Source organism: Schumannella soli (assembly GCF_006517435.1).
Classification (GTDB): Bacteria; Actinomycetota; Actinomycetes; order Actinomycetales; family Microbacteriaceae; genus Schumannella; species Schumannella soli.
This window is the reverse complement of record NZ_VHQG01000005.1, coordinates 57716-115386: the sequence shown is the minus strand read 5'-3', so window position 1 is coordinate 115386 and position 57671 is coordinate 57716. Positions and strand designations below refer to the sequence as shown.

Here is a 57671-nt window from a genome sequence, read left to right as displayed (position 1 = left end):
GCGTGCCGTACTTCTTCTCGATCTCGGGAGCGAGGTCGCGCAGGCGCTGCACGAGCTCGGCGGTGCGCTGGTCGTCGGGGCCGGTCGTCGGGGTGAGCTGGATGATGCCGGTGTCGACGGTCTCGTTCGGCACCCCGGTGCCGACGCTGTCGACGCCCTTCACCTCGGCGAGGCGGTCGCCGATCTTCTTCAGGTCGCCCAGCGGGTCGTTCGTCTGCGTGATGTCGAGCACGACGACGAGCGGACCGTTCTTGCCGGCGCCGAACTTCTCGGTGACGGTGTCGTAGGCCTGACGCGAGGTCGTGTCCTTCGGGTCGTGACCGGCGTTCGGCAGCGCCAGCTGCAGGTCGGCGGCGGGGATCGCGGCGGTGCCGAGGATGCCGACGACCAGCACGATCGCGAGCGCCGGCACCTTCGTGACCAGGCGCACCCAGCGCTCGCCGAGCGGGCGACGCGGGGCGCGGGCGGGCTTCGGCTCGGCGGCGGATGCGGGGTCGGTATGCGCGGAGGCGGCCGGGAGGCCAGCGGAGACCGACGCCGCATGCGCGGGCTCGCTGTGCGCCGGGTCGGCTGACGCCGCCGGCTCTCGCGCGTCGGCGGGGTCCGGCGCGGGGAACGCCCAGGCCGCGGTCGCCGCAGCCGGCGCGACCGGCGCGCTCGCCGCATCCACCGGAGCCGCGCTCTCGTGGGCGCCGTGGTGCGCGTTCTCGGCCGGGTCTCCGAGGAGGCGCAGGGCCGTTCGCGAGCCCGGCTTCGGTGCGAGCCGGCCCTTCGCGAAGCCGAGGATCGCGGGCAGCAGCGTGAGTGCCGCGAGCATCGCCGTGACGACCGCGGCCGCCGCGCCGATGCCCATCACGGCGAGGAAGGGGATGCCGACGACGAGCAGTCCCGCGAGCGCGATCACGACGGTGAGGCCGGCGAAGACGACCGCGCTGCCCGCCGTGGCGACGGCGGTCGCCGCCGACTCCTCCGGATCCATGCCGCGCGCCAGCTGCTGGCGATGCCGCGACACGATGAACAGCGCGTAGTCGATGCCGACCGCGAGGCCGATCATGAGCCCGAGCATCGGGCCCGCGCTCGACACCGGCGCGAAGGCCGCGACCGTGAGGATGCCGCCCATCGAGACGCCCAGCCCGGCGAAGGCCGTGAGCAGCGGCAGCCCAGCCGCGAGGAACGAGCCGAAGGTCACGAACAGCACGACCGCCGCGAACAGCACGCCGAGGCCCTCGGTCGGGCTGATCGACACGGTCTGGTCTTGGAAGGCCTGCCCGCCGAAGTCGACCGTCAGTCCGTCGCTCTTCGCCGCATCCCCGAGGTCGATCAGCTTCGTCAGGGTGCTCTTCTCGATCTCGGCCTGCGGCCCGTCGAACTGCAGCTGGATGAGGGCGGTCGTGCCGTCGTCGCTGATCGCGCCCGAGGCGTACTCGCTGTAGGGGCTCACCGCCTGCGCGATGCCCTTCACCTCGCCGAGCTGCTTCGCGAGATCCTCGACGGCGGTCTTCGCCGCGCCCGACTCCAGCCCGTCGGCGTCGGAGACGACCGCCTGACCGCTCGCGCCGCCGGCCTGCGGGAACACAGCATCCAGTCGGTCGATCGCGTTCTGCGCCTCGGTTCCGGGGATCGAGAACGACTCGTCGGTCTTGCCGCCGAGGCCGAGGCCGGCGCCGAGCGCGCCGCCCATGACGAGCAGCCAGATGACGAGCACGAGCAGGGGGCGCCGATAGGAGGCGCGTCCGAGGCGGTAGAGCAGGGTGGCCATGGGTTCAGCTCCGTCGGGCGATCGGGGTGGGCGCGAGGATCTCGGTCATCACCTGGATGAGCGAAGTGCGCACGGCTTCACCCTCGAAGCCGGTGGATGCGGTGGGCTCGTCGCCGACGGTCGGCGGCTGATAGTCGCGGGAGGCGGCGACGGCGTAGGCCGAGCCGGCCAGGGCGATCGCGACGCGCACGCGATCCTCCTCGTCGTCGAGGCGCTCCTGGCAGTACTGCGCGATGCCGGTCATGAACCCCTCGGCGCGGGCGATCGCGGGGATCTCGCGCAGCGAGCGGGACTGGTTGATGAAGAGGTGCACCTCGAGCGGACGCCGCAGCAGGAAGTCGACGAACTCGGTGACGAAGGCGCGCACGCCCCGCTCGTCGGCCTGGTCTCCGGCGCGGAGCAGCCGTTCGAGCACGACCTCGATCTCGTCGAGCGCCGGCTCGATCGCCGCGGTCAGCAGCTCCTCCTTCGAGGCGAAGTGATAGAGCACGGCGGCTTTCGAGACGCCCGCGAGGTCGGCGATGCGCTGGATGCTGGTGCCCGCGTATCCGGCGGAGGTGAACTCGCGCAGCGCGATGGTCTGCAGTTCGAGGGCGGTGGTCACCCGGCGACGCTAACTGACCGATCGGTCAGCTCCTGACCGTTCGGTCAGATTCGCAGACTTCTGCCAGTTCGGCCTCGCGGACCGGATGTCACGCGATCCTCGCGGGACCACCGATCCATCCCCTCGTCTTCGCATGAAATTTCAGTATTGCATTTTGGTGGCGTTCTGATATTTTAGTCTCGCATTACGGAACGACCGGAAGCGGACGAAGGACTCCCCCTCATGCGCAGCAAGCGACGGTCGGTCTTCACGGTCGTGGTCGCCGTCATCGTCACGGTCGCCCTCGGCATCGGATTCGCCCTCATCTCGGCCTTAACGGCCTCCGCGAGCGAGCTCGATGCCAGCGAGCTCGACAGCTCTGAGCACACGACGAGCGCGCTCCCCGCCGACGACACGGGCGACACCGCGGCGCCGCCGGCAGCGCAGTCCCCGTCCGCCGATCCGGCTCCGGTCCCGGCGTCGGACCCGACCCCGGCTACCACCCCGGCGCCGGCAACCGAACCGGCCCCGGCAACCGACGCGCCGCCGGCCGCGCAGATCACCGCCGCGCGCACGATCGACTTCGCCGGTTACAGCGGCGGCACGACCGTCAGCGCTCCCGCCGGCCGCACGGCCGAGGCCGGCTTCACGGTGCGCAACAACGGCACCGTGGGCATCAGCGCCAACTCGGCGCGACTGCACTTCCGGGCCGAGGGCGACGCGACGTTCACGACGGGCACCATCCGCTACGTCTCGGCGAGCGGCACCCGCTACCCGGTCTGCGCGCTCGCGGCCGACGGCAGCGCGATCGACTGCCTGACCACGTCGAACATGTTCGCGATCCAGTCATCGAGCAGCGCCGCCCGCTACGGCAACTTCTACGCGACGTACCAGCTGAGCGGCGCATCCATCCCCGGATCGGTCTCGAGCGTCTCCATGTCGTTCGACTTCGACCCCGCGGTCTACAGCAACGTCGGCGCGCCGACCAGCACCACCTGGAACTACCAGACGGCGGTCCCCGCGCCCGCGATCACGGCGTCCGCCGATGCGGTCGCGCCGAGCGCGCCGATCGGCGGCACCGGGTACCCCGGCGCCGAGCTGGTGCTGTCGGACAGCGAGGGCGAGCTCGGCCGCGTGGCGGTGGCCGACGACGGCACCTGGTCGCTCGCGCCGTCTCGGCCGCTCGCCGACGGCATCACCACGGTGAGCGCCGTGCAGTGGAACCTGGGTGCGGCGTCGCCCGCCGCGACCGCCGACATCACGGTGGATGCGAGCCTCGAGCAGATCGTCGACCCGGGCGACCCTGAGACACCGGGCGACGGCACCGCTCTGCCCGGCCAGGGCGTCGGCGACGATGTCGCGACACCCGTCGACGCCGCTGCAGACGGCCGCCCCACTGCCGCGACCGCGCCGGTCGTCGCCCGCACGGCATCCGGCGCCGACCGCCCCGCCGCGCTCGCCCAGACCGGCGTCGGCCAGCACGCCGGATCCCTCACCCTCGTGGCCTTCGCCGCCGTCGCCCTCGGCTTCGCCGCGCTGGTCGTCGGCCGCCGCGCACGAGCCGGTCGCGGCCTGAGCCGCTGACCTCCGGCCGACCGGCTCCCCCCTTTCGCCGGTCGGCCACCACAGACCCCCGGATGCGACGCGTCTCCCCGCGTCGGCGATCCGGGTCGGGTCCGGATGACCGCATCTCCCGCGCGTCGCCGGATCCAGTCGGGCCCGCTCCGCTTCTCCCGCGGGGCGGGTCCGGCCTCTCGGGGATGCCGGGTCGCGACGGGGGTCGCGGCCCGGCACACGTGCATCCGTTCGACCGGTTGCACCGGCCGGCGATGGCAGACAGAATGCCGGAAGGTCAGAATTTCAGGCTGATCGGTCAGGAGCATCGATGCCCATCCCGAGCGACGCCACCGCCACATCCGCTCAGCGCTCTCTGCTGCGCGACGTCGTGCTGGAGCGACTGCGTGACGCGATCATGGACGGCACGCTGCAGCCTGGCGAGTCGCTCAACGACAAGGAGCTGCAGTCGTGGCTCGGCGTCTCGCGCACGCCCATCCGCGACGCGATCAACGAGCTCGCCCGTCGCGGGCTCATCGAGATGGAGCCGAACCGCTTCACCCGCGTCGCCAGCCCGACCCCGGCCGACGCGCTCGATGCGATGCACGCGCTCGGCGCGATCTACGGCGGCGGCGTGCGCCTCGGCACGCTGGGCCTCGACGACGCCGACGTGAAGCAGATCGAGAAAGACATCAAGCGCATCCGCTCCGGCATCGCGAAACGGGATGTCGAGACGCTGCGCTCGCTCGTGTTCCCCACCTTCGACCTGTTCGTGCGCCGGTCGAACAGTCCGCTGCTGATCAAGTTCATCGGCGAGAGCGTCGACGGGCTCGCCTTCCGGGTGCGGGTCGAGCGGGTGATGGACCTCGTCGACGCCGACCAGGTGTCCGCCGACTACGGGGCCCTCGCCGAGGCCGCGCGCGCCCGCGACGCGATCGCCGCGGAGCTCGCGACCGAGCGCATCTTCCAGCTGCCGAGCGCCTGACCCTCGCGATCCCCTCGACGCCCGGCCCGCGCCGCGTCCGCCCCTCCGTCACGCGAGGGTGGCCACGGATGCACGCCCGGATCGGCGTGCCGCGTGCAATTGCGGCCACCCACGAGACAGCACGGACGCGGACGGGGTCGGCGGTGCCGCCGACGGCGACGCGTCGGGGCCCGGTGGACCACCGACGACGATCGCCCAGACCGTGCCCGCGGGCGAGCGTGTCACGCGCATGACGAAACGCCCCGTGCCGGCATCGAGATCGTCGGAGATCCGATCGGTCGTGCCGTCACGCGAGCACCGGAATCGGTAGCCGATGCTCGTTCGGCCTTCCTCGAGCGTCACTTCGCCGTCGCCGTCCGCTCCACGACAGCTGATGTACGCGGTCGTGATCGTGCGGTCGATCCCGTCGAATCGGATACTCGAGGCGTCGAGCGCCCCCTGATCGTCGCGCTGCCCGGGCGGCTCCTGTCCCTCACCGCCGACGCTGAAACCGCTCACGATCACATCGAGCCCGTCCGCCTCGATCGCCGCCGTCGCCGCATCCATGACCGCATCGCGGTCGGCGTCGCTCGGCGGATCCAGCGGAACCGGGTCGCAGGCCGCGAGCAGTCCGACCACGCCGAGCGCGAGCAGAGGACCGACGACTGCGGAGACGGATCGAGCGGATCGAGATCTCACCCGTGCGACGGTATCCGGGTCGCCGTCACAGCGAGCATGTTGTGCACAGCCCACGCGAGCCGTCGTCCCTCAGGCGCGCGGCCACCAGACGGGAAGCTGCGCGCCCAGCTCGGCGGCGGTCGCGGCGAGGTCGACGGGGCCGTCCGGCGCATCGGAGCGCAGCCAGAGCAGCGTCGCCGCCGCGATCCCGCCCGAGAGCTGCGCGGCCGCGATCCCCGACGCGACGCCCGGCACCTCGACGCCGGTGCGCACGAGCGCCGCGATCGCGAGCTCGGCGCGGTGGCCGAGCATCTCGCGCAGCTTGCGCCCGAACAGCGGCGACTCGGCCATCTGCCGGTAGGCGTCGCGGTGCTCGGCGAACTCGGCGAGCAGCTCGAGCTGCGTGTCCTCATAGAGAGCGGCGAGCGACCGCGCGTCGCCGGCCGCCGCGATGGCCTGCTCGTCGATCGCGCTGATGCCGTCGATCACGTCGGTGAGCGCGTCGGCGGCGGCGGCATCCACGTCTTTCCAGTGACCGTAGAAGGTGACGCGGTGGATGCCGGCGCGGCGGCAGATCTCGGCGACGGTCAGCTCTCCGAGGGGCATCTCGCCGAGGGCTTCGCGCACGACGTCGAGCACCGCGACGCGGGTGCGCAGGGCGCGCGGCTCGGCACGGTCGGCGGCGTCGCTGCCGGAGCGGGAGGCGCGCGGGGCGGGGGTCGTCACGTGAGCCATACTCCCACCGCCGACCTGCGCCCCGGATCACGGCATCCGCCCCGATCTCCGGCGCGCCGCCCGACACAACGTCGAGTGGATGCCGAAACCAGGACAGAATGTCCGTCGCCTCGCCGATGCGCGCCTCGGTAGCGTGCGGCGAGTTCTCGCACCGCCGCTCGGACCCCCGGGAGCGGACACCACCCGAGAGGAGCTCTGATAGTGAGCGCACCCGCAGCCACGCAGTCCGGCCCCACGCTGAAGCGGAGCCTCGGGCTCTTCGCGATCGTCGGACTCGGCCTCGGCTACATGACCCCCACCGTCGTGTTCGACACCTTCGGCATCGTGTCGAAGCAGACGAACGGCGCCGTTCCCTCGTCGTACGTGATCGCCCTCGTGATCATGCTGCTCACGGCGATCAGCTACGGGAAGATGGTGCGGGTCTTCCCCAGCGCCGGCTCGGCCTTCACCTACGTCCGGGAGTCCATCCACCCGAACATCGGCTTCATGGTCGGCTGGTCGTCGCTGCTCGACTACCTGCTGCTGCCGATGGTGAACGCGCTCATCATCCGCCTCTACGTCGAGCAGCTCTGGCCCGACTTCCCCGCCTGGCTGACCGTCGTGATCTACGCCGTCGTCGCGACCGGGATCATCGCCTACTCGATGCGCAGCACGTCGAACGTCAACATGGTGCTGCTCGTCGCCGCGCTCGTCGTGATGATCGTCTTCGTCGTGATCGTCGTCGGCCAGCTCACGAACGGCGAAGGCGCCGGCACCATCGTGAGCTCGACGCCGTTCACGCACGACGGCGTCTCGCTCGGACCGCTGCTCACCGGAGCCACCGTCGTGTGCTTCTCGTTCATCGGCTTCGACGCGGTGACGATGTACACCGAAGAGGCGAAGAGCACCAAGATCATGCCGAAGGCGATCCTGCTGACGGTGCTGCTCGGCGGCCTCATCTTCCTCGTCGCGTCGTACTTCACGCAGCTGCGCTTCCCCGACAACAAGCCCTTCGGCGAGTTCACCGACGACCCGCTGCCGCAGATCGGGCTCATCGTCGGCGGCCCGGTCTTCCAGGCCTTCTTCGTCGGCGCCGGCTTCGTCGCGGCCGTCGCCTCCGGGCTGGCGTCGCACGCGAGCGTCGCCCGCATGCTGCTCGTGATGGGACGCAACAACGTGCTGCCGAAGGCCGTCTTCGGCCGGGTCAGCGCCCGCACGCACACCCCGATCTTCAACGTCGTGCTCGTCGGCGCCGTGTGTCTGCTCGCCATCAGCCTCGACCTCGAGCTGGTCTCCGCGTTCATCAACTTCGGCGCCCTGATCGCCTTCACCGCGGTCAACCTGTCGGTGATCTTCCACTTCGCGATCCGCAAGAAGCAGGTCGAGGGCGCGCGCCAGGTGTTCACCAACATCGTGCTCCCCGGTATCGCCATGGTGCTCACCGGCATCCTCTGGACGCAGCTGCACGCCGACGCCCTCATCGCGGGCGTCGTCTGGGCTGCGATCGGCTTCGTCTGGCTGCTGATCATCACCCGCGGCTTCCGTCGTCAGCCGCAGGGCTTCGACGAGAACCAGCCCGTCACCGGCTTCAACAAGCTGGCGATCGAGGAGACGGACGAGAAGGCGGCCGGCCCGCGCGGCTGATCGCGTCGCCTGGCCGATCGCCCGTCCGCGCACGGCCCGCATCCCGCTTCGGCGGGGGCGGGCCGTCGTCGTTCCGGGTCGAGGCGCGCGCCGATGGACTCGCGCTTCCTCCGCTCGCAGTCCGCGCTGCGCTCCGCCGTGCTCGACGCCGCGGCCGCGAGGCCGATCGGCGAGGTGACGGCCGCGGAGGTCTGTCGCGCCGCCGAGGTGGCCCGCTGCTGAGCCGGGCGGTCGACCGCGCGCGGAGGTCGCGGCCCGAACGGGCTCGCCGATGTCCTGGCGGTATCGGCGAGCCCGTCGGCCGGGTCAGTCGGCCGGATGTGGCGACAGGTGCTCGTGCACGCCGAGCCAGACGCCCTCACGGCGCTGCACCACGATGGTCTCGCGCTCGCGCGAGACCATCTCGCCGTCGCCATCGGCGAGCGCCGTCTCGACGTCGTGGCTGAAGACCGCGATGTCGTCGCCCAGCAGCTGCAATCGGCGGCGGGTGGATGCGCAGCGCAGCACCCGGAAGCCGTCCTCGCGCTCCCAGCGCTCCCACTCGGCCTCGTACTCGGCGCGCGACTCGAGGCGCAGCTCGTTCGTCGGGAAGACGAAGGTCGCGTCCGCGGCGAAGCCGGCGAAGTAGTCGTCGCGCCGGTGATCGCCGAACGCCGCGATGATCGCGTCGATCGCCGACTGCGGTGCGGATGCGGCACCGGCCGTCGTCACCGCGTCGGCCCCGGTGCGCGGGTCGCCGGCGGTCACGCCGCCTCCTCCGCCCGCGCCGCGAGCTTCGCCTCGCGCCGGGCCAGCGCCCGCGCCGCCGCCGAGCCGGAGTCGAGCACGACCGGCGGCAGCTCGCGCTCGACCGAGCGCACACCGCGCGGGCCCGCGGGCCCGAAGACGTAGCGGGGTTCGGGCGCGATCCAGAGCGTCAGCAGATAGAGCACCGCGGCCGTCGCGACGCCGAGCACGAGGCTCAGGTCGATGCCCCCGCCGAGACCCGACAGCGGTCCGACGATGATCGGCGGGTAGTTCGCGAACAGCAGGCCGACCGCGGCGCCGCCGATCCAGGCGATGAAGCCGCGGGCGTTCACACCGGAGCGGAACCAGTAACGGCCGCCGATGCCGCCTTTGTTGAACACCTGCAGGTCGGCGGGGTCGTAGTAGCCACGTCGAACGATGTAGCCGATCGTCATCACGACCATCCACGGCGTCGTCATCACCACGATCGCGCCGACGAAGGCGTTGACCGCGCCGAGCAGGTCGAACACGAGACGGCCGATGAGGATGAAGGCGAACGCGACCACGCCGATGCCGATCGTCGCCTGCACCCGCGAGATGCCGGGGAACACCGACGAGAAGTCGAGGCCGGTGCCGTAGAGCGCCGTGGTTCCGGTCGAGAGCCCTCCGATGAACGCCACCACGAGCAGCAGGACGGCGTACCACAGCGGCGACGACTGCACGAGGGCGACGACGTAGTCGTTCGAGCCGACGACCAGAGTCGCGGTCGCGACGCCGAACAGGAAGGGCACCAGCGTGAGCAGCTGGCCGAGCACGGTGGCGAGCAGCACCTTGCGCTGCGGCGTCTCGCGCGGGATGTAGCGCGACCAGTCGCCGAGGAACGCCCCGAACGAGACCGGGTTCGCCATCACGATGAGCGCGGCCGCGATGAACGTGGGCCAGAACGCCCCGCCGATCGCGTAGGCGCTCGGGCCGGGGTCGTAGCCGGCGTCGAAGACCCCGGCGAAGGCGACGATCGCGAGCAGGATCAGCACCGTGTTCGCCACCGCGGCGATCTTGTTCACGAGCAGCATGAACTGGTATCCGAAGACCACCACGACGATGACGACGAGCCCGATCACGGCGTAGATGACGGTGCGCAGGCCGGGCGAGTCGGCGACCCCGAGCAGGCGCTGGAAGCCGCCGACCACCGCATCCCCCGACACCCAGACCGAGATCGAGTAGAACGCGATCGCCGTCAGCAGCGACAGGAACGAGCCCACGATGCGGCCGCGCACACCGAGGATGGCGCCCGACGACACCGCGTTGTTGGTGCCGGTGCGCGGGCCGAACAGCCCCATCGGCGCGAGGAACAGGGTTCCGACCAGCACGCCGGCGACCGTGGCCAGCACGGCTTGCCAGAACGAGAGGCCGAGCACGATCGGGAAGGTGCCGAGCAGGATCGTGGCGAAGGTGTTCGCCCCACCGAACTGGATGCGCAGCAGGTCGGTCCAGCCCGAGGTGCGATCGGCATCGGGGATCGTGTCGATCCCGTGGATCTCGACCTCGGTGACCTTGGGGGCGGCGTTGCGTGCGCCCTCCGCCGCGCTCACGATCGGGCTCCGGCCATGACGGTGACGAGCTCGTAGGCGACGTGCGACGCGGCGATGCCGGTCAGCTGCGCGTGGTCGTAGGCGGGCGACACCTCGACGACGTCGGCGCCGACCACGTGGCGCCCGGCGAAGGAACGCAGCATGGCGAGCAGCTCGCGGCTGGTCAGGCCACCTGCCTCGGGGGTGCCGGTGCCGGGCGCGTGCGCCGGGTCGAGCACGTCGATGTCGACGCTGATGTAGACGGGGCGGTCTCCGACGCGGTCGAGCATGCGCCGGATGCCGGCCGCGAGCCCGTTCTGCTCGATCTGATCGGAGGTGATGCGCTGGAAGCCGAGGCGGGTGTCGTCGTCGAGGTCGACACGGCCGTAGAGCGGGCCGCGGGTGCCGACGTGCACGCAGGCCCCGAGGTCGAGCAGACCCTCCTCCGAGGCCCGCCGGAACGGGGTGCCGTGGGTGATCGGGGCGCCGAAGTAGGTGTCCCAGGTGTCGAGGTGGGCGTCGAAGTGGACCACCGCGACCGGCCCGTGCTGCGCGGCGACCGCCCGCAGCAGCGGCAGCGCGATCGTGTGGTCGCCGCCGATCGTCATCAGCCGCGAACCGCCGGCGCCGAGCGCGCGCGCTGCGGCCTCGACCTGCGCGACGGCCTCGCCGAGGTCGAAGGGGTTGATGGCGATGTCACCGGCGTCGGCGACCTGAGCGAGCGCGAACGGCTCCGCATCCTGGGCGGGGTTGTAGGGCCGCAGCAGGCGCGAGGCCTCGCGCACATGGGCCGGGCCGAATCGGGCGCCGGGACGGTAGCTGACGCCGGCGTCGAAGGGTGCCCCCACGACGAGGATGTCGGCACGCTCGACCTCGTCGATGCGCGGCAGCAGCGCGAAGGTCGCGGCCCCCGCGTAGCGCGGCGTGAGGCTGGAGTCGACGGGGCCGAGGCGGCCGCCGGTCTCGACGCGCGCGGCGCCGGCGGTCGTCGGGCCGGGTGTCGGCGCGGGGTCGGGCGCCGGGGTCGGATCGTGCGCGGGGGTCGCGCTCGGGTCGCTGCTCATCGTCGGCTCCTCGGGTCGGCTTCGTCGTCGGCGAGGTGACGATAGCCCCGTGGATGTCGGCCCGCAACGCACACGGATCACCAGAACATGTCGCTGGCGATCGATCTGCTCGATGAGATCGACACTCGGTACGCTGAATGTCGTGAGCGGCGACGAACAGCAAGCTTTCCGAACGCCTGGCGCAGCCGAAACGGATTCGACGACGATCTCGGATGCGCGCCTCATCGCGATGCTCCGCCGGGCGCCGCGCGCCGGAGCCGTCGAGCTCGCACGGGCGACCGGCATGACCCGTGCGAGCGCGGCGGCGCGGCTGAGTCGCCTGCTCGGCTCCGGCACCGTGCGCGTCGTCGCGGGTCCGCATCCGGCCCTCACCGGCGAGACCGCACTGGGCCACGTGTCGGTGACCACGGAGGGTTCGCCGCGCGCGGTCGCCGAGCGCATCGCGCGCATCCCGTCGGCGAACTTCGTCTCCCTCGTCGGCGGAGACCCCGGCGTCGTGGCCGAACTGCGGCAGAGTGATCTCGCCGCGCTGCACGACGACCTCGCCCTGGTGCGCGAGCTCCCCGGCGTCGTGCAGACCGAGACGAGCGTCTACACCGACGTCGTCATCGACGCGCTGCTGCCGTCGCGCTCGGCGGCGCTGACCCACCAGCCGGATGCCGTCGACCGGCTTCTGATCCGCGAGCTGCGTCGCGACGGCCGAGCGAGCTTCGTTCGCCTCGGCGCCGTCGCCGACCTCTCCCCCGCGGCCGCCCGCCAGCGCTGCCTGCGGCTGCTCGAGGGCAACGCCATCCGCATCGGGGTGCTCACCGACCGCACCTCCGGCGACCGTCGGCTGTCGGCCGGGTTCGGGCTCAGCACCCGCGGCGCGGACGGCGATCTGCTCGACGCTCTCGCGCGCGAAGCGGGCATCGAGTTCCTGTCGCGCGCGCTCGGCCGCTTCGACGTGATCGGCACGGTCGCCGACGACGACAGCGGGCGGCTGCACGCCGCCCTCGACCGCATCCTCAGCCATCCCGCCGTGCGGCGCGGACGCACCTGGGTGCACCTGGCCCTGCTGCGCGAGACCTACGAGGAGGCCTTGCGCGAGCCCGAGAAGCCGGCGCCGCTCGTGTAGTCCTCCTTGAGCACCGCGAGATGCAGCCAGGCCTCGACGTGGTCGACGCCCGGGAGCGCGCGGATCTGCTCGAGTCGCTCGTAGAGCGCCCCCGCCGAGGGCTCGACCAGGGTGACCACGGCGTCGAAGCGGCCGAGAGTGAACGCCGCGAAGTCGACACCGCGCCAGGAACGCAGACTCTCGATCACCGCGCCGTCGTCACCCGTGATCGACAGGCCGACGCCCATCGACAGCTGCCGGTGTGCGAGGCCGCGCGCCTCGACGGCGCTGATCTTGATCACGCCGCCGTCGACGAGCCGCAGCACCCGCGCGGCGACCGCCGAGGGCGAGAGCCGCACAGTCTCACCGAGTGCCCGGAAGCTCGCCCGGCCGTCACGCTGCAGCAGTTCGATGAGGGCGACATCGGTGTCGTCGATCGCGAGATCGCCGGTGTAGTCCGAGACGAAGAAGCCCTTGGCGACGCTCGCGTAGATGAGCGTGCTGATCGCGACCACCCCCGGCAGACGCCGGATCAGCGCGAGCTCGTCGTGCAGCTCGGTCATCGAGCTGACCCGCACCTCGGTGACGAGGTCGTGCGCCCCGCCGATGGCGGAGACGAGCACGGTCGAGTCGAGGCCGCGCAGGTGACCGGCGACCGATTCGACGGCGTCGCGGGTGCGGATCGAGACGTGCGCGAGCACGTGCTGACCGAGCAGGGCGGGATCGACGGCGGCCACGACGCGCACCGTGCCGTCGTCGAGCAGTCGGCGCAGCCGGGTCGAGACGGCGGAGCGCGGCTGCTCGAGCCGGGCCGCGAGCGACTGGATGCTGGCGCGGCCGTCTTCCTGCAGCGCGCGGATGAGCTCGGCGTCGAAGTCCACGGCGGATCCTCCTGGTCGGAATCGGCGAAATACCCGGAAGCGCACCGGCGACGAATCAGAAGATCGGCGGCAATGCGCTCTGAAATGACTTTAGAGGCCGTTCTGGCGAACTGAGCGGACGAAATCCCGGTTCGACACTCGTCGTGCCGAAGATCTGCGCTTGATCCGCGGCGGGCATCGCTCCTAGTCTCCGACGCATCCCGGCACCAACCGCAAAGGAGCGGTCATGACCACCGACCACCGACGAGCCCGCCGCGCGGGCATCGCGGCCTTCGTCGGCACCACCATCGAGTGGTACGACTTCTACGTCTACGCGACCGCCGCGGCGCTCGTGTTCGGCCCGCTGTTCTTCCCGAGCGACGACCCGCTCGCCGAGACCGCCGCGGCCTTCGCCACCTTCGCCGTCGCCTTCCTCGTGCGCCCGATCGGCGGCATCCTCTTCGGCCACATCGGCGACAAGCTCGGGCGCCGCGTCTCGCTCGTCATCACCCTGCTGCTGATGGGCGCCTCGACCGTGCTCGTCGGCTGCCTGCCGACCTATGAGAACGTCGGAATCGCCGCGCCCATCCTGCTGATCGTGCTGCGTGCCGTGCAGGGCCTCGCCGTCGGCGGCGAATGGGGCGGCGCCGTGCTGATGAGCGTCGAGCACGCGCCCGCCAAGTCGAAGACCTTCTACGGCGGATTCACGCAGCTCGGCAACCCGGCCGGCGCGCTGCTGGCCTCGGGCATCTTCGCGATCATGGCACGCGGCGGCGACGACTTCATCCGCGACGGCGGATGGCGCATCCCGTTCATCCTGTCGATCGTGCTGATCGGCGTGGGCCTCTGGGTGCGCTGGCGCGTCGAGGAGTCGCCGGTGTTCACCGAGAAGGTCGAAGGCCGCCAGCAGTCGACCCCGCTCGCCTTCGCGCTCAAGGTCAACTGGCTGCCGATCCTGCTCGGCATCGGCCTGCTGCCGATCTCGACCGGCGGCTACTACCTCGCCACCACCTTCGCGACCGCCTACGCGACCGGCGACAGTGTGGGCTTCAGCGAGTCGTTCATCCTCGACGCCATGACCGTCGCGTCGTTCATCGAGTTCCTGGTGACGCTGCCGATCGCCTGGCTGGGCGACAAGTGGGGTCGCAAGACCATCATGTACATCGGCCTGATCACCTCGGTGCTGACCTTCGCGCCGTTCCTGCTGCTGATGCCAGGGCGCATCGAGCCGCTCGTCTTCCTGCTCGCCTCGCTCGTGCGCATCGCGATGAGCGCGACCTACGCGCCGATCGCGGCGATCCTCGCCGGCATGTTCCGCCCGCAGGCGCGCTACACGTCGATCGCGCTCTCCTACGGCGTCGGAGCGGCGCTCTGGGCCGGGTTCTCGCCCTGGTTCGCGACGCAGCTGGTCGGCTGGACCGGCAGCGTCTGGGCCGTCGTCGGCATGTTCGTCGGCATGGCCGCGATCGCCGCCGTCTGCACCCGCTTCGCACCGCAGCACTCCGACGAGGCGCCCGTCACCGCCTCCCTGACCCCGCGCACCGACACCACGACGAACGAGCTGGCATGAGACGACTGGCCCCCTTCGACCGACCCGAGCAGACCCGCGCGCAGCTGGTCACCGCGCGTGCGGTGCACACGGTCGACGCGAGCGACACGACCGCGACGGCGCTGCTCTTCGACGCCGGACGGCTGCTCGCCGTGGGCGACCTCGCCCAGTGCGAGCAGGAGGCGCGACGGCGCGGGCTCGACCCCGAGCGCATCGACCTGGGCGACCGTGTCGTGGTGCCCGGCTTCGTCGACCCGCACGCGCATCCGCTCATGTACGGGCAGATGATGACCTGGGTCGACTGCGGGCCCGAGAAGGCCGGCAGCATCCCGGAGATCGTCGCCCTGCTCTCGGCCGCCGCGCACGCGGCCCCCGCCGGGCGCCCCGTGCGCGGCTACGGCTACGAGCAGCGCAACCTGACCGAGAAGCGCCACCCCACGCGCTTCGAGCTGGATGCGGTGGCGAGCGATCGCGAGGTCTACCTGATGAACGCCTCCGGCCACGGCGGCGTCGTCAACTCGCACACCCTCGAGCTCAACGGCATCGACCGCGACACCCCCGATCCCGACGGCGGAGCGTTCTTCCGCGACGCCGACGGCGAGCTCACCGGCGAGCTGTCGGACGCCGCCTGCAACATCCTCACCGGACTGCACGGGGTCAAGATCGGCCACCACGGCCCGAACTTCCACCTCGCCGACGAGCCCGACGAGCACTTGCGCCAGCTCGACGCGGCCACCCGACGGTTCCTCGCCGGGGGCGTCACCGCGATCGGCGACGCCCAGGTCACCCGCCGCGAGTTCGACATGTACCTCCGACTCGCCGAGGCGGGGCGACTGCCGCTGCGCGTGTCGATGTACCTGCTCTCGCACCTGCTCGACGAGGCGCTCGAGATGGGTCTCGTCGGCCAGTTCGGCAACGCGCATCTGAGCTTCGCCGGCATCAAGTTCTACGCCGACGGCACGCTCGGCGGCTGGACCGCGTACTTCCCCGACGGCTATGTCGGCGATCCCTGCCGCACCGGCCAGCTGTACCACGAACCCGCCGCCTACACGGAGCTGATCCGCAAGGCGCACGCCGCCGGGCTGCAGACCGCGACCCACGCCCAGTCACCCGACGCGATCGAGATGGTCGTTTCCGCGATCGAGACGGCGCTCGCCGAGCACCCGGACGCCGACGCCCGGCACCGCATCGAGCACTGCGGCCTGCCGACGTCGCAGCAGATCGAGCGGATGGCGGCCAGCGGCATCCGTCCCGTCAACCAGACCCAGCACTACTACAACTGGGGCGAGGGCGTCGAAGAGGCGATCGGCACCCCCGGCGAGCGCTTCAACCCGCTCGGCGAGTTCCTCGCGGCCGGCGTGCCCGTGACGATCTCCTCCGACGCCCCGGTCGCCGAGCCGATCCCGCTCGAGGCGATCCAGGTGGCCGTCACCCGCGTCACCCGGCGCGGCCACAAGCTCGGACCGGATGCGCTGCGCATCACGGCACGCCAGGCACTGCGCGGGCACACGCTCGAGGGCGCGATCTCGCTCGGCCGCGAAGGCGATCTCGGTTCACTCGAGGTCGGCAAGTACGCCGATTTCGCCGTGCTGAGCGACGACCCGCTGGCGGTTCCCGCCGAGCGGATCGGGAGCATCCGGGTCGAGGAGACCTGGATCGCCGGAGTGCGACGGCACCGCGCGGACGGGGGACTCGGCGGACCCGACGCCGGAGCCGGCTCGAACGTTCTCGCCGGTGCGGCGGCAGGGTCAGTCGCATGAGCGCGACTCCCGACTACTCCGACACGACCGGGCGGGCGGTGCTCGAGACCATCCGCGCGTACGGCGTGACCGCGGTGTTCGGCATCCCCGGCACCCACAATCTCGAGCTCTACCGACCGCTCGCCGACCTCGGCATCCGCGTCGTCACGAGCCGGCACGAGCAGGGCGCCGGCTACGCGGCCGACGGATGGGCCCAGCAGACCGCATTGCCGGGCGTCGTCATCACGACCTCCGGGCCGGGACTGCAGAACGCGATGAGCGCGATCGGCACGGCGTTCTGCGAGTCGCGGCCGATGATCGTGATCTCGCCCGGCGTGGCCCGCGGGGCCGAGTTCGCCGACGTCGGAACCCTGCACGAGACGAAGGACGCCAGCGCCATGGCCGGCGCCGTCGCCGAGTGGTCGCGTCGCGTGCTCACCGCCGCGGAGGCGGTGCATGCGGTGCACGACGCCTTCGCGCTGTTCCGTTCGGGCCGTCCGCGGCCGGTGCACATCGAGATCCCGCTCGATCTGCTCGAAGCCCCCGCCGGGGTGCCCGCAGGGGACCGCGCCGCGCGCGCCGCACCGGCGGCCGTGAGCGGGGCCGAGCGGGATGTGCGCGCGGCGGCGGCGCTGATCGCGCGGGCCGACCGTCCCGTGATCGTCGCCGGCGGCGGTACCGCCTCCGCGGCCGCCGCGGTCGGGGTGACCGCCCTCGCCGAACGCCTCGGCGCCCCGGTCGTGACGACTCTGAACGGCAAGGCGGTGCTCGACGAGCACCATCCGCTCTCGCTCGGATCCAACCTCCGGCTGGCGGCCGCGCGCGACGCCGCCGAGGGCGCCGACGTGCTGATCGTCATCGGCTCCAAGCTCGGCGAGGCCGAGCTCTGGGCGCCGGCACTGCGACCCCGCGGATCAGTCGTGCGCATCGACATCTCCGCGGGCCAGCTGCACAAGAACCTCCCCGCGACGGTCGGCGTGCTGGGGGATGCCGCAGCGGTGCTCGCGCGGCTGGACGAGGCGCTGACCGCCGAGCTCGACGCGCCCGAGCTCGGTCGCGATCCGGGTTCGAGCTCGTCGACAAGTCCGTCGAACTGGACCCGCGACGAGCTCGACGCCCTGCGCGAGCGGATCGCCGCCGAGACCCACGAGGCCCTGCCCGCGACGGCGGAGCTGGCCGGGCACATCGCGGCGGCCCTGCCGGACGACACGATCGTCGCGGGCGACTCGTCGCAGATCGTCTACCTCGCGCTGGCGAACGTCCTGCGCCAGTCGCAGCCGCACTCCCTGCTGTATACGCCCACCTACGCGACGCTCGGCTACGGACTGCCGGCCGCGATCGGCGCGCGAGTCGCTCAGACGGAGCGCCCGGTCGTCACGGTCATCGGCGACGGCGCGCTGATGTTCTGCGTCAACGAGCTCGTCACCGCCGTCGAGCAGCGCCTCGACCTCACGATCGTCTGCGTCGACAACGGCGGCTACGCCGAGATCCGCCAGAACGAGATCGACCGCGGCATCGCGCCCGTCGGCGTCGACCTGGTGCAGCCGGATTGGGTCGCCCTCGCGAACGCGTTCGGAGCGACCGGCCGCCGGGCGGCGTCGGCCGCCGAGCTCGGCCCGGCGATCGCCGATGCGATCACGGCTGGCGGCGTGCAGCTCGTCCACGTGCGGCAGGACGGCTGAGCGGCCAGCGCCTGAGCGGCTCAGCACCTGAGCGGCTGAGCGGCTGAGCGCCGACGCTCTCGAGCGTGCCGCCGCACCACCGCCCTGACCAGCATCAACCCGACGGAGTCGAACTCGGTGATGAGCCCGACGCGACCGTCGATGATCGCAGCGCCTCGCACGGCCGGCGAGCCTGCCCGGTCATGCGCAGGGATAGCTGACGTAGGCGAAGCGACCGGAGTCGGGCGCCCAGCTGGGCACGTTGATCGTGCCCTGTCCGCCCGGCAGCGGGATGCGCGCGAGCGGCGTCGACCAGTCGGCGGTGTCGACGACGACCAGCGTGACCTCGAGGTCGGCGGGATGCCCGGTCGTGCCCGGCGGGAACTCGAGGTAGACGGCGTGCCGGCCGTCGGGCGCGAGGTGCGGGAACCAGTCGACGGTGTCGGTGGCGAGCAGCCGTTCGACGTCGTCGGGGCCGACGGGGTGGGCTTCGTCGCCGGCGGCGTTCGCCCGTGCGAGCGGGTCGGGGATGCGTGCCAGCTGCGCGTGGCCCGGTCGCCTCGCCCACCGCTCGGAGTTGAAGGAGATCCACGCACCGTCGGGCGACCACTCGGGGCCGTCGAGGTGGCCGGGGCCGGTGTCGACGATCGTGGTGCCGCCGCCGGCGCCGTCGCCCCTGCCGCCCGGCTCGCTCGCGACGATCGCGAGGCGTCCCGGCTCGCTGAAGTCGCGCATCCGCACGAAGGCCAGCCGCTCACCGTCGGGGCTCACCCCGTGCAGGAAGTGGTGCACGCCCGGCTCGCTCGTCACGCGCTCGGCCCGGCCGCCCGCGATCGGGGCGCGGTGGATGTGCCCGTCGTCGGCCGAGAGGAAGATCGCGCCGCCGCGCGGGTCGAGCACGTGGTCGTTGTTGATCGGCGGCAGGTTCTCGTGCGCGATCCGCTGCGCCGTCGACCCCGGCTCGGGCATCAGCGACCACAGCACCCCGTCGCCGTTGAGCAGCAGGACCCCGCCGTCGGCCTCCCCCGCCCAGTTGGGCGCCTCGAACAGCACCTCGCGACTCTCGTGCACCACCGCATCCGCCCCGCTCGCGATGTCGTGGACATGGATGCGCGCGACCTGACCCGGCGCGAGACGACGTGGGCTCACGCCCGCCAGCGTAGGCCGCGTCGATGTCGCACGCCGGTGCACGCCGCGGCTTCCGCGCATCCGACGCGAGACGCCAGGATGGGCGCATGAGCGCGCCCCTCTTCGACTACTTCGAGCACGTCGAGCTGGCCACCCCGACGATTCCGGCTGAGGAAGCGGAGCGGCTGCTGCGCAGCGAGTTCGGGCTGGATGCGCGGGCCGAGTCGCTCGGCAGCCAGCAGGACCAGAACTTCCTGGTGTGGCCGAGCGACGCGGCCGGAGCCGGTGCCGGTGCGCAGCCGCTCGGCGTGCTCAAGCTCAGCAATCCGGTGTTCAGCGATGCCGAGATCGAGCTGCAGACCCTCGCCGCCGAGAGGGTCGCGACTGCGGCGCCCGAGCTGCGCATCCCCCGGCTCGTGCACGGTCCGGACGGCGCGTGCTCCGGCTGGTGGGAGACGAGCCAGGGCCGGCTCAACGCCCGCGTGATCGAGTTCGTCGCCGGGTCGACGCTCACCGGATCCGGGTACCTGAACCCGCGCACCGCCGCCCGCATGGGCGAGCTCGCCGCCCGCGTGCAGCTCGCGCTCGCCGACGTCGAGCACCCCGCCTCCGCGCGCGTGCTGCAGTGGGATCTGCGCCACGCGACCCGCGTGATCGACACCCTCGCGCCGGCCGAGCCCGACGAGGCCGTGCGCGCCGAGGTGCTCGCCGCCACCCGCGACGCCGCCGCCGCGCTCGCGCCACTCGCCGACCGGCTTCCTCGCCAGCTCGGCCACTTCGACGTGACCGACGACAACATCCTGCGACCGGATGCGCCGGGCTCCCTGCCCGACGCGATCATCGACTTCGGCGACGTGCTCGACTCGTGGTCGGTCGGCGAGCTCGCCACGACCGTGTCGTCGCTGCTGCACCACGACGGCGCGACGCCGCTGTCGGCGCTGCCGGCGATCCGGGCGTTCCACGCGCTGCGTCCGCTCAGCCCCGACGAGGCGGATGCGCTCTGGCCGCTCGTCGTGCTGCGCGGCGCCGTGCTCGTGCTGAGCGGACGCGCGCAGGTGCGCCTCGACGACGACAACGCCTACGCGAGCGGGGCGCTCGACCGCGAGCACCGCATCCTCACGCAGGCGCTGTCGGTGCCGCTGCCGGTCATGGCGCGCACGATCCGGCACGCGCTCGGGCTGCCGCTCGCGCCGGCGCCCGGCTGGCCCGCCGCCGAGCTCTTCTCGCTCGTGCCGCCTGGCGAGGCCGTCGTCATGCTGGATGCCGGCACCACGAGCGAGGTCAACGACCGCGGCGCGTTCACGCACGAGGGCGCGCTGCTGCGCGGGATCGCGGCGGCGGTGCGCGGCGGACGAGCGGATGCGGCGAGCGCGGTCGGATCGTCGGGCGGCATGAGCGGCGGTGCCACGGGCGACGCGAGTGCGATCAGTGCAAGCGCCCGCGCCAGCACCGTCGGCGCCGTGATCGTCCCGGCCGGTCGGCCGCGTCTCGCCGGGGCGCCGCTGCGCACGCCGGCCTCCCCCGCCACGGCGCCGACGGGCGCCCACCTCTGGCTGAGCCGCAACCTCGTGCTGCGCGACCTGCCGGCGCACATCTCCGCCCGCGCCGTTCCCGGCGCCGTCGAGCTGACGACCGGCGGGGTGACGCTGTCGCTCGCGAGCGCGCCGCTCGGAGCGTCGCCCGATCACGTCGGCGTCGACCGGGAAGCCGGCCCCCGCGCAACGTCCCCGGCGTCCTCGCCCGACTCCTCCGACGCCGACGCCACCGCGGACTCCCCGATCGGCTCCCCCGTCATCACCGGCTCCGGCGAGGCCGCGCCCGTCGCCGCCGACGACCTCGTCGTGCCCGGCGGTGAGGTCACCGCGACGCTGCGCTGGGCGGACGCGCCCGCATCCATCCCGCAGCTCGTCGAGCCCGGCTACCTCGTCGGCTGGGGCGCCCTCGTCGGGGACCCGACGACCGCCTTCGCGCTCGCCGAGCCCGTGCGGGCTCGACTCGACGAGCTCGCCGCCGCGTCGGCATCCGCCCGCGACGCCGCGACCCTCGACCGGCGCGAGCGCGTGCTGGCCGAGGTGCAGGAGCACTACTACGCGCGCCCGCCGCAGATCGAGCGCGGCTGGCGCGAGCTGCTGGTCGACACCGACGCCCGCGTCTACCTCGACATGGTCAACAACGTGACCTCGGTCGGGCACGCGCATCCGCGCATCACCGACGCCGCGAGCCGGCAGTTCGAGCTGCTCAACACGAACTCGCGCTTCAACTACGGCGCGATCGTCGAGTACGGCGAGCGCGTCGCGGCCCTGCTGCCTGACGAGCTCGACACGGTGTTCTTCGTCAACTCGGGCTCGGAGGCGACCGACCTCGCGATCCGCCTCGCGATGGCCGCGACCGGACGCCGCGACGTGATCGCGATGCGCGAGGCCTACCACGGCTGGACCTACGCGAGCGATGCCGTCTCGACCTCGATCGCCGACAACCCGAACGCGCTCGCGACGCGGCCTTCGTGGGTGCATACCGTCGACGCAGCGAACAGCTTCCGCGGAACGCACCGCGGCGCCGACGCCGCCCGCTACGCGCCCGAGGCCGTGGAGCGCATCCGCCAGATCGCCGCATCCGGTCACGCCCCGGCCGGATTCATCGCCGAGACCTACTTCGGCAACGCGGGCGGCGTCGCCCTGCCCGACGGGTACCTGCGCGAGGTCTACGCGGCCGTGCGGGAGCTCGGCGGGCTGGCGATCGCCGATGAGGTGCAGGTCGGATTCGGCCGCCTCGGCGAGTGGTTCTGGGGCTTCGAGCAGCAGGATGTCGTGCCCGACATCGTCGCCGTCGCCAAGTCGGTCGGCAACGGGCATCCCATCGGCATCGTCGTCACGTCGAAGGCCGTCGCCGACCGCTACCGCACCGGCGGCTACTTCTTCTCGTCGACGGGCGGATCGCCGGTGTCGTCGGTGATCGGGATGACCGTGCTCGACATCATCCAGGCCGAGGGGCTACAGGAGAACGCCCGGGTCGTCGGCGCCCATCTCGCCGCACGCCTGCACGCGCTCGCCTCGACGCACGAGATCGTCGGCCCCGTGCACGGCTCGGGCCTCTACCTCGGGCTCGAGTTCGTGCGCTCGCGCGAGACCCTCGAGCCCGCCACCGAGGAGACGGCCGCGATCTGCGACCGCCTGCTCGAGCTCGGCGTCATCATGCAGCCGACCGGCGACTTCCAGAACGTGCTCAAGATCAAGCCGCCGCTCTGCCTCACCGTCGACTCAGCCGACTACTTCGTCGACATGCTCGACCGGGCGCTGACGACGGGCTGGTGAGCGCCGCCGAACTGGCGAGAACCTCCGAGCCCCGGCGGCGGCGGGCACCGGGCCGACAGGATGGGCGCATGAAGACCCTCGACCTGCCCAACCTGGCCCAGCCGGCATCCACCGTCGTGCTCGGCCTCATGCGCATCAGCGAGCTCGACGACGAGCAGATCCGCACGCTGGTGCGCACCGCCCTCGACAACGGCATCAACATGCTCGACCACGCCGACATCTACGGCAGCTCGCGCCACCAGTGCGAGCAGCGCTTCGGCGACGCGGGCGCGGTGAGCGCCGCGGATCGCGAGAAGGTGATCATCCAGAGCAAGGTCGGAATCCGGCCCGGGATGTTCGACTTCTCGCGCGAGCACATCCTCACCACCGTCGACGAGTCGCTCGCCGCGCTGAAGACCGACTACCTCGACTCGCTGCTGCTGCACCGCCCCGACACCCTCGTCGAGCCCGACGAGGTCGCCGCGGCCTTCGACACGCTCAAGCAGAGCGGAAAGGTGCGCAGCTTCGGCGTCTCGAACCACACCCCGCTGCAGATCGACCTGCTGAAGCGCTCGCTGAACGTCTCGCTCGACTACAACCAGGTGCAGCTGAGCATCACGCACGCGCCGATCATCGCGTCGGGCATCGCCGCGAACATGGTGAAGCTCGACCAGTCGATCGACCGCGACAACGGGATGCTCGATCACGCCCGCCTGAACGACATCACCCTGCAGGCGTGGTCGCCGTTCCAGAAGGGCTTCTTCGACGGCGTCTTCATCGGCGACCGCGAGAACTACTCCGAGCTCAACGACGCGCTCGACGAGATCGCGGCCGCGCACGGCGTGACGCCGACCGGAATCGCCGTCGCCTGGATCACCCGCCACCCGGCGAACATCCAGACCGTGCTCGGCACGACCAACCCGGGTCGGGTGATCGAGTCGGCCGCCGGCGGCGGCGTCGACCTGAGCCGCGAGGAGTGGTACCGCCTCTTCACCGCGGCGGGTCACACGCTCCCCTGACCCGCCGTCGCTGCGAGATGGTCCGGATTCGTGCCTTCGCGTCGGTATCGCGACGTCATACCGACTCGGAGGCACGAACTCCCCTCGACACATGAGCGACAGGAGCAGACGATGGCCGACGGCACCTGGAGTGGGCTGACCCGCGGGCTCGACGACGAGGACCTCGCGAAGCTCACCGCGTTCCGCGACTTCTGCCGCTCGCTCGACGGGGTCGAGGAGCGCATCCACTCGGCGGATGTGACCTACGCCCGCCGGCGCTCCTTCGCCTCCGCGTACATCAAGAGCCACTACCTCGAGCTCGGAGTCGAGCTGCTGCGCGAGGTCGACGACCCGGCGCCGCGCACCGCCTTCGCCACGACGAAGAAGATCACGATGCATCGCTACTCGCTGCGCGAGCTCGACCAGTTCGACGACCGCATCCGCGAGCTGATCCGCGAGGCCGCCGACACAGTGGGCGGCGGCACGCGCTGAGCCGTCGCGCCGCGGAGACGACCGCTGACCGCCGGCTCAGAGCGTGATGCTCTGCCCGTCGGCGAGGGTGACGAGCTCGATGCCGGTGAGCTGCTGCGCGAACTGGGCGAAGGAGCCCTTGCCGGCGTCGCTGAGCATGAGGTCGTGGATCTGGATGGCGCGCACCGGCTTGACCGCGCGCACGAAGTCGACGAGCTCGCCGAGCTTCGCCCACGGTCCGGAGGTCGGCGCAAGCAGCGTCGTGACCGGCGCCGACGGCACGAAGTACGCGTCGCCCGGGTGGTAGACGTCGCCGGCGATGAGGTAGCCGACGTTGCTCATCTCGGGGATGTCGGAGTGGATGACGGCGTGCGTTCCGCCGACGACCTCGACCGGGAATCCGGCGGCGTCGAAGCTGTCGCCCGCACCGACGGCGGTGACGCGATCGGAGTGAGCGCCCGCCGCGGTGAGCTCGGCGGCGACGTTCGCGGGCGCCCAGACGCGCAGCTCGGGCTGGGCGGCGAGGGCCGCGGTGAGGATGCCGGCGTCGTAGTGGTCGGGGTGGTCGTGCGTGATCAGCACGGCGGTCGTCGCGGCGACGAGCTCGGCGGAGTTCGGGGTGTAGGAGCCGGGGTCGATCACGAGGCTGCGGTCCGCGTTGCTCAGCACGATGGTGGCGTGGGTGTGCTTGGTGAGTTCCATGGCTCGCACTATATACAGTCTGACTGTATAAATGACGCGTGCGGCAGGATGAGCGGATGACCGAGCGAGCGGAGGCGGGCGACTCACAGCGCGCCGGCGACTTCACCCTCGACCAGGCCGACGCGTTCCGGGCCTCGATCGGCGAGAGCGTGCGCGCGATCCGCCGCACCGAGTCGACGCCCGACGGTCAGATCGAGGCGCTCGGCTTCCTCGAACGCGACGGTCCCCAGAGCATCGCGACGCTCGCCCGCCGACGCCGAGTGCGCCACCAGACGATGAGCGCCACCGTCGCCGACCTCGAGAAGCAGGGCCTCGTGACGCGCTCCCCCGACCCGGCGGACGCGCGCGGGGTGCTGATCATGACCACCCCGGCGGGCTCGGCGACGATCGTCGAGCTGCGCCGCCGTCGCTCCACCGAGCTGCACGAGGCCGCCCACGCGGTGCTCTCACCCGAGGAGCGCGCCGCGCTCGTCACCGCGACCGCGGCGCTCGGCAAGCTCGCGGCAGTGCTGCACGACGGCGCGGACGGCTGAGGCCGGCTCCGCAGCCTGAGGGCGCATCCCGCGGAACGTCGGCACCACCGCCAATCAGCCGCGCGCCGCGTCGCGCTCCGTCATGTCCAGCGCACCGGTCTCGTCCAGATCGATCGGGGTGGGCGGAACCCGGAATCCCTTCGAGCGGATCGCGATGTAGATCACGCCGAGCACCAGCCAGGCGAGGCCGAGCAGCTTGGCGTCCATGTCGATGCCGAACCAGAGCACGACGCTGATGATCACGCCGATGCCGGGCAGCACGAGATTGCGCACGACATCCGCCCCCTGCCGCTGACGACCGCGGATGAAGTAGTGGCTGATCGCCGAGTAGTTCACGAAGACGAAGCCGGTGATCGCGCCGAAGCTGATCAGCGACGCCGCGCCGAAGAGGTCGTCGGCGTAGAAGATCGCCGTCAGCGACACGGCCGAGGTGATGAGGATGTTGAACACCGGCGTCTGGAAGCGCGGGCTCAGCCGGCCGAAGACGCGCCGCGGCAGCACGCCGTCGCGTCCCATGCCGTAGAGGATGCGCGACACCGCGGCGAGCGCCGCCATCGCGCAGACGAGGCTCGAGGCGTTGTCGACGATGAGGAACGGGACCTTGATCCACTCGATCCCCGTGTGCTGGAACAGCTCGAGGATGCCGACGTTCGGGTCTTTCATGTCGCGATAGGCGGTCGGCCAGGCGAGGTTCATGACGTACGAGATGACCGAGAACCCGACGCCCGCTCCGACGCTGACCAGCATCACCGCTCGAGGGACGGTCTTGCGTGGCTCGACCGTCTCCTCGGCGAAGGTCGACACGGCATCGAACCCGAGGAACGACGTCGCCAGCACCGCGGCACCGCCGAGCACCTTGCCGAAGTCGAAGGTGTCGGGGTTGACGACGGCACGCGAGTCGAACAGCCCGAGCGGACCGCTCACCTGGGCGACGACGACCGCGAGCACGACCGCGAGCACCAGGCTGAACGCGACCTGCGCCACGACGACGACCGAGTTCACCCGACCGGCCGCGCGCACGCCGATGATGTTGAACACCGCGACGAACGCCGCGGCGGCGATGACCCAGACGGCGACCGGGATCATCGGCAGCACGTCGTGCATGTAGATGCCGAGCAGGAGGTAGCAGATCATCGGCAGCAGCAGGTAGTCGATCAGCATGACCCAGCCGGTGAAGAACCCCACCCACGGGTTCACCGAGCGCTGCACGTAGGTGTAGGCCGAGCCGGCGCGCGGGTAGGCCTTGACCATGCGGGAGTAGCTGTAGGCGGTGAAGAACATCGCGATCGTGGTGATGACGAAGGCGAGCGCCTGCATGCCGCCGGTCTTCTCGGTCGTCACCCCGAACTGGTCGAAGACGACGGTCGGCGCGAGGTAGGCGATGCCGAAGACCACCAGCAGCCGCAGGGTCAGCACTCGTCGCAGCTTCGGGGCCGGGCGCCCCTGCTCCACTGTCGTCATGTGCTCGTGCCTCCTTGCATGTTCACCTCGGACGCCCCGGTCGGGACGCCCGTCAGTCCCGTCCTGGCAGAGCGCCGGCGACGACGCGGCCTTCGAAGAGCACCGCATCCACCCGCAGCGCGGCGAGCGCCGCCGGGTCGACCGCGACCGGGTCGTCGGCGAGCACGGTCAGGTTCGCGACTTTGCCGACCTCGATCGAGCCGACCCGGTCGTCGATGCGCAGCTGCTTCGCCGCGTCGATCGTGTAGCCCTTGAGCAGCAGCTCGACAGGGAGCACGGCGTCCGGATGCGGGCGCACACCACCCGGGTAGCGTTCGCCGTCGAGCGGATACTCGGGGTCGACGCGCGTCGCGGCGACCTGCATGCCGAACAGCGGCGCGCCCCGGTGCAGTTCGTACTTCGTGACGACGTCGCTCGCGAAGGTCAGCGTCGTGCCGGCGGCGGCGATCTCGCCGAAGCGGTACATGCGGTTCCAGCGCTCGTCGCCGAGGTGAGTGCGCGCCTCCTCGCCGAAGTAGCCGCCCGACCAGTGCGGGGTCCAGTTCACGATGATGCCGAGCTCGGCCGGGCGTGCCATGTCGGCCGGGTCGACGAGCTCGCAGTGAGCCAGGGCGACCTGGATGCGCCACTCCGTGCCGTCGCCCGCGCACCGCTGGCGCGCGGCGGCGACCGCGTCGCAGGCCGAGCGGAAGGCGCGGTCGCCGACCAGGTGGATGTGCGCATCCACGTCGGCGGCGTTGGCGATCAGCAGGCACTCGGTGAGCTCGCGGTCGTCGAAGGCGATCTGACCGAAGGCGCCGCCGGCATCCGCGCCCTCGAGCGGACTCAGCACGGCGCTGTTGCCGCTCTCGTTGGTGCCGTCGTAGAACAGCTTGAGCGTGCGCACCCGCACCCGCTCGCTGCCGTAGCGCGCCTGCCAGGTCTTCAGACGGTCGATCACCTCGGGCAGGTCGCTGCGGTTGATGAACCGCAGGGCCCCCTCGTAGACCATGTTCAGCTCGCCGCGGCGGTCGAGCTCGGCGACGGAGGCGAGCGACTGCTCGTCGTCGATGAAGGCCTCGAAGAGAGACGTGACCCCGCTCTCGGTCATGAAGCCGAAGAACTCGGCGACGCGCTCGGGCGTGACCTGCTCGGGCGGACGCCAGCCGATCGCCTCGTACATCGGCTCGAGGAAGTGCCGGTAGACCTGCTCGCGGGCGACTCCGGTCGGCTCGCCGTCGGCGTCGCGCACGAACATCTCGAGGCCGGGGACCGGATCGGGTGTGTCACGCGTGACGCCCATGAGCTCGAGCATGCGGCTGTTGAGCCAGTGCTCGTGGTCGCTGAAGTCCTGCAGCAGCACGGGCCGGTCGCTGACGGCGGTGTCGAGCAGCTGCCGCGTCGGCTCGTCGTCGCCGAAGGCCGTGCTCGGGTAGTACTCGAAGTAGAGGAACGGCGCCTCCTCCTTCGGATGGGCGACGGCGTAGTCGCGTACGAAGGCGAGGATCTCGTCGACGTTCTCGGTCCAGGGCAGGCGCACATGCCAGAGGCTCTTGGCGACCATCCCGGGATGCGCGTGCGCGTCGATCAGGCCGGGTACGACGGTGCGCCCGTCGAGGTCGACGATCTCGTGACCGGAGGCAGCGGCAGCGGCGGATCCCGACGCCTCCCAGTCAGCACGGGTGCCGACGAAGACGATCCGGTCGCCCTCGATCACGACGGTGTCGGCGAGCGGCAGGGCGGCATCCGAGGTGCGCACCAGGGCGTTCGTCAGGATCATGCGGGCCAAGTTAGTCATTCGTGACTAGAAAGCGCAATGGTCGTGTTTGAATCGTGCCGAGGAGGTGCCCGTGGCCCAGCCATCCCGCTCGCTCGAGCGACGTCGGCAGATCATCGCCGCGACCGTCCAGTGCATGGCTGCCGACGGCGTCGGCGGCACGACCCTCGCGCGGATCGCCGAGACCGCCGGAATGGCCCGCGGTCACATGCGCCATTTCGCCGGCAATCGTGAAGCCCTGCTGACCGACGCCGCCCGGGTGTTCTACTTCGGCGAGACCGCCCTCGAGCAGCCCGACCTCGACGTCGCCGAACTCGAGCGGCGCGCGCCCCTCGTCCCCTCGGCCGCCGACACGACCGGCGCCCTCGACTACCTCTTCGGCGAGTTCGCGGAACCGGGCAGCGAGAACGCCGCCGCCAACGCGTTCATGGACGCCGGACGCACCATCCCCGACATCCACCGCATCGTCGTGACCGCCTACCGCGGGATGGAGCAGTCACTCACCCGGCTCCTGGAGCGCGAGCATCCGAAGAGCCCGGCCGCCGACTGCCGTCGCGTCGCGTACGGCGTGCTGACGATCGCCATGGGGCACAACCTGCTCAACGAGGTGGATGCGGCGGCCGAGCGCAGCGACGCCGCCCGCGCGGGTGCGCTGCGACTCATCGCCGAGCTGGACGCGGACTGACGCGCTCAGCGACGCTGCGCCGCGTACTGCTCGCGGATGACCGGGGCGTCGGCGGCCTCGACCGTGGTCGCGATCTCGGGCGACCACGACGGGCGCGTTCCGGTGAGGGCCCAGGCGGCCTGCGCCGCGGCGCCGGCCGCGACGTACTCCCCCGGGGTCGGCACGACGATCTGGCGCCCGAACACCTCGGCGGCGATCCGTGCGACGGCGGGGCTCTGCGCGGCACCGCCGATGAGCAGGATGCGCGACGCCTCCACGCCCTGCGCGAGCACGGCGTCGAGTCCCTCGGCGAGGCCGCACAGCATCCCCTCGATCGCCGCGCGCGCGAGGTTCTCGCGGGTCGTCGCGGCGAGCGTGAGGCCGAAGATGCTCGCCGTCGCGTCGGGCAGGTTCGGGGTGCGCTCGCCCTCGAACCACGGCTGCAGCACGAGGCCGCCCGCGCCGGGCTCGGCGGTCAGCGCGAGGCGGCCGAGCTCGGCGTGATCGACGCCGAGCACGCGGGCGACGGCGTCGAGCACGCGCGCCGCATTGAGGGTCGCGACGAGCGGCAGGAACGCGCCGGAGGCATCCGCGAAGCCCGCGACCGTTCCAGCCGTGTCGGTCACGACGGTCTCGGTGACGGCGAACACGGTCCCGGAGGTGCCGAGTGACACGACCACGTCGCCGGGGCGCGCGTCGAGGCCGAGCGCGGCACCCGCGTTGTCGCCCGCCCCCGGTCCGATCACGAGACCGGCCGGGATGCCCGGATGCGCGGCCGTCACGCCGGCCGACCCGTGCGGGGCGAGCACCCGCGGCAGCCGCGCCTCGTGGCCAAGGGCGGCGACCAGCAGGTCGCGGTCCCAGTCGTCGGAGGTCGGCGACCAGTATCCGGTTCCGCTCGCATCCGAACGGTCGGTCGCGAGCTCGGCGAGCCCGTCGCCGGAACCCGCGTCGCCGGAGGAACCCGCGCCGCCGAAGCCGCGCAGCCGCCAGCTCAGCCAGTCGTGCGGCAGCGCGACGGCGGCGACCCGAGCCGCGTTCTCGGGCTCCGCGTCGCGCAGCCAGCGCAGCTTCGTCGCCGTGAACGACGCCACCGGAACACTGCCGGTGCGCCGCGCGAGCTCGTCGGCGCCGAACTCGGCGATCAGGTCGGCTGCGGCTCTGGCGGAGCGGGTGTCGTTCCAGAGCAGGGCCGGGCGGATGACCGCGCCCGCCGCATCCAGCGCGACCATGCCGTGCTGCTGCGCGCCGACCGAGATCGCCGCGACGTCATCCAGGCCTCCGGCGTCGGCGACCGCCGCGAGCAGCGCCTCCCACCACGCCTCGGGATGCACCTCGGTGCCCTCGGGATGCGCGGCACGACCGGTGCGCACGACGGCGCCCGTCTCGGCGTCGCGCACGACGATCTTGCAGCTCTGGGTCGATGAGTCGACACCGGCGACGAGGGGCATCGGGCTCCTTTGCCTCGGGGATCCCGCTCGGGTGCGGAGACGGCGAAGCCGGCGACGGCCTCGCCTCGACCCTCCCACGCCGGACGCGCACCGCGCGAGGGCTGCGGAGGCCCGGGCGTGGGAACGCACGTGCCGACACCCGCGGCCGAAGGGCATCACGCATGGCAACCGCTTGCCATTCGGAGAGCTCCTTCGCTAGCGTGGGGTTGAAGCAGAGCGATATCAGGGCCCCGGACCATGGCAATCGATTGATCGGGATCCGACGAGACAGGACGACGATGCCCCCAGACGATCGCTCGGCCGCCGTGCGCCGGGGCGTCGCCATCGTCGGAGCCGGTGCGGTCGCCATGACCCGGCACGTGGGCGCAGGACGGCGGGGGCGCGCTCATGAACCAGGGCATCCACACGCTCGACCTGCTGGTCTGGATGCTCGGCCCCGCCCGTCGCGTGACGGCCCGCAGCGCGGTGCTCGCCCACGAGCGCATCGAGGTCGAGGACACGCTGACGGCGCTCGTCGAGTTCGGCTCGGGGGCGCTCGCGACCGTGCACGCCACGACCGCCGCGTATCCCGGCCTCGCCGCACGGCTGCAGATCATGGGCACGCGCGGCAGCGCGATCATCGAACACGGCGAGCTGCGCTGCCTGCACCTCGCCGGAGCGGGAACAGGCGACGACGGCCACGGCCTCGGCGCCACCGCGGCCGCCGGCGCCGAGGTCGGCGACATGGGCCTGCACGGCACCGCGAATCAGGTCGACGCGCCCGACCCCGAGCTCAGTCTCGACGCGACGGTGGATGCGTCGGGCCACGCCCGCCAGTACGCGGCGCTCGCCGACGACATCCGTCTCGGCCGCCGCCACCGCGTCACGATCGCCGACGCCGTCGCCACGCTGACCGTAATCGAGGCCATCTACCGCTCGGCCGCCACCGGGCGGCCGGTCGACATCGTCGGCCCCGCCGGCTGACCGACCGGTCCGGCACCGATCCACCCGGCACCGACACCCCACCACCGATCCACCCCATCAGCCGACTCGACGAGGAGCCACCGTGATCCACGAACTCAACCACCTCGGAATCGTGACCGCCGACCTCGACCGCTCGGTCGCCTTCTACGTCGACCTGCTCGGCGCGCGGCCGGTCTGGAGCGCCGAGGTCGCCGCCTCCGGGATGCGTATCGCCTATCTGCAGCTCGCTCAGGGCCTGGTCGAGCTGATCGAGTTCGCGGGCGACGCCGCACCCGCCGGGGCGAATCACCTCGGCTTCCTCAGCGACGACCTCGACGGCGATGTGGAGCGGCTGCGCTCGTCCGGCGCCGTCGTCACGGTCGAACCGAGGGCGACCGGATCGGGCGTCGGCCGTCAGGCCCTCGTGCTCGACCCCGATGGGGTGTGGATCGAGCTGCTGCAGCGCGACCTGCCGCTGCGCAGCGGGACGACGCCGCATCCGCACATCCACGCGATCGACCACGTCGCGCTGCAGGCCGACGATCACGACCGCTCGCTCGCGTTCTACCGCGACGGCCTCGGCATGGCGGTCGCCCGCCAGACCCCGATCCCGTCGCTCGACACGACGCTCACCTACCTGCACCACGGCGAGGATGTCGTCGAACTGCTGCCGAAGGTGCACGACGGCGCGCGACTGCACCACCTGGCCCTCGTCGTCGACGACGTGGACGCCGCGCTCGCCCGGCTCGTCGCCGACGGCGGTGAGCCGGACGGACCGTCGCGCCCGGCCGCCGGCGGGATCGGGCGAGTCGGCTCGGTGACCGACCCGAACGGCGTCGTGATCGAGTTCGTCGACCGGCCGCGGGTGCTCGAGGGCTGACGCGCGCGTCACCCGGCGGTCCGCCGCTGTGGCAGGCTGACTCTGCGCGATCGATCGCGGCGGGGCGTCTCCCCGCCTTCCGCGCGAGCGAGAGGGTCTTCGATGACCTCGCCCACCGTCCAGCTCGACGCACTCGAGAACGAGTTCACCATCACCCGGCTCGACGCCGCAGCGGCGATCCCGCCGCAGTTGCTCACGGCTGAGGGGATCGTGTCGATCACCCGCACAGAGCGCGAACTGTCGATCGTGACCTCGACTGCGATTGCGCCCGATGCCCCCGCCCACCGACGCGACGCCGGATGGGTCGGCTGGTACGTCTCGGGCGAGATCCCGTTCGGGCTGACCGGGGTCGTCGCGTCGCTCGTGCAACCACTCGCCGCGGCGTCGTGCCCCGTCTTCGTCGTGTCGACGTTCGACAGCGATCTGCTGCTCGTCCCCTCCGCCTCGCGAGACCTGGCCGAGGCGACGCTGCGCGACGCCGGGCACCGGCTCTAGACGCAGCCCCTCGCTCCGATACCGCCCCGCCGGCGACCGCGGCCCCCTCAGGCGTGCGGACGCCCGGCGGCGGGGCGGCGGTTCAGCGCCGCGGGCCGTCGATTCGTGCGAAATCGTCGGATTGGGCAGCCGAGAACGACGATTCGGCACGAATCGGCGAGCTCAGCGCGCGGCGAGCTCCGCGACGGCGCGCTCGACGAGCTCGGCGGGCGCGAGCGTCACGGGCAGCGTGATGCCGACCTCCCACGCGGCGAGCGGTTCGAGCGTCGCGAACTGGCTCGCCAGCAGCGTGGGCGGCATGAACTCGTGGTCGCGGTGCGAGAGCCGCTCGGCGACGAGCGCGGCGTCGCCGTCGAGACAGAGGAACGCGAGCTCGTCGTCGCTCGCGCGCAGCAGTTCGCGGTACCAGCGCTTGAGCGCCGAGCAGGCGACGACGATCGTGCGGCCGTCCTCCCGCGCCGACGCCAGACTCGCGCCGATCGCCTTCAGCCAGGGCACGCGATCCTCGTCGGTCAGCGGCTCGCCTCCGGCCATCTTCGCCTTATTGGCGGCGGGATGCAGGTCGTCGCCGTCGAGGAACTCGACGCCGATCCGCTCGGCCAGCAGCCGGCCGACGGTCGACTTGCCCGAGCCCTGCACGCCCATCACCACGATCGACGGCGCCGCGGGCGTTCCGGGTGTCGCGGGGTTCGTCATGTCAGCTCCTGACGGTCAGAGGTGTGGTGGATGGGCCGGCCGATTCGGCGCGATGCTCCTGAGTCGGGCGCGGGGCGCGGTCGAGCCGTCGGTGGTCCGCCCCGACCGCGCCGCGCATCCGCTCACCAGTTGTGCATCGACCCGTCGAGCAGGCGCGCGACTGGCAGGTACGCCGGGGCGTAGGCGTGCGCGGCGCCGACCGCGTCGTCGTAGTCGACACCGAGTCCGGGGGCTTCGCTGGGCTTCAGCATGCCGTCCTCGAACGTGTACGAGGGGCGGAACAGCTCGTGCGTCGCATCCGAGTGCTTCATGTACTCCTGGATGCCGAAGTTCGGGATCGCGATGCCGAGGTGGATGGCCGCGGCGAGCCCGACCGGCGAGACGTCGGTGGGTCCGTGCACGCCCGACTTGATCTGGTAGACCGACGCGTAGTCGAAGATGCGGCGCAGCGCGGTGATGCCGCCCGCGTGCGTGACGGGGCTGCGCACGTAGTCGATGAGCTGCTCTTCGAAGAGGTCCTTGTAGTCGAAGATCGAGTTGAAGACCTCGCCGATCGCGAGCGGCGTGGTGGTGTGCTCGCGCACGCGGCGCAGCACGGCCTGGTTCTCGGCCGGGGTCACGTCTTCGAGCCAGAACAGGTCGTAGGGCTCGAGCAGCTTGCCGACCTTCGCCGCCTCAATCGGGGTGAGACGGTGGTGGGCATCGTGCAGCAGGGGCATCTCGGGCCCGAACTCGTTGCGCACCGCTTCGAAGACGGTCGGGATATGGCGGATGTACGCCCGCGTGTCCCACGACTCCTCGACGGGGCGCTCGCCGGGACGGGCGGGCTCGTGATCGTAGCGCGTGGTGACGCCCATGCCGCCCTGCGCGGCGTTCGCGCTCGACGCGACGCCGTACACACTCGGCAGGCCCGGCACGCCGGTCTGCACGCGGATGGCGCGGTAGCCCTCCTCCTGGTGGTGCCGGATCGAGTCGAACAGCTCGGGCAGGTCGGCGCCGGACGCGTGGCCGTAGCAGAGCAGCCCCTCGCGGCTGCGGCCGCCGAGCAGCTGGTAGAGCGGCAGGCCCGCGACCTTCGCCTTGATGTCCCAGAGGGCGGTGTCGACGGCGGCGATCGCGGCCATCGTGATGGGTCCGCGACGCCAGTAGGCACCCCGGTAGAGGTACTGCCAGGTGTCTTCGATGCGGTGCGCATCCAGGCCGATCAGCAGCGGGACGACGTGGTCGGCGAGGTACGACGCGGCGGCGAGCTCGCGGCCGTTGACGGTCGCGTCGCCGAGGCCGGTGACCCCGGTGTCGGTGGTGATGCGCAGGGTGACGAAGTTGCGGCCGGGGCTGGAGACCAGCACCTCGGCGGATTCGATCTTCACGAGCGGGACTCCTTGCTGGGGTTGGCGGGCGTGCCGGCCGGGGCCGACGAGGTGGATGCGTCGGAGGCGCCGAGCGCGGTGACGTTCGCGTCGTCGGATCCGGCGACGAACGCGGCGGTCGAGAGCGACGGGTCGCTGACGCCCCCGCGCTCGTCGATCTCGGCGACGATCTCGCGGTGGCGGGCGTCGGTGAGCGGGTAGAAGAACATGATGATGAAGGCGAGGATGCCGGCGACGGCGGGGATGGCGCCCACGGCGAAGCGGATGGCCACTTCGGCGCCTTCGCTCTGCTGCGCGGCGCCGGCGGCGTAGCCGCCGATGGCGAGCGCGTAGGCCGCGAGCGCACCGCCGACCGCCTGACCGGTCTTGCGGGTGAAGGAGAAGACCGCGTAGATGATCCCCTCGCCGCGCACGCCGGTCTTCCACTGGCCGTACTCGACCGTGTCGGCCTCGAGGGCCCACAGCAGCATGCCGACGAAGGAGACGCCGAGCGTCGAGATGAGCAGTCCGATGAAGCCGGTCACGCCGGCCGAGGCGGGCGAGAAGAAGGCGACGGCGCCACCGGTGATGACGATCACCGCGCCGAGGAGGAAGGCCGTGCGCTTGCCGAGGCGGCGCACGATCGTCGGCATGATGACGCCGAGGCCGAGGGTGCCGCCGATCTGCACGACGGCGATCACCGGGTAGAGGCCGATGGCGTGCAGCACGTCGCGCAGGTAGTAGAGCTGCACGCTGCTCATGGCGAGCATCCCGGTCAGGAAGACGAAGGAGGCGGCGCAGAGCAGGCCGAGCGGCACGTTGCTCTTGATGACCGCGAAGCTCTGCTTGGTGCTGATGCGGGCGACGTCGCGGCGCACCGTCTCCTTCGCCGTGAAGAAGGTGAAGAGATAGAGCGAGAAGCCGACGACGATGAAGCCGAGCGTCATGAAGGTGAAGATCGACTGCAGGTCGTTGTCGGGCGTGATGAGCGGGGCGATCGCCACGCCGAGGAAGGCGCCGACGACGGCCGCGCCGATCGTGCGGGCGCTCGAGAGCTTGGCGCGCTCCTTGGAGGTCTGCGTGATCGCGCCGGCGAGCGAGCCGTAGGGGATGTTGACGAGGCTGTAGGCCAGGCCGAGCGCCGCGTAGGTGAGGTAGGCGTAGATCAGCATGCCGGTCTCGCCGATCTGCGGCACGTTGAAGGTGAGGAAGCTCAGCACGAGCAGCGGCAGCGAGCCGAACAGCAGGAACGGACGGAACTTGCCGAAGCGCTTCGAGAAGGTGCGGTCGACGATGCGGCCGGCGAAGACGTCGGCGAAGGCGTCGAAGACGCGCACGACGAGCAGCAGGGTTCCGGCGGCGGCCGCGCCGATTCCGGCGACGTCGGTGTAGTAGACGAGCAGGAACATCGTCGCGGTCGTGAAGGCGAGGTTGTTCGCGGCATCGCCGGCGCCGTAGCCGGCGAGCGTGAGAGCGCTGAGCCGGCGGGGAGCGGCCTGCCCGGTGGCGGCCTGCTCGGTCGTGGTGGTCATTGCTGTCGTTCCCTTTCGCGCCATTGCGTCCGCGTCATCGCGTGGGGGTCGGGTGATCCCGTGTCGGAAGACGTGTCGAGTGAATCAGAATCGGTGGATTTTGGCAAGCGGTTGCCAGATGGAGAGAGAAAACGCGGATGCGCGCGACGGCGCATCCGCGTCGATTCAGGCGTCGGCGACGCCCTCGGTGACCGCCGCGACGATCGCGGGGTCGTCGACGAGCGCCGGATCGAGCAGCCGCAGCAGCTCGAACACGGGCGAGTCGGAGGCGCGCGCCGCGGCGAGCGCCTCCTCGGCGGCGTCCGGCGGAGCCGCCGCCTCGAGCTGCAGCGCGACCCAGGCGACGAGCGCCGCGATCGCGGCCGCGCCATCCCGCCCGGCCGCCCGTTCGGCGAGCAGCACCGGCGCCGCGCGCACGCGCAGCTTCGCCGAGCCCTCCTGGCCGATCTGGGCCAGGCGGTGCTCGATGCGCGCGTTGTCGAAGCGCTCGAGCAGGGCCGCGCGGTAGGCGGGCAGGTCGAGCCCGTCGGGCAGGTGGCGGCAGGCCGCATCCCAGAAGGCCTCGACCTGGGCGCGCAGCACCGAGTCGCCGACGGCCTGCGCCACGGTCTCGTGACCGCGGCGCAGTCCGGCGTAGGCGAGCAGGCTGTGGGCGCCGTTGAGCAGCCACAGCTTGCGGCGCTCGAAGGGCTCGATGTCGTCGACGAAGCGGGCGCCGGCGGCCTCCCAGTGCGGGCGGCCCGCCGGGAACTCGCCCTGCAGAACCCAGTCGTGGAAGGGCTCGGTCACGACCGGCGCGGCATCGGCCCAGCCGGTGAGCGTCTCCGCGGTCGCGCGATCGTCGGGCGTGGACCGCGGCGTGATCCGGTCGATCGAGGTGGCGACGAACGACACCGCGTCGCGGATCCAGGCAGCCGTCTCCGACAGTCCGGCGGCCTCCGCGAGGCCGACGACGGCGGCGCGCACGAAGCGGCCGTTGTCGGGGATGTTGTCGCAGGGCAGGATCGCGATCGGGGCGGCGCCGGCCCAGCGGCGCGCATCCAGTCCGGCGACCAGACGGCCGATCGTCGTCGCGGGGCGTCCGCCGCCGCGCAGCTCGGCGAGGTCGGAGGCGACGGCCGGGTCGTCGAGGTCAGGCGAGCCGTCGGGGCGGCTGCGGTAGCCGGGCTCGGTGATCGTCAGCGTCACGACCGCGGTGCTCGGTGCGCTCAGAAGCTCGACGAGACGACTCAGGTCGTCGCCCGAGACCGCCTCGACGAGGCTCGGCACGATCTCGGCGCGGTCGGCGTGCTCGTCACGCACGATGAGCGTGAAAAGGCCGTCCTGCGGGCGCAGCTGGTCGGCCGCGTCGGGGCTGCGCCCGGTGAAGGCGGCGATCCCCCAGTCGGCGGCGTCGTCGGCGTGCGCCGTGTACCAGGCCTGGTGGGCGCGGTGGAAGGCACCGAGGCCGAGGTGCACGATCCGCACCGGAGCGACGGGCAGCGGCTGCCCGGCCGCGGCGAGGGCGGCGCGGGAGAGCGCGGGAGCTGGGGCGGATGCTGCGCCCGCAGCGGGAACGGATGCGGCGCCGGCGGCGGCCATGCTGACGGGCTCAGCGGGCTCAGCCGCCTCGGCCACCGCATCCACCTCGGTCGCGCCGCTCACAGCTTGAACACCTTCGTCGGCTGGGCGACGACGAGGTCGCCCGCGATCTGCTCGGCCGCGGCGCGGTCGATGCGGCCCTCGACCACGAGGCGCGCGAGGAAGGCGGCGTCGAGGCGGCGCGACATGTCGTGGCGGGCCGGGATGGAGAGGAAGGCGCGGGTGTCGTCGATGAAGCCCGAGCCGCGCGAGAAGCCCGCCGTCTCGGTGACGGCCGCGCGGAAGCGCAGCACCGCATCCGGCGCGTCGACGAACCACCAGGGCGCGCCGATGTACACCGAGCGGTAGAAGCCGGCGAGGGGCGCGATCTCGCGCGAGTAGACGGTCTCGTCGATCGCGAACAGCACGAGGTGCAGGTCGGGGTCGTTGCCGTAGCGCTCGAGCAGCGGGCGCAGGTTCTCGACGTACTCGACGGCGACGGGGATGTCGTGGCCGGTGTCGGGCCCGTAGGCCTGGAAGGTCGAGCTGGAGTGGTTGCGGAAGACGCCCGGGTGGATGGTCATCACGAGTCCGTCGGCGACGCTCATGCGGGCCGACTCGAGCAGCATGTGGCCGAGCAGCTCGCGGGCGTCTGCGTCGGAGATCGAGCCGGAGACCGCCTCGGCGTAGAGGGTCGCGGCGCGCTCGGCGCCGAGGTCGATCGTGTAGGGCTGCGGCACGCCGAAGTCGGCCGAGACGGCGCCGTGCTCGACGAAGTGGCGGCGGCGGCGCTCGAGCGCACGCAGGTAGCCGGCGTAGTCATCCACCTCGTAGTCGCCCCACGCGGCGAGCGCGCGCACGTTCTCGGCGTAGCCGGGAGCGAGCGGGTTGATGTAGCCGTCGGGGCGGAAGGTCGGCACGACGCGTCCGGTGAAGGTGGGGTCGGCGGCGAGCGCGGCGTGCACGGCGAGGTCGTCGAGCGGGTCGTCGGTGGTGGCGAGCACCTGGATGCCGAAGCGGGCGAACAGCGCGCGCGGGCGGAACTCGGGCGTCTCGAGCGCGGCCTGGATGCGGTCGTAGAGCGCATCCGCGTTCTCGGCCGAGGGGTGCTCGTCGATGTCGAAGAGCGTCGCGAAGGTGTGCTGCAGCCAGTAGCCCGAGGCGGTGCCCGCGTAGAGGCCCCAGTGCGCGCAGAAGGTGCGCCAGACCTGGCGCGGTTCGGCGATCGGGCGGCCGTCGGCGGCCGGGATGCCGAGGTCGGCGAGCTCGACGCCGGCGGCGTGCATGAGCCGGGTGACGTAGTGGTCGTAGCGGATGAACAGCTCGGCCGGGTTCGGGAACGGCTGGTCGTCGAAGATGAGCCGCGGGTCGACGTGGCCGTGCGGGGAGACGATCGGCAGCTCGGCGACCGACGCGTAGAGGCTCCGGGCCACCTCGCGGGTCGCGGGGTCGGCGGGGAGCAGTCGGTCGGGATCGAGTCGCAGCGTCATCGGCACGGTTGAAGTGAAGCGCAGTCGCGTCGATTTTGTCAACCGGTTGCCAAAATGGTCGCGACCAGTCCAGACTGGCCCTGCGACGCCGCACCACCGCGGCGTGCGCACGCACGACATGGCGAGGAGGCCGACGTGGCAGTGATCGGAGTTCAGGCGATGATGCTCAAGGGCAGCATCGAGGAGCGCGGGGCGTTCGCGACGCTGCAGCGGGTTCGCGACATCGGCTACCGCGCGATCGAGATCTCGCAGATCCCCCTGACGACCGAGAACGTGGATGAGCTCGTGCGCGCCCGCGACGAGCTCGGCTTCGAGTTCTCCTCCACCTCGGCCAGCCTCGACAAGTCGACCGCGGCCAACGACGCCCTCGAGACCGACTTCGAGAAGATCGTCGCCGACACGAAGCGCCTCGGCGCGAGCATGGTGCGCATGGGCATGATGCCCCTCGGCGCGCTCGCCGACCTCGACAGCCTGCACGCCTTCTGCGACGCCGCCGAGGGCTACGCGCAGCGCCTCGAAGAGCAGGGCCTGCACCTCTACTACCACAACCACCACGTCGAGTTCGCGAAGTACGACGGGCGCTACGCGCTCGACATCATCGCCGACCGCTCCCCCACCGTCGGCATCGAGCTGGATGCGCACTGGCTGCAGCGCGGCGGCGTCGACCCGCAGCGCACGATCGAGCGCTTCGCCGGTCGCGTGAAGATGGTGCACCTCAAGGACTACCGGATCGGCCAGCTGCCGAGCGAGGCCTTCGAGCTGCTCGAGAAGGGCGACCACGTCGGATTCATGGGCTTCTTCACCTCGTCGGTGCAGTTCGCCGAGGTCGGCGAGGGCAACCTCGACTGGAAGGGCATCATCCCCGCGAGCATCGCCGCCGGCGCCGAGTACCTGCTCGTCGAGCAGGACCAGCTGTACGGCCGCGACGTCTTCGACTGCCTGCAGACCTCGCACGACAACCTGGTCGCGATGGGCTTCGCCGACCTGTTCTGACGCACCGCGTCGGGCCCGCCCGACCGCGCACGAAGGGGCGGCGACCACGTGGTCGCCGCCCCTTTCGCGTGCGGTGCGGATGCGGAGGGGCCGGGCGCGACGACGGCGCACCCCGCGCGGGTCAGACGCGGGCGCGCCCCGACGAGCCGCGGATGATGAGCCGCGACACGGGCGGCTCGATCTTCGGCGCGGCCGTGTCGCCGTCGATCTTCGCGAGCAGGCGGCGCACCGCGAGATCGCCGAGGTTGAGCAGCGGCATCTGCACGGTCGTCAGCGGCGGCGAGGTGAAGTCGGCGCCGAAGACGTCGTCGAAGCCGACGATGCTGAGGTCGTCGGGGATGACCATCCCCTGATGGCTGGCCGCGCGGATGAGGCCGATCGCCATGACGTCGTTGTAGGCCATGACGGCGGTCGCGCCGGCCGCCACGAGCCGCGGCAGGGCCTCGGGTCCGATGTCGAGCGTCGGCCGGTTCGGGCCGACCACGTCGATCGCGACGCCACGGCGCGCACCCACCGCCTGGATGACCTCGGCGCGGTGCCGGCTCATCCACGACTGCGTCGGACCCGACAGGTAGACGATGCGGTCGTGCCCGAGCAGATGCAGGTGCGCGACGGCCTCGTCGATGCCGGGCTCGACGTCGCCGATGACCGAGTCGACGCCGTCGGAGTCGCGGTTGATGAGCACGAGCGGCCGCTCGTCGGCGAACTGCTGGATCTGCGCGTCGTCGAGGCGGCTCGCGGCGAGCACGATGCCGTCGACGCTGCGCAGGATGCGGTCGGCGGCGGTGCCCTCGAGCTCGCTGTCCTCCTGCGACTCGGCGAGCACGAGCGTGTAGCCGTGCTCGGCGGCGGCCTGCTGGGCGCCGCGCACGATGCCCGCGATCATCGGGTTCGTGATGTCGCTGAGGATGAGGCCGAGCGTGCCGGTCTTGCCCGTCGGCAGGGCGCGGGCCATCGGGTTGAGCCGGTAGCGCAGCTCTTCGGCGGCGGCGCGCACGCGGGCCTCGGTCTTGGCGTTGATGCGTCCGGGCGAGTTGAGCGCGCGCGAGACGGTCGACGGGTTGACTCCGGCGAGCTTCGCGACGTCGTAGATCGTCGGGGCGGATCCGGGTCCTCGGCGCGGGCCGTCGGCGTTCGACATGCGCCTCCCTTTCCGCTCCGGACGCGAACGCCCCATGCTATCCGCGGAGTCGGGCGCGACCGGTGTACTGGCAGTGCCCCCCTCAGCCTCGGAGAGCATCCGAGCGCTCGCTTCCGCCCGGTCGGGCGCTCGCCGCCGTCGTCGTCGTCGATCCGTGCGGGCCGTGCCCGGCCGACGCCGCGTCCGCAGCGTCCGCTGCACCGCCCGGACCCGCTTCCGCAGCCGTGCCGTCCGCGGCCGCCTCCGCGTCGATCAGCTCGCGCCGCTCCCGACGTCGCATGGCCTGACGGTCGGGGTCGGGCACCGGCGACGCCAGCAGCAGCCGCTTCGTGTACGGATGCTGCGGGTCGCGCGTGACCTGCTCGGCCGGCCCGTGCTCGACGATGTCGCCGCGGAACAGCACCGAGACCTCGTGGCTGATGTGCCGCACGACGTCGAGGTCGTGCGAGATGAAGAGGTACGAGACCCCGGTCTCCTGCTGGATCGCGAGGAAGAGGTCGAGCACGCGCGCCTGCGTCGACAGGTCGAGCGCGCTGACGGGCTCGTCGCAGACGATCAGCTTCGGCCGCAGGGCGAGCGCGCGGGCGATCGCGACGCGCTGCCGCTGCCCGCCCGAGAACTCGCGCGGCAGGCGGTGGATGCTGTCGCTCGGCAGCCCGACCTGGTCGAGCAGCTCGGCGATGCGCTTCTTCGCCTCCGTTCCCCCGATGCCCTGCACGACGAGCGGCTCAGCGAGGATCGCGCCGACCTCCATCGCCGGGTTGAGCGAGGTGTAGGGGTCTTGGAAGACGACCTGCATATCGCGGCTGAGGCGCTTGCGCTCGGAGCGCGAGGCGTGCGTCGCATCCCTGCCGTCGAAGGTGATGCGACCCCCCGTGACGGGCGCGAGTCCCAGCAGGGCGCGGCCGAGGGTGGTCTTGCCCGAGCCGGATTCGCCGACGAGGCCGAGCGTGCGCCCGGCGCCGATCTCGATCGAGACGCCCTTGAGGATGCGGGCGGGCTTCGCCCGGAATCCGCGACCGGGATAGGCGACCTCAAGCCGGTCGACGGTCAGCAGCGACTGCGCTGCCGAGCCGATCCCACCCGCCCCGCTCGCGGCGGCCGCCGTCGTCGCCGGCGCCGCGCCCGCGCCCTGCGCCGCGCTCATGCCCGGGCCCCCGCCCGCTCGCGGCCGACTTCGGTGAGCATCGTCATGGGCTCTTTCCCTTCGAGCATGGCGCTGAGCAGTATCCGCGTGTAGGGGTTCTGGGGATCGCGCAGGATCTGCCGCACGTCGCCGCTCTCGACCACGTGACCCGCCTGCATGACGAGCACCCGGTCGGCGAGGTCGGCGACGACGCCGAAGTTGTGCGTCACGAGCACGATGCCCATGCCGATGCGCTTCTGCAGCCCGCGCAGCAGGTCGAGCACCTCCGCCTGCACGGTCACGTCGAGGGCCGTGGTCGGCTCGTCGGCGATGATCAGGTCGGGCTCGCAGCTGATCGCCCCGGCGATGAGCACGCGCTGCGCCATGCCGCCCGAGATCTCGTGCGGGTGCAGATCGTAAGTGCGGGCCGGGTCAACGATGCCGACCAGGCCGAGCAGCTCGATCGCGCGCGCCTTCGCGGCCGCTTTCGACATCCCCATCACCACGCGCAGCGGCCGCGCGAGCTGGTGCCCGATCGTGAAGTTCGGGTCGAGGTTCGACATCGGCTCCTGCGGGATGTAGGCGATGCGCTTGCCGCGCAGCGGCCGCACCCGCGCCTGGTCGACCTTCGTGTCACCCGGCTCGACGGTGTACTTGCCGTCGAACTGGATGCTGCCGGCGATGATCTCGGCGTTGTCGGGCAGCAGCCCGAGGATCGAGAACGCGGTCTGCGACTTGCCCGAGCCCGATTCGCCGACGATGCCGAGCACCTCGCCGCGGTCGACGTGGAAGCTGACGTCGTCGACGACGTGCTTCGTGCTGCCGTCGGCCTGCGGGTACCCGACGCCGAGGCCTGTGACCTTGACGAGGTGGTGCTCGGTGCCGGCCTCGACGGTGGCGGCGGCGCGCTTGCCGCGAGCCGGTGCGGCCGTGCGCTCGGCCGAGCCGCCCGTCTTCACGACCGGCATCGCCATGGTCACGGCGCCGGTCGCGATGTCGGTCAGCCGCCGCTTGCGCGACACCTTCTGCCCGTCTTCGAGCGCATCGCGCAGCGCGTTGGCGAGCAGCACGAGCGCGCCGATCGTCAGGCCGATCATCACGATCGGCGGCACGATCAGCCCCGGGGCGACGTAGATGTTCTTGAAGCCCTCGTTGACCATCGCGCCCCAGCTGGCCTCGCCGGGGTCGCCGAGTCCGAGGAACTGCAGGCCCGCCTGGATCGAGATCGCGACGCCGGTGACGATCGCGGTCTGGATGATGATGGGCGCCCGCACGACCGAGAAGATGTGCCGCGCGATGATGCGGCCGTCGGAGAGGCCCGCGACGCGGGCCGCATCCACGTACAGCTCGTTGCGCACCGACTGCACGGCCGTGCGCGTCAGCCGGAAGTAGCCGGGGCTGAGCAGCACGCCGAAGATGATCATGCTGATCCACACCGACGGCCCGAGCGCCGCGCGCACGGCGAGCAGCACGACGATTCCGGGAAGGCTCATGAGCATGTTGCCGGCCCAGCCGGCGACCGAGTCGAACCAGCCGCCGTAGTAGCCGGCGAGCAGACCCGAGGGCAGGCCGATCGCGATTGCGACGGCTGCGCAGAGCAGGCCGGAGAAGATCGTCAGCTGCGTGCCGAAGAGCAGTCGACTGAGCACGTCGCGACCGGGAGAGTCGGTGCCGAGCAGGTGGTCGGCCGACGGTCCGGCGAGCGACGCCGCGATGTCGGCGTGGGTCTGGCTGTAGGGCGCGATCCACGGGCCGATGATCGCGAGAATCAGCAGGACGCCGAGCACGATGATCGAGATCAGGCCGAGCGGGTTGCGCAGCAGTCGGCGCAGCGTGTTCGGCCGCACGACCTCGCCGGTCTGTCCGGCGCTGCGGGTGGCGGAGGTCATGCGACACGCACCTTCGGGTTGAGCCAGCCGTTGAGCAGATCGACCAGCAGGTTCACGATGACGACGATCACGACCGTGTAGAGCACGACGCCCATCACCACGGGCACGTCGCCGAGCTGGGTGGCCGTGACGGCCAGGTTGCCGATGCCGGGGATCGCGAAGAGCTTCTCGATGATCACCGCGCCGCCGAGCATGCCGATGAACTGCAGGCTCAGCACCGTGAGTCCGGCCGGCGAGGCGCCGCGCAGCACGTGCTTGAACAGGATCTCGCCCTCGCCGAGCCCGCGGCTGCGGAGGGTGCGAATCGAGTCGCGCTCGTACTGGCGGATGACCGCGCTGCGGATCTGCTGCGCGCTGGAGGTGACCGCGTTGATCACGATCGCGAGCACCGGCAGGGTCAGCGACAGCAGCCACGCGCTCGCGGGCGCGTTCGGCGTGATCGTGCTGACCGCCGGGAAGAGCTTGAACTGGATGGCGAAGACGAAGGCGAGGATGATCGCCAGCACGAAGCCGGGGATCGCATCCCCCACGACCACCGAGACCTGCAGCAGCTTGTCGACCCAGCCGCGCTTCGTCGCGGCGAGCACGCCGAGCGCGAGGGCGATGATCGCGGTCAGCACGATCGCGGTGAGCACGAGGGTCAGCGTGACCGGCAGGCGCGTCGCGATCGTCTGCGCGACCGGCTCGGAGCCGAACCACGAGCGGCCGAGGCTGCCGGTCAGCGCCGACCCAGCCCAGCCGAGGTAGCGCTGCCAGAGCGGCTGGTCGAGCCCGAGCTGCTGCTGCTTGAGGGCGACCTGATCCTCGGTCGCGGTCTCGCCGAGGATGTTGCGGGCGATGTTGGTGCCCGAGGCGAACATCAGCACGTAGGCGAGTGCGCTGATCACCACGAGCAGCAGCGCGCCGGCGCCGAGGCGGCGGAGCGTGAAGCTGAGCATGTCGACTCCTTCGTCGAAGATCCGGTGCGGGGGCGAGGAGGCGTCCTCGCCCCCGCGATGCGGATCGGACCTACTTGGCCCCGGCGGGGGCGTAGTTGTAGATGGACGGGACGGCCATCTGCGTCTGCGCGACGACCGTCACCGTCTTGTCGGTGTAGTAGAGCTGGTCGAGGCGGTACAGCGGCGCGAACCAGGCCTGGTCGACGACGAGCTCGTTGATCTTCTTCGCCGCCGCGTCGCCCTCCTTGGCCGTCGGGGCCGCCTGCACCTCGTCGATCAGCTCCTGCAGCTCGGGGGTCATGCTGTCGAAGCTGTTGTAGAGCGCGTTGGTCGAGATGATCTGGTTGATCGCGACCCACGCCTCGCCCTGGAACAGCTGGAAGTAGGCCGCCGGGAACGAGCCGCCGGCGATCTTGTTGACGATCTCCTGGTCGGGCACCGGGTCGGCCTTCAGCGTGATGCCGACCTCGGAGAGCTGCTGGCCGACGGCCGCGTAGATCGCCTCGAACGACGCGATGCCCGGCACGGTCAGCGTGAAGCCGTCGGCGTAGCCGGCCTCGGCGAGGAGCTTCTTGGCCTTGGCGGGGTCGTAGGGGTAGGCGTCATCGAGCGACTTGTCGTAGGCGCCGGATGCGGGGCCGAAGGGCTGCGCGGTCGCGGTGCCGTAGCCGACCTGCAGCGACTTCACGAGCGCCTTGCGGTCGAGCGCGTAGTTGATCGCCTGACGCACGCGCACGTCGCCGAGAGCGGGGGCGAGCTTGCCCTCGCGGTCGAGCAGCAGGAGTCCGCCCCAGTCGACCTGCGATTTGGTGAGCGTGAAGCCGGCGCCGTCGGCCTGGGACGCGCTGCGGGCGTCCAGCAGGGTCGCGTTGACCTGGCCGGAGACGAGCGCGTTGGTGCGGGCGGTGACGTCGATGAGGATCTTGAAGGTCACGCCGCCGAACTTCTGCAGGTCGGGGTTCCAGTAGCCCTTGCGCTTCGTGAAGACGTATTGCGATCCGGCCACCGAGGCCTTCTTGTCCATCACGTAGGGACCGGTGCCGACCGGGTCGGAGCCGATCGCGTCGCCGTCGAGCGCCTTCGGGCTGCCCATCAGGCCGGCGGCCTGGCTGAGGAAGTAGGTGAACGCGGGGTCGGGCTGCTTGAGCGTGACCTCGACGGTGTCCTCGTCGGTGGCGACGGCCTTGTCGAGGTTCACCAGCTGGGCGGCCTGGCGGCCGTTCTCCTTCTGGAAGTGCGTGAAGTTGGCGACCACGGCATCCGCGTCGAACTTCGCGCCGTCGCTGAAGGTCACGTCGTCGCGCAGGTCGACGGTGAGCTTGGTGAGGCTGTCGTCGTAGCTCCACTTGGTGGCGAGCATCGGCGAGAGCTTGCCGTCGGGCTCGCGCAGGATGAGCGTGTCGTAGGGCGCCTGGTAGGGCTGGAGTGCGTGGCCGACGTGAGCCTGCGCGGGATCCCAGTCGGTGATGTCGGCGAGGGCGCCGATCGTGAGCGTCTGGTCGGCGGATGCGGAGCCGTCGCCGGAGCCTCCGGGGGCGCAGCCCACGAGGGCGAGCGCCGCGACGGCGGTGACGGAGATGCCCGTCACGATCTTGCGAAACTTCATCGTCTCTCCTGTGTGTGTCTCATCGTCGAGTGCAGTGCAGGGGTGCCGGGATGGCGGTGGTTCGGTGTTCCTGTGGTGCTGTGCAGGTGATGCGGTCGTGCCGTGTTCGGGCGGTGCGGTGGCGGAGCCGGTGGTGCTGTCGTGCGGTGCGCGCCGGGGCGCGCGGGATCGCGCCGGGGCGCGACGGATCGCCGTGACCGGGTCCGTGCGGTGTCGCGGACCGGTCGCGGTGCGTTCGGGGAGCGGGGCGGGCCGCGGCGTCGCGACCCGCCCGTCAGCTCAGGCCCGGGTCGGGAACTTCCCTTCCTCGGCGATGTGCTCGTTGAGCGCATCCAGGTACACGTCGGGGTCGGAGTCGAGCGCGACCTCGCGCCCGGTCCAGGCGGAGAGGTGGATGGCGTTCGCCAGCCGCACCCCGTTGATCCCCTCGCTGCCCGGAGCGAGCAGCTCGGCGCCGGTGAGGATGGCCTGCGCGAAGTTCTCGAGCACGCCGGCGTGCTGCCCGCCCCAGGCGGACTCGAACTCGATGACCTCGGTCGTGTAGAGCTCGGTCGGGTCGAACTCGCCCATGAAGAGGCGCATGACGTCGCTCATGTCCATGCCGGCGCTGAGCTCGATCTCGGGCTTGTTCAGACGCGTCACGGTGGCGGTCTTGCTGCCCTCGACGACGATCTTGCCCTGGGTTCCGAGGATCTCGAAGCGGTCGGTTCCGACGATGTCGTGGGTCGCCGTGACGAAGACGCCGGTGGCGCCGTTGCCGTAGTCGATCAGCGCGGTCACCTCGTCTTCGACGGCGATGTCGCGGCGGTACCCGAAGGCGGCCTTGGCGAACACCGACTTCGGCACGCCGCAGATCCACTGCCAGAGGTCGAGCTGGTGCGGCGCCTGGTTGACGAGCACGCCGCCGCCCTCGCCGCCCCAGGTCGCGCGCCACTCACTCTGGTCGTAGTAGCCCTGCGGACGCCACCAGTTCGTGATGAGCCAGTTGGTGCGCAGGATGTCGCCGATCTCGCCCGCGTCGACGATCTCCTTGAGGCGGCGGTAGAGCGGGTTGTTGCGCTGGTTGAACATGATCGCGAAGGTCAGCTCGGGCTTGGACGCGGCGACCGCGTTCAGCTCGGCGACCTGCTTCGTGTACACGCCGGCCGGCTTCTCGACGAGCGCATGCAGGCCCGCGTTGAGAGCGGCGATGCCCATCTCGGGGTGCAGGAAGTGCGGCACGGTCGTGATGACCGCATCCACGTCGCCGCTCGCGACGAGCGCGTCGAAGCTGTCGTGGATCGGCACGCCGGGGTTGGCCTCGCCGGCGACGGTGCGCTTGTCGGGGTCGATGTCGGCGATCGCGCCGATGACCATGCTCGGCACCGCGCCCTCGCGGATCAGCCGGGCGTACATCGAGCCCTGGGCGCCGTAGCCCACGATGCCGAGGCGGACCTGGTCGGTCATTCTGCTGTCTCCTTGACTGCGGCGAGGGCGGCTCGATCGGGGAACGAGGCGTCGTAGACCGCGTTGATGGTGGTGAGGGTGTCGAGGCCGGCGTCGACGCCGATCCAGAACGGCTCGGGGTCGGCCAGCGTCGAGTGGAAGTGGTCGATCAGCAGCTCGTGCGAGACGCCCCAGTACGAGCGCTCGCCGGTCGCGGTGACCGGCTCGGCGACGGTCTCGACGCGGCCGTCGGCCCACTCGATCGTGAGGTCGCCGCGCAGCGTCGCGACGGCGTGCTCGGTCTCGAGCTGGATCTCGATGGCCGCGTTGCGGCTGTTCGCGAGCGTGGCGAAGAAGACGCTCTGCGCTCCCCCGGCGTGGGTCAGCACCATCTCGGCGGTGTCCTCGACCTCGATCACGTCGCCGAGCGAGCGGGTGGATGCGCTGCCGCTGACCTGCTCGACCGGGCCGAGCATCCACTGCAGCAGGTCGAGGGTGTGGATGGCCTGGTTCATCAGCAGTCCGCCGCCGCCGCCGGCCCAGGTGCCGCGCCACGGGCGGTCGCGGTAGTAGTCGGCGGTGCGGTGCCAGAGCACCGTGCCGACGGCGCCGCGGATCGCGCCGAGCTCGCCCGAACGCAGGCGGTCGAACAGCGCGCGCACCGGGGTGTTGTAGCGGTTCTGGAAGCAGAGGGCGAGCTTGCCGGCGCCGGGTGCGGCGACAGCGTCGGCCAGTTCGCGGCCGGCCTCGAGGCTGTGCGCGAAGGGCTTCTCGAGCAGCACGTTCACGCCGCGGCGGAGGGCCTCGATCGCGAGCGGCGCGTGCTCGGAGTGCGGAGTCGTGACGTGCACGACGTCGACCTCGACCGCATCCAGCAGTTCGGTGAGCGTGGCGAAGCCGGGCACGGCATGGGTCGCGGATGCGGCCTCGCGGCGGCCCGCGTCGGTGTCGGCGATCGCGACCAGGCGGGTTCCGGGCCGCGCGGCGATCGCGGCGAGGTGCACGGCGGAGATGTCGCCGCAGCCGATGACGGCGGCACGGATGTGGGCGGTACTGGCGACGTTCGTGTCGCTGTCGGCGCTGGGGGTGGTGCCGCTGGTGCTGGTCTCGCTCATGTCGCTCATCGTGTCGCGATCCCCTCGGCGTCGAGGATCTTCGCGAGCGCGCGTCCGGCCTCGCCGAAGGCGGTCGGCCCCGAGAAGCCGCCGAGCTCGTGCGCGGCAGCGAGGTGCGGCTCTAGCGAGGCGAAGCCGGTGTAGCCGCGGTCGCGCAGCGCGCGGATGGTGTCGGCGACCTGGCCGTCGCCCTGCCCCGCCGGAACGACCTCGCCGGTGGCGGTCAGCGCATCCTTCACCTGCAGGTAGTCGATGTAGGGCGCGAGTTGGGCGAAGCCCTCGTCGTGCGGGTGCGCGACGCCGACCTGCACGAAGTTGGCGCTGTCCCAGGCGAGGCGCAGGGCGGGCGAGTCGACGGAGGTGACGAGGTCGAGCACGCGCTCGGGGGTGTCGCCGTAGATCGCCTTCTCGTTCTCGTGCAGCAGCACGACGCCGGCCGAGGCGGCCTCGGCGGCGAGCAGCTTGAGCGCGTGGATGACGGGCTCGCGGATCTCGTCGACGCCCACGCCCTCGGCGCGGAAGAAGCTGAAGATGCGGATGCGGTCGGTGCCGAGCGCCTGCGCGACGCGGATGATGCGACGCAGGCGGACGACCTCGAGCTCGGGGTCGAGCGCGATGTCGACCTTGCCGATCGGCGAGGCGATCGCGCTGACGCCCATGCGGGCCTGCTGGAGGATGTCGGCGAGGCGGGCGAGCTGCTCGTCGTCGAGATCGACCACGTTGACGCCCCAGGCGCTGCGCACCTCGATGTGGTTCGCGCCGAGCGCCTTGAGAACGGCGACCTGCACGGCCGGGTCCGGGTCGATCTCATCGCCGAAGCCCGAGAGCGTCCAGGTCGGGGTCGTCATCGTCGCCTCACATCGCTTTCCACGGCATCGGGGATGCCACCCCTCTCGGGTGGCCGTGGCCATCACTGTAGGGCGGTGATCCGAGTTGTGCAAGCGGTTGCCAAAATGCGCCGAAGCCCGCGACCGCTGACAGCGCGAGACAACGTCGTATTGTCCGCGGCTGTCGCATGGGACGGATGGCAACCGGTTGACGAACGCGGCGCAGGGGTGTCACCATGCCGGGATGCCGTGCCAGGCTGGGCGGCGCACGGATCGACGGGAAGGCGGCACGGTGGAGCATCTCGCGCCGGCCGGCTGGGCCCTGCTCGTCGTCGCCGCCCTCGTCGTCGGCATCTCGAAGACGGCCACCGCGGGCGCCGGAACCGTCGCCGTGGCGATCTTCGCCGCCGTCGTCCCGGCGCGCGAGGCGACCGCGTGCCTGCTGCTCCTGCTCATCGTCGGCGACGTCACCGCGCTGCTCAGCTACCGCCGTCACGCCGAGTGGCGACTGCTGGTGCGACTCATCCCGATGGTCGTCGCCGGCATCGCCCTCGGCGCGATCTTCCTCTTCCTGGTGGATGACGGCGTTGCCCGCAAGGTCATCGGCGTCATCCTGCTGCTGCTCGTGGGCATCACGCTGTGGTCGCGGCGGCGGTCGCGGGTCGCGCTCACCGCCGCTGGTAGCGCTGCGTCCGCCAGCTCCGTCTCAGGCGCCGCGGACGGCTCGGGCGGCTCGGCCGGCGCATCCGGCACCACGCTCGCGACGGCATCCCGCGCGCACCGCGCCGAGGCGATCGCCTTCGGCACCCTCGGCGGCTTCACGACGATGGTCGCGAACGCCGGTGGCCCGGTGATGTCGCTGTACTTCCTGGCGCTGCGCTTCGACGTGCTGACCTTCCTCGGAACGTCCGCCTGGTTCTTCGCCGTCGTCAACCTGGCGAAGCTGCCGATCGTGATCGGTCTCGGCCTGCTCAGCTGGTCGTCGGCGCTGCTCGTGCTCTGCCTCGCGCCCGCCGTGCTGCTCGGCGCCCTCGGCGGCCGCTGGCTCGCCCGCCGCCTCACCCAGACCCAGTTCACCCGCATCGTGCTGGCGCTGACCGTCGTCGGAGCGCTGTACCTGCTGGTGCGTTGAGGCGTCGACATGCGCACCCGAGGCGAGGGCGCGGCGCCTGTCGTGGCACCTCCCCTCTCAGCGGCCGCTCAGATCGCGACCCTGCCGTGCACGGTCGTGATGAACGGCGCCCGCTCCCGGTGCTGCGGCTCGATCATGTGACCCGCGAAGAAGTCGGCGAGCTCTGCTCGGGCGTCGAGCGGGAGCACCGCCGCGACGTACATGTCGGGGCGCACGACGACGATCGCGCCCGCCGGCCCGATCCCCCGATCCCGGTGGATGTCGCGCCCGTGACCGGTGGCGAAGATCTGATTGAGGTCCTCGAGGCCGTAGGGCACGCTGACCGGCTTGAAGGCGGTCGGCACGTCGGCCGGGTCGAAGGTCGCGTAGTCCTGCGGGTAGATGACCTTCGTGTCGAAGACCGCGTCGTCGTCGCCGTCGCCGGGGGTGAACCGCACGCGGGGAGACTCGGGCGCGCTCGACCACCACGCGGCGAAGTCGGCGGTCGGCGTGCCGGTCGGCGCGGCCGGTGCGTCGTCGGCGAACACGTAGACGCGCCAGCGACCATCCGCCTCGTGCGTGTGTCCGAGGTGGCGCCAGCGGTTATCGGCACGGCGGATGACCTCGGCCGACTTGAAGCGCTTGCCCACCGGGAAGCCCGGCGCGAGCTGCTGGTGGGCGTCGTCGAGCGTGACGAGCGAGGGCGCGTACTGCGTCATGAACCCCGCCGGGAACTCGATCGTGGAGTTGTAGTAGTCCTCGAGCGCGGCCGGGTCCTCCCACGAGTCCACCGGCCGGGCGACCATCTCCGACCACTCGCGGTCGAAGTCGATCAGGTTCTGGGCGATCACGCGGCGCTCCGACGCGTAGGTCGAGAGCAGGCTCTCCGGCGCCCGTCCTTCGAGCACCGCGGCGAGCTTCCAGCCGAGATTGAAGCCGTCCTGGATCGAGACGTTCATCCCCTGTCCCGCCTTAGCGGAGTGCGTGTGGCAGGCGTCGCCCATGATGAACGCGCGGGGCGCCCGCGTGCCGGTCAGCTCGGCGGGAACGTCGTCGAAGCCGTCGGCGATGCGGTGCGCGACCTCGTACACCGACCACCAGGTCACGGCCCGCACATCCAGGCTGTAGGGGGCGAGGATGCGGTTCGCCCGCTCGATCATCGTCTCGATCGAGGTGGAGCGCACGGCGCCGGCGTCGTTCTCGTCGACCTCGCCGAGGTCGACGTACATCCGCGAGAGGTAGCCGCCCTCGCGCGGGATCAGCAGGATGTTGCCGTCGGCGTGCGACTGGATCGAGCACTTGACCTGGAAGTCGGGGAAGTCGGTGTTCGCCATGACGTCCATGACGCCCCAGGCGTGCAGCGCCGCCTCGCCTTCGAGCCTGCGGCCGAGCGCGGACCGCACGGCGCTGCGGGCGCCGTCGCCGCCGACGAGGTACTTCGCCCGCACGGTGCGCTCCTCGCCGACCCGCTCGCCGGCGGTGTACCGCACGCGCGCCTCGACCGGGTATTCGGCCTCGGCATCGATGCGGCAGTCGACGAACTCGATGCCGTAGTCGGGCGTCGCGCGCCCGGGTGCGCGCTCGGCGTCGCGCAGGAAGTAGTCGAGGATGCGCGACTGATTCACGTAGATGTGCGGGAACTCGCTGAGTCCGGTGGCATCGTCCGCGGCGCGGGAGACGCGGACGATCTTCGACGGGTCATCGGGCGCGGGCTTCCACCAGCACATCTCGACGTTGCGGTACGCCTCGGCGATCACCTCGTCGGCGAAGCCGAATGCCTGGAAGGTCTCGACCGACCGCGCCTGGATGCCGTCCGCCTGGCCGACCTCGAGCCGGCCGGGTCGCCGTTCGATCGCCCGCACGTCGATCGAGGGGAAGCGGGAGAGCTGGGCGAGCAGGATCGCTGCGGCCGGGCCGGTGCCCACGATGAGCACATCCGTCTGCGACGGCAGCTCGTCGGGCCGCTCGATCCCCCGGCCGGCGGCGGGCTGGATCCTCGGGTCTCCCGAGATGTATCCGCGGTGGTGGTACTGCATCGAGCTCTCCTGTGACGTCATCGTCGGGCTGGCTTCAGACCCGGCGTTCTTATATCGAACGCCTTGTCCGTTTATAGGTCATACTGTACCGCGGAGCCCGCTCACGAGAAAGAGGTCGACGCGCATGCCCGACGCCCGACAGGATTCGCCGTCCCAGACCCTCGACCGAGGACTGCGGATGCTGGAAGCGCTCGCCGACAACCCGGGCCTCACGATCACGGAGCTGGCGTCGATGCTCGGCCTGCACCGCTCGATCGCCTACCGCATGCTGCGGACCCACGAGGCTCACGGCTTCCTCGTGCGCGACGCCGGCGGCAGGATCCAGCTCGGGGCCGGGCTCGCCGCGCTCGCGCGCAGCGTCGCACCGGATCTCCAGGCGACGGCGGCGCCCGAGCTCTCCCGCCTGGCCGAAGACCTCGGCATGACCTCGTTCCTCGTCGTGCTCGATCGAGGAGAGTGCGTCACCCTCGCGACGGCGTCGCCGCTGGATGCCGTCGCCGCCGTGGCCCAGCGCCCCGGCAGCCGGCATCCTCTCGACCGCGGAGCGCCGGGGGTCGCGATCCAGGCGATGCTGACCGAGCCGCAGTGGATCGCCGTCGGCGGGCACGACGGCGAGCGCGTCGAGGCGTCCGCGGCGCGCCGGCTCGGCTACGCCTTCACCCGCGACGAGGTCGTTCCCGGCCTCTCCTCGGTGGCCGCCGCGTTCGCCCCGGCGGGCGGCACGCCGGTGGCCGTCGCCGTGGTCTACATCGGCGAGCGCGACGTCACCGCGATCGGCGCACGGGTGCGCGGCGCGGCCGACGCGATCGCCCGCCACCTCGGCTGAGGCGGTCGCGCAGCGGTCTTCGCCCGCGGGTCCGAGGCGGCGGAGACGAAAGAAGCGGGCCACCCGAAGGTGACCCGCTTCTTCTCTGTCTCAACCAGAGTGCGCCCGGAGGGATTCGAACCCCCAACCTTCTGATCCGTAGTCAGATGCTCTATCCGTTGAGCTACGGGCGCATGTTCCTCTTCGGCCGGAGCCGCGAAGCAACCTGACGACTATAACAGCGCCGGAGGGGTGCTCGTGACCACGAGAGCCCGCCCGCGCGGGGCCGGGCGCGTCGAGTGGCCGGAGGCGCGACCTCAGACGTCGCCGACGCGGGCGCCCGACCAGAGGTCGACGCCGGCCGTGTCGCCGGCGAAGGCGTCGATCTCGGCCAGCTCCGCCTCCGTGAACGACAGGTTCTGCAGCGCGGCGACGTTCTGCTCCAGCTGCTCCACGCGCGAGGCGCCGATCACGAGCGAGGTGACGCGCTCGTCGCGCAGCGCCCAGGTCAGGGCGAGCTGCGCGAGCGACTGACCCCGGCGCGAAGCGATCGCAGCGAGCCCGTTCAGACGGGCGACGAGCTCGGGCGTGATGACGCCCGCATCCAGCGACTTGTCCGCGGCGGCGCGGGAGTCGGCGGGCACGCCGTCGAGGTACTTGCCGGTCAGCAGGCCCTGGGCGAGCGCGGTGAAGCCGATGACGCCCGCGCCGACCTCGGCCGCCGCATCCAGCAGGCCCTCGGTCTCGATCCAGCGGTTCAGCATCGAGTACGACGGCTGGTGGATGAGCAGCGGCGTGCCCAGGTCGCGCAGGATCGCCGCCGCCTGCCGCGTGCGCTCCGCGTCGTACGACGAGATGCCGACGTAGAGCGCCTTGCCCTGCTGCACGGCCGTGTGCAGTGCGCCCATCGTCTCTTCGAGGGGCGTGGAGGCGTCGAGTCGGTGCGAGTAGAAGATGTCGACGTAGTCGAGTCCCAGGCGCTCGAGCGACTGGTCGAGCGAGGCGAGCACGTACTTGCGCGAGCCGCCGCCCTGACCGTACGGGCCGGGCCACATGTCCCAGCCGGCCTTCGTCGAGATGACCATCTCGTCGCGGTAGGGCGCGAAGTCCTCGCGCATGAGCCGGCCGAAGTTGACCTCGGCGGCGCCGTAGGGCGGGCCGTAGTTGTTCGCCAGGTCGTGGTGCGTGATGCCGAGGTCGAAGGCGCGGCGGGCGATCGCGCGCTGCGACTCGAACGCGCGGTCGTCGCCGAAGTTGTGCCAGTAGCCGAGCGACAGCAGCGGCAGGTCGAGACCGGAGCGTCCGGTGCGGCGGTACGGCATCGCGTCGTAGCGGTCGGGATGAGCGACGTAGGTCATGCGGATGACGCTACCCGCGGGAGCGGCGCGAGCGCGGGGCTCCGTTCCGAGCGCGGGGCGACGACACCGCGCGCTCGGAACGGAGCCCCGCGCTCGCGCCCCCTCCTCTACCAGCCGGACACCGGCATCCGCCAGCCCCGGCCCGCCGAACGGGCTGCGCTACGGCTGAGTCATAGGCTGAGCACACCGACGACGGTGCCGGAAGGAGGATCGACATGCCCGCACTGAACGCCGATGCCGCCCGCGACCTCGACACGATCCGCGACGCGCTGCTCGGCGGCGACCGCGAATTCGATCGCCGCCTCGACGAGCACTTCCCGCGCCTGCACGCGCTGTTCTTCCGCCTCTACGGCGACCGCGCCGACGCCTTCGAGGCGCTGCGCGACACGATCCTCATCGCCGGCGAGAGCTGGGATGCGCGCGCCCAGCCCCTGCGCGACCGCGACGCCCAGCGCGAGCTGCCGTCCGAGTCGCACGCCGACAGCGGCACCTCCGACACCCTCAGCGTCACCGCCGGCGCCCCGAAGCAGCCGTGGTTCGCCGACAACCGGCTCGTCGGCGGCGTCGCCTACGTCGACCGCTACGCCGGCGACCTGGCGGGGATGCGCGCCCGCATCCCCGACCTGAAGGAACTCGGCCTCGGCTGGCTGCACCTCATGCCGCTGTTCCGCACGCCCGAGGGGGATGACGACGGCGGCTACGCGGTCAGCAGCTACCGCGAGGTCGATCCCGCGCTCGGCACGATCGCCGATCTGCGCGCGACGGCGACCGAACTGCACGAGGCCGGCATGTCGCTCGTGCTCGATTTCGTCTTCAACCACACCGCGAGCGACCACGAGTGGGCGCAGAAGGCGGTGGCCGGCGAGCCGGGCTACGAGGACTTCTACCTGATCTTCCCCGACCGCGAGCTGCCCGATCGGTACGAGCAGACGGTGCGCGAGATCTTCCCCGACGACCACCCCGGCAGCTTCGTGCAGCTGCCCGACGGACGCTGGATCTGGTCGACGTTCCACCACTACCAGTGGGATCTCGACTACTCGAACCCCGCCGTGTTCCGTGCGATGGCGGGCGAGATGCTGTTCCTCGCGAACCTCGGCGTCGACGTGCTGCGCATGGATGCGGTGGCCTTCATCTGGAAGCGGCTCGGCACCCCGAGCGAGTCGCTGCCCGAAGCGCACCTGCTGCTGCAGGCCTTCAACGCGGTGCTCGCGATCGCGGCGCCGGGGGTGGTGTTCCTGTCGGACGCGATCGTGCATCCCGACGAGGTCGTCGACTACATCTCGACCGAGGAGGCCCGCCTCAGCTACAACCCGCTGCAGATGGCGCTCACCTGGGAGGCGCTCGCGACGCGCGACCCGCGGCTGCTGCGGCAGGCGCTCGAGCGCCGGCACGCGCTGCCCGACGGCACCGCGTGGGTGAACTACGTGCGCGGCCACGACGACATCGGCTGGACCTTCGCCGACGAGGATGCGGCCGAGCTCGGCATCGACGCCGGCGCCCACCGCCGCTTCCTCAACGAGTTCTACTCCGGCCGCTTCGAGGGCAGCTTCGCGCGCGGCGTGCTCTTTCAAGAGAACCCGCGCACCGGGGATGCCCGCGTGGCCGGCACCACCGCCTCCCTCGCCGGCGTCGAGGCGCGCGACCCAGCGGGCGTGCAGCGCGTCGTGCTCGCGCACGCGATCGCGTTCAGCACGGGCGGCGTTCCGCTGATCTACCTCGGCGACGAGGTCGGCCAGCTCAA

Annotated in this window: 47 protein-coding genes, 1 tRNA gene and 1 pseudogene (2 of these 49 running past the window's edge); 20 read left to right on the top strand and 29 right to left on the bottom strand. The window is 71.6% G+C overall.

Annotated elements, in window-relative coordinates; genetic code table 11:
- Both FJ657_RS15590 and FJ657_RS15585 read right to left on the bottom strand, forming a co-directional pair.
- On the bottom strand, positions 1-1759 hold the 5' portion of the coding sequence (locus tag FJ657_RS15590; protein ID WP_141164647.1) for an MMPL family transporter. It extends 1451 nt beyond the left edge of the window; only the first 1759 of its 3210 coding nucleotides appear in the window; the start codon lies at positions 1757-1759; the stop codon falls past the left edge of the window.
- Positions 1760-1763: 4 nt separating this feature from the next.
- Entirely contained in the window at positions 1764-2363 is a 600-nt protein-coding gene (locus FJ657_RS15585; protein ID WP_141164646.1) for a TetR/AcrR family transcriptional regulator, read from the bottom strand.
- A gap of 222 nt (positions 2364-2585) precedes the next feature.
- Between FJ657_RS15585 and FJ657_RS15580 the strand changes: the two genes are divergently transcribed.
- Together FJ657_RS15580 and FJ657_RS15575 are read left to right on the top strand one after the other, a co-directional pair.
- Positions 2586-3926 (top strand): hypothetical protein, encoded by a 1341-nt coding sequence (locus tag FJ657_RS15580; protein ID WP_141164645.1) that lies wholly within the window; start codon positions 2586-2588, stop codon positions 3924-3926.
- Positions 3927-4227: 301 nt separating this feature from the next.
- On the top strand, positions 4228-4881 hold the full coding sequence (locus FJ657_RS15575) for a GntR family transcriptional regulator (protein ID WP_141164644.1): 654 nt from the start codon (positions 4228-4230) through the stop codon (positions 4879-4881).
- Positions 4882-4929: 48 nt separating this feature from the next.
- Here the strand turns inward: FJ657_RS15575 and FJ657_RS15570 are convergent, their stop codons facing one another.
- Positions 4930-5427 (bottom strand): hypothetical protein, encoded by a 498-nt coding sequence (locus FJ657_RS15570; RefSeq protein ID WP_141164643.1) that lies wholly within the window; start codon positions 5425-5427, stop codon positions 4930-4932.
- 201 nt (positions 5428-5628) lie between these two features.
- Entirely contained in the window at positions 5629-6264 is a 636-nt protein-coding gene (locus tag FJ657_RS15565; RefSeq protein ID WP_181409009.1) for a TetR/AcrR family transcriptional regulator, read from the bottom strand.
- Between the two features lie 204 nt (positions 6265-6468).
- Here FJ657_RS15565 and FJ657_RS15560 point away from each other — a divergent pair, with 204 nt between their 5' ends.
- Both FJ657_RS15560 and FJ657_RS17455 read left to right on the top strand, forming a co-directional pair.
- On the top strand, positions 6469-7896 hold the full coding sequence (locus tag FJ657_RS15560) for an APC family permease (protein ID WP_181409028.1): 1428 nt from the start codon (positions 6469-6471) through the stop codon (positions 7894-7896).
- Between the two features lie 93 nt (positions 7897-7989).
- A complete protein-coding gene (locus tag FJ657_RS17455) occupies positions 7990-8118 on the top strand; it encodes a hypothetical protein (RefSeq protein ID WP_255447384.1) in 129 nt (42 codons plus the stop codon).
- Positions 8119-8202: 84 nt separating this feature from the next.
- Here FJ657_RS17455 and FJ657_RS15555 read toward each other — a convergent pair whose 3' ends face one another.
- From FJ657_RS15555 to speB, 3 genes are read right to left on the bottom strand one after another with little or no spacing between them, the layout of a single operon-like run.
- Complete coding sequence (locus FJ657_RS15555) at positions 8203-8643, bottom strand: nuclear transport factor 2 family protein (RefSeq protein WP_219995942.1); 441 nt, start codon at positions 8641-8643, stop codon at positions 8203-8205.
- Positions 8640-10214: a purine-cytosine permease family protein gene (locus FJ657_RS15550; RefSeq protein WP_141164641.1), complete on the bottom strand. Its 1575-nt coding sequence runs from the start codon at positions 10212-10214 to the stop codon at positions 8640-8642. The genes FJ657_RS15555 and FJ657_RS15550 overlap by 4 nt, the downstream gene beginning before the upstream one ends.
- Complete coding sequence (gene speB, locus FJ657_RS15545) at positions 10211-11257, bottom strand: agmatinase (RefSeq protein WP_141164640.1); 1047 nt, start codon at positions 11255-11257, stop codon at positions 10211-10213. Before speB ends, FJ657_RS15550 begins: the two co-directional genes overlap by 4 nt.
- A gap of 283 nt (positions 11258-11540) precedes the next feature.
- Here speB and FJ657_RS15540 point away from each other — a divergent pair, with 283 nt between their 5' ends.
- The gene (locus tag FJ657_RS15540) at positions 11541-12374 is read left to right on the top strand and encodes an Lrp/AsnC ligand binding domain-containing protein (RefSeq protein WP_181409008.1); all 834 of its coding nucleotides are present in this window, start codon (positions 11541-11543) and stop codon (positions 12372-12374) included.
- Here the strand turns inward: FJ657_RS15540 and FJ657_RS15535 are convergent.
- Positions 12326-13234, bottom strand: coding sequence for an Lrp/AsnC family transcriptional regulator (locus tag FJ657_RS15535; RefSeq protein WP_141164638.1), 909 nt, complete (start codon positions 13232-13234; stop codon positions 12326-12328). The two genes, FJ657_RS15540 and FJ657_RS15535, sit on opposite strands and share 49 nt — an antisense overlap.
- A 226-nt stretch (positions 13235-13460) precedes the next feature.
- On the opposite strand from FJ657_RS15535, the gene FJ657_RS15530 reads away from it, so the two are divergent.
- From FJ657_RS15530 to FJ657_RS15520, 3 genes are read left to right on the top strand one after another with little or no spacing between them, the layout of a single operon-like run.
- On the top strand, positions 13461-14783 hold the full coding sequence (locus FJ657_RS15530; RefSeq protein WP_141164637.1) for an MFS transporter: 1323 nt from the start codon (positions 13461-13463) through the stop codon (positions 14781-14783).
- Positions 14780-16522 carry an amidohydrolase gene (locus FJ657_RS15525; RefSeq protein ID WP_141164636.1) on the top strand — a complete coding sequence of 581 codons (1743 nt, stop codon included), beginning with the start codon at positions 14780-14782 and terminating at the stop codon, positions 16520-16522. Before FJ657_RS15530 ends, FJ657_RS15525 begins: the two co-directional genes overlap by 4 nt.
- Positions 16519-18183: a thiamine pyrophosphate-binding protein gene (locus tag FJ657_RS15520; RefSeq protein ID WP_141164635.1), complete on the top strand. Its 1665-nt coding sequence runs from the start codon at positions 16519-16521 to the stop codon at positions 18181-18183. The genes FJ657_RS15525 and FJ657_RS15520 overlap by 4 nt, the downstream gene beginning before the upstream one ends.
- Before the next feature lie 180 nt (positions 18184-18363).
- Here FJ657_RS15520 and FJ657_RS15515 read toward each other — a convergent pair whose 3' ends face one another.
- On the bottom strand, positions 18364-19311 hold the full coding sequence (locus tag FJ657_RS15515; RefSeq protein WP_255447383.1) for a TolB family protein: 948 nt from the start codon (positions 19309-19311) through the stop codon (positions 18364-18366).
- Positions 19312-19397: 86 nt separating this feature from the next.
- Between FJ657_RS15515 and FJ657_RS17450 the strand changes: the two genes are divergently transcribed.
- The 3 genes from FJ657_RS17450 to FJ657_RS15500 all read left to right on the top strand — a co-directional run bounded on the left by FJ657_RS17450 (position 19398) and on the right by FJ657_RS15500 (position 24070).
- Positions 19398-22601, top strand: coding sequence for an aminotransferase class III-fold pyridoxal phosphate-dependent enzyme (locus FJ657_RS17450; RefSeq protein ID WP_255447382.1), 3204 nt, complete (start codon positions 19398-19400; stop codon positions 22599-22601).
- Between the two features lie 68 nt (positions 22602-22669).
- Positions 22670-23599 carry an aldo/keto reductase gene (locus FJ657_RS15505; protein WP_141164633.1) on the top strand — a complete coding sequence of 310 codons (930 nt, stop codon included), beginning with the start codon at positions 22670-22672 and terminating at the stop codon, positions 23597-23599.
- Positions 23600-23710: 111 nt separating this feature from the next.
- Complete coding sequence (locus FJ657_RS15500; RefSeq protein WP_141164632.1) at positions 23711-24070, top strand: DUF5655 domain-containing protein; 360 nt, start codon at positions 23711-23713, stop codon at positions 24068-24070.
- 36 nt (positions 24071-24106) lie between these two features.
- On the opposite strand, the gene FJ657_RS15495 is transcribed toward FJ657_RS15500, so the two are convergent.
- The gene (locus FJ657_RS15495) at positions 24107-24751 is read right to left on the bottom strand and encodes an MBL fold metallo-hydrolase (RefSeq protein WP_141164631.1); all 645 of its coding nucleotides are present in this window, start codon (positions 24749-24751) and stop codon (positions 24107-24109) included.
- A 56-nt stretch (positions 24752-24807) separates the two neighbouring features.
- Between FJ657_RS15495 and FJ657_RS15490 the strand changes: the two genes are divergently transcribed.
- On the top strand, positions 24808-25284 hold the full coding sequence (locus FJ657_RS15490; protein WP_141164630.1) for a MarR family winged helix-turn-helix transcriptional regulator: 477 nt from the start codon (positions 24808-24810) through the stop codon (positions 25282-25284).
- Positions 25285-25338: 54 nt separating this feature from the next.
- On the opposite strand, the gene FJ657_RS15485 is transcribed toward FJ657_RS15490, so the two are convergent.
- Together FJ657_RS15485 and FJ657_RS15480 are read right to left on the bottom strand one after the other, a co-directional pair.
- On the bottom strand, positions 25339-26745 hold the full coding sequence (locus FJ657_RS15485; protein WP_181409007.1) for an APC family permease: 1407 nt from the start codon (positions 26743-26745) through the stop codon (positions 25339-25341).
- Positions 26746-26797: 52 nt separating this feature from the next.
- Positions 26798-28504 carry an amidohydrolase gene (locus FJ657_RS15480; RefSeq protein ID WP_181409006.1) on the bottom strand — a complete coding sequence of 569 codons (1707 nt, stop codon included), beginning with the start codon at positions 28502-28504 and terminating at the stop codon, positions 26798-26800.
- Positions 28505-28574: 70 nt separating this feature from the next.
- On the opposite strand from FJ657_RS15480, the gene FJ657_RS15475 reads away from it, so the two are divergent.
- On the top strand, positions 28575-29186 hold the full coding sequence (locus FJ657_RS15475) for a TetR family transcriptional regulator (RefSeq protein WP_141164627.1): 612 nt from the start codon (positions 28575-28577) through the stop codon (positions 29184-29186).
- Positions 29187-29191: 5 nt separating this feature from the next.
- Here FJ657_RS15475 and xylB read toward each other — a convergent pair whose 3' ends face one another.
- Positions 29192-30616, bottom strand: a complete 1425-nt coding sequence (gene xylB / locus FJ657_RS15470; protein WP_141164626.1) for a xylulokinase — start codon at positions 30614-30616, stop codon at positions 29192-29194.
- Positions 30617-30985: 369 nt separating this feature from the next.
- Between xylB and FJ657_RS15465 the strand changes: the two are divergent.
- The 3 genes and pseudogenes from FJ657_RS15465 to FJ657_RS15455 form a co-directional block, all read left to right on the top strand.
- Positions 30986-31579: pseudogene (locus FJ657_RS15465) on the top strand (Gfo/Idh/MocA family protein); the annotation flags it as partial.
- An 82-nt stretch (positions 31580-31661) separates the two neighbouring features.
- Positions 31662-32438 carry a VOC family protein gene (locus tag FJ657_RS15460; protein WP_141164624.1) on the top strand — a complete coding sequence of 259 codons (777 nt, stop codon included), beginning with the start codon at positions 31662-31664 and terminating at the stop codon, positions 32436-32438.
- A gap of 102 nt (positions 32439-32540) precedes the next feature.
- The gene (locus tag FJ657_RS15455) at positions 32541-32933 is read left to right on the top strand and encodes an ACT domain-containing protein (RefSeq protein ID WP_141164623.1); all 393 of its coding nucleotides are present in this window, start codon (positions 32541-32543) and stop codon (positions 32931-32933) included.
- Positions 32934-33095: 162 nt separating this feature from the next.
- Here FJ657_RS15455 and FJ657_RS15450 read toward each other — a convergent pair whose 3' ends face one another.
- The 5 genes from FJ657_RS15450 to uxaC all read right to left on the bottom strand — a co-directional run bounded on the left by FJ657_RS15450 (position 33096) and on the right by uxaC (position 39566).
- Positions 33096-33629 carry a gluconokinase gene (locus tag FJ657_RS15450; protein ID WP_255447381.1) on the bottom strand — a complete coding sequence of 178 codons (534 nt, stop codon included), beginning with the start codon at positions 33627-33629 and terminating at the stop codon, positions 33096-33098.
- A 122-nt stretch (positions 33630-33751) separates the two neighbouring features.
- The gene (gene manD, locus FJ657_RS15445) at positions 33752-34999 is read right to left on the bottom strand and encodes a D-mannonate dehydratase ManD (RefSeq protein ID WP_141164622.1); all 1248 of its coding nucleotides are present in this window, start codon (positions 34997-34999) and stop codon (positions 33752-33754) included.
- Entirely contained in the window at positions 34996-36510 is a 1515-nt protein-coding gene (gene uidB / locus FJ657_RS15440; RefSeq protein ID WP_141164621.1) for a glucuronide transporter, read from the bottom strand. The genes manD and uidB overlap by 4 nt, the downstream gene beginning before the upstream one ends.
- 165 nt (positions 36511-36675) lie before the next feature.
- Positions 36676-38154, bottom strand: a complete 1479-nt coding sequence (locus tag FJ657_RS15435) for a mannitol dehydrogenase family protein (RefSeq protein WP_255447380.1) — start codon at positions 38152-38154, stop codon at positions 36676-36678.
- Positions 38151-39566, bottom strand: coding sequence for a glucuronate isomerase (gene uxaC, locus FJ657_RS15430; protein WP_141164620.1), 1416 nt, complete (start codon positions 39564-39566; stop codon positions 38151-38153). Before uxaC ends, FJ657_RS15435 begins: the two co-directional genes overlap by 4 nt.
- A 129-nt stretch (positions 39567-39695) precedes the next feature.
- On the opposite strand from uxaC, the gene FJ657_RS15425 reads away from it, so the two are divergent.
- Complete coding sequence (locus FJ657_RS15425) at positions 39696-40553, top strand: sugar phosphate isomerase/epimerase family protein (protein ID WP_255447379.1); 858 nt, start codon at positions 39696-39698, stop codon at positions 40551-40553.
- Between the two features lie 121 nt (positions 40554-40674).
- Here FJ657_RS15425 and FJ657_RS15420 read toward each other — a convergent pair whose 3' ends face one another.
- From FJ657_RS15420 to FJ657_RS15385, 8 genes are all read right to left on the bottom strand, one after another.
- Positions 40675-41694, bottom strand: coding sequence for a LacI family DNA-binding transcriptional regulator (locus FJ657_RS15420; RefSeq protein WP_255447378.1), 1020 nt, complete (start codon positions 41692-41694; stop codon positions 40675-40677).
- Between the two features lie 82 nt (positions 41695-41776).
- Complete coding sequence (locus FJ657_RS15415) at positions 41777-42841, bottom strand: ATP-binding cassette domain-containing protein (RefSeq protein ID WP_141164618.1); 1065 nt, start codon at positions 42839-42841, stop codon at positions 41777-41779.
- Entirely contained in the window at positions 42838-44709 is a 1872-nt protein-coding gene (locus tag FJ657_RS15410; RefSeq protein WP_141164617.1) for a dipeptide/oligopeptide/nickel ABC transporter permease/ATP-binding protein, read from the bottom strand. Before FJ657_RS15410 ends, FJ657_RS15415 begins: the two co-directional genes overlap by 4 nt.
- Positions 44706-45647: an ABC transporter permease gene (locus FJ657_RS15405; RefSeq protein WP_141164616.1), complete on the bottom strand. Its 942-nt coding sequence runs from the start codon at positions 45645-45647 to the stop codon at positions 44706-44708. The genes FJ657_RS15410 and FJ657_RS15405 overlap by 4 nt, the downstream gene beginning before the upstream one ends.
- 70 nt (positions 45648-45717) lie before the next feature.
- Positions 45718-47253, bottom strand: coding sequence for an ABC transporter substrate-binding protein (locus FJ657_RS15400; RefSeq protein ID WP_141164615.1), 1536 nt, complete (start codon positions 47251-47253; stop codon positions 45718-45720).
- Positions 47254-47532: 279 nt separating this feature from the next.
- The gene (locus FJ657_RS15395; RefSeq protein ID WP_141164614.1) at positions 47533-48699 is read right to left on the bottom strand and encodes a Gfo/Idh/MocA family protein; all 1167 of its coding nucleotides are present in this window, start codon (positions 48697-48699) and stop codon (positions 47533-47535) included.
- Complete coding sequence (locus FJ657_RS15390; RefSeq protein ID WP_141164613.1) at positions 48696-49793, bottom strand: Gfo/Idh/MocA family protein; 1098 nt, start codon at positions 49791-49793, stop codon at positions 48696-48698. The genes FJ657_RS15395 and FJ657_RS15390 overlap by 4 nt, the downstream gene beginning before the upstream one ends.
- Before the next feature lie 5 nt (positions 49794-49798).
- Positions 49799-50641 carry a sugar phosphate isomerase/epimerase family protein gene (locus FJ657_RS15385; RefSeq protein ID WP_141164612.1) on the bottom strand — a complete coding sequence of 281 codons (843 nt, stop codon included), beginning with the start codon at positions 50639-50641 and terminating at the stop codon, positions 49799-49801.
- Positions 50642-50912: 271 nt separating this feature from the next.
- On the opposite strand from FJ657_RS15385, the gene FJ657_RS15380 reads away from it, so the two are divergent.
- A complete protein-coding gene (locus tag FJ657_RS15380; RefSeq protein WP_255447377.1) occupies positions 50913-51752 on the top strand; it encodes a sulfite exporter TauE/SafE family protein in 840 nt (279 codons plus the stop codon).
- Between the two features lie 68 nt (positions 51753-51820).
- Here FJ657_RS15380 and FJ657_RS15375 read toward each other — a convergent pair whose 3' ends face one another.
- Entirely contained in the window at positions 51821-53767 is a 1947-nt protein-coding gene (locus FJ657_RS15375) for an FAD-dependent monooxygenase (RefSeq protein ID WP_141164610.1), read from the bottom strand.
- Positions 53768-53891: 124 nt separating this feature from the next.
- On the opposite strand from FJ657_RS15375, the gene FJ657_RS15370 reads away from it, so the two are divergent.
- A complete protein-coding gene (locus FJ657_RS15370; RefSeq protein ID WP_141164609.1) occupies positions 53892-54593 on the top strand; it encodes an IclR family transcriptional regulator in 702 nt (233 codons plus the stop codon).
- A gap of 100 nt (positions 54594-54693) precedes the next feature.
- Here the strand turns inward: FJ657_RS15370 and FJ657_RS15365 are convergent.
- Both FJ657_RS15365 and mgrA read right to left on the bottom strand, forming a co-directional pair.
- Positions 54694-54766, bottom strand: a tRNA-Arg gene (locus tag FJ657_RS15365).
- Between the two features lie 123 nt (positions 54767-54889).
- Positions 54890-55930: an L-glyceraldehyde 3-phosphate reductase gene (gene mgrA / locus FJ657_RS15360; protein ID WP_141164608.1), complete on the bottom strand. Its 1041-nt coding sequence runs from the start codon at positions 55928-55930 to the stop codon at positions 54890-54892.
- 215 nt (positions 55931-56145) lie between these two features.
- On the opposite strand from mgrA, the gene FJ657_RS15355 reads away from it, so the two are divergent.
- Positions 56146-57671, top strand: partial view of an alpha-amylase family protein gene (locus FJ657_RS15355; RefSeq protein ID WP_141164607.1) — the 5' portion only. It continues 511 nt past the right edge of the window; only the first 1526 of its 2037 coding nucleotides appear in the window; the start codon lies at positions 56146-56148; the stop codon falls past the right edge of the window.

What these genes read in the sequence shown, in the direction of transcription:
- FJ657_RS15580 (WP_141164645.1), top strand. Translation starts at nt 2,586, where the DNA reads ATGCGCAGCAAGCGACGGTCGGTCTTCACGGTCGTGGTCGCCGTCATC.
- FJ657_RS15575 (WP_141164644.1), top strand. Translation starts at nt 4,228, where the DNA reads ATGCCCATCCCGAGCGACGCCACCGCCACATCCGCTCAGCGCTCTCTG.
- FJ657_RS15570 (WP_141164643.1), bottom strand. Translation starts at nt 5,427, where the DNA reads ATGGATGCGGCGACGGCGGCGATCGAGGCGGACGGGCTCGATGTGATC.
- FJ657_RS17455 (WP_255447384.1), top strand. Translation starts at nt 7,990, where the DNA reads ATGGACTCGCGCTTCCTCCGCTCGCAGTCCGCGCTGCGCTCCGCCGTG.
- speB (WP_141164640.1), bottom strand. Translation starts at nt 11,257, where the DNA reads ATGAGCAGCGACCCGAGCGCGACCCCCGCGCACGATCCGACCCCGGCG.
- FJ657_RS15540 (WP_181409008.1), top strand. Translation starts at nt 11,541, where the DNA reads ATGACCCGTGCGAGCGCGGCGGCGCGGCTGAGTCGCCTGCTCGGCTCC.
- FJ657_RS15530 (WP_141164637.1), top strand. Translation starts at nt 13,461, where the DNA reads ATGACCACCGACCACCGACGAGCCCGCCGCGCGGGCATCGCGGCCTTC.
- FJ657_RS15525 (WP_141164636.1), top strand. Translation starts at nt 14,780, where the DNA reads ATGAGACGACTGGCCCCCTTCGACCGACCCGAGCAGACCCGCGCGCAG.
- FJ657_RS15520 (WP_141164635.1), top strand. Translation starts at nt 16,519, where the DNA reads ATGAGCGCGACTCCCGACTACTCCGACACGACCGGGCGGGCGGTGCTC.
- FJ657_RS17450 (WP_255447382.1), top strand. Translation starts at nt 19,398, where the DNA reads ATGAGCGCGCCCCTCTTCGACTACTTCGAGCACGTCGAGCTGGCCACC.
- FJ657_RS15505 (WP_141164633.1), top strand. Translation starts at nt 22,670, where the DNA reads ATGAAGACCCTCGACCTGCCCAACCTGGCCCAGCCGGCATCCACCGTC.
- FJ657_RS15500 (WP_141164632.1), top strand. Translation starts at nt 23,711, where the DNA reads ATGGCCGACGGCACCTGGAGTGGGCTGACCCGCGGGCTCGACGACGAG.
- FJ657_RS15495 (WP_141164631.1), bottom strand. Translation starts at nt 24,751, where the DNA reads ATGGAACTCACCAAGCACACCCACGCCACCATCGTGCTGAGCAACGCG.
- FJ657_RS15490 (WP_141164630.1), top strand. Translation starts at nt 24,808, where the DNA reads ATGACCGAGCGAGCGGAGGCGGGCGACTCACAGCGCGCCGGCGACTTC.
- FJ657_RS15485 (WP_181409007.1), bottom strand. Translation starts at nt 26,745, where the DNA reads ATGACGACAGTGGAGCAGGGGCGCCCGGCCCCGAAGCTGCGACGAGTG.
- FJ657_RS15480 (WP_181409006.1), bottom strand. Translation starts at nt 28,504, where the DNA reads ATGATCCTGACGAACGCCCTGGTGCGCACCTCGGATGCCGCCCTGCCG.
- xylB (WP_141164626.1), bottom strand. Translation starts at nt 30,616, where the DNA reads ATGCCCCTCGTCGCCGGTGTCGACTCATCGACCCAGAGCTGCAAGATC.
- FJ657_RS15455 (WP_141164623.1), top strand. Translation starts at nt 32,541, where the DNA reads ATGACCTCGCCCACCGTCCAGCTCGACGCACTCGAGAACGAGTTCACC.
- FJ657_RS15450 (WP_255447381.1), bottom strand. Translation starts at nt 33,629, where the DNA reads ATGACGAACCCCGCGACACCCGGAACGCCCGCGGCGCCGTCGATCGTG.
- uidB (WP_141164621.1), bottom strand. Translation starts at nt 36,510, where the DNA reads ATGACCACCACGACCGAGCAGGCCGCCACCGGGCAGGCCGCTCCCCGC.
- FJ657_RS15420 (WP_255447378.1), bottom strand. Translation starts at nt 41,694, where the DNA reads ATGTCGAACGCCGACGGCCCGCGCCGAGGACCCGGATCCGCCCCGACG.
- FJ657_RS15415 (WP_141164618.1), bottom strand. Translation starts at nt 42,841, where the DNA reads ATGAGCGCGGCGCAGGGCGCGGGCGCGGCGCCGGCGACGACGGCGGCC.
- FJ657_RS15410 (WP_141164617.1), bottom strand. Translation starts at nt 44,709, where the DNA reads ATGACCTCCGCCACCCGCAGCGCCGGACAGACCGGCGAGGTCGTGCGG.
- FJ657_RS15405 (WP_141164616.1), bottom strand. Translation starts at nt 45,647, where the DNA reads ATGCTCAGCTTCACGCTCCGCCGCCTCGGCGCCGGCGCGCTGCTGCTC.
- FJ657_RS15400 (WP_141164615.1), bottom strand. Translation starts at nt 47,253, where the DNA reads ATGAAGTTTCGCAAGATCGTGACGGGCATCTCCGTCACCGCCGTCGCG.
- FJ657_RS15395 (WP_141164614.1), bottom strand. Translation starts at nt 48,699, where the DNA reads ATGACCGACCAGGTCCGCCTCGGCATCGTGGGCTACGGCGCCCAGGGC.
- FJ657_RS15390 (WP_141164613.1), bottom strand. Translation starts at nt 49,793, where the DNA reads ATGAGCGAGACCAGCACCAGCGGCACCACCCCCAGCGCCGACAGCGAC.
- FJ657_RS15385 (WP_141164612.1), bottom strand. Translation starts at nt 50,641, where the DNA reads ATGACGACCCCGACCTGGACGCTCTCGGGCTTCGGCGATGAGATCGAC.
- FJ657_RS15375 (WP_141164610.1), bottom strand. Translation starts at nt 53,767, where the DNA reads ATGCAGTACCACCACCGCGGATACATCTCGGGAGACCCGAGGATCCAG.
- FJ657_RS15370 (WP_141164609.1), top strand. Translation starts at nt 53,892, where the DNA reads ATGCCCGACGCCCGACAGGATTCGCCGTCCCAGACCCTCGACCGAGGA.
- mgrA (WP_141164608.1), bottom strand. Translation starts at nt 55,930, where the DNA reads ATGACCTACGTCGCTCATCCCGACCGCTACGACGCGATGCCGTACCGC.